This window comes from Neobacillus sp. DZ-9 (assembly GCF_059587065.1).
On record NZ_JCAIOL010000004.1, the window covers coordinates 574037 to 627288 of the forward strand.

A 53252-nucleotide genomic window follows, 5' to 3' on the forward strand; every position below is an offset into this window, starting at 1 on the left:
CGGCGTTACACATGTTGGCGGACTAGATCCAACCTTAGTAGACGGGGCTATGGAAAAATCACTACATACCATGGTTCAAATCGCAGTGGACTACAATGCAGGCATTGATATCCATCTTCATGAAGGCGGTGAAACAGGATTAAAGGCCATTCGAAGATTAGCAGATTTGACAGAAGAAGCTGGTCTACAGGGAAAAGTGACAATCAGTCATGCTTTCTCTCTTGCATCATTGGCAGCAGGTGCAGACGTTGCAATGGCAGACCGTCTTGCATCGCTAGGTATCTCCATAGCATCTACTGTTCCGATCGGCAAAAGTGTAATGCCAATTCCACTCCTTCAGGAGCGGAAGGTGAATGTCATGCTTGGCAATGATAGTATTACCGATCACTGGGATCCATTCGGGATAGGTGATACTCTGCAGAAAGCTCATCTTGCAGCACAACTATATGGATGGAAGAACGAATACAACCTGTCTCGAGCACTTTCCCTTGCTACAGGTGGAATGACCCCTTTAGATGAGTCCGGTAAGCAAGTATGGCCAAGAGTCGGCAACGATGCAACAGGAGTACTCGTTCCTGCAAGCTGCTCTGCTGAAGTTGTTGCCCGGCTGCCAAAACGTGCTGCCGTACTGCATAAAGGCACTCTGTCCTCGGGGACGCTGGATAACGTGAAGACTAAAATCCCAAACGCTTCTAGAAATATTTAGGAGATCAAACATGTTTTAGTGGATTTCACCAGGACCTTTGTTTGCAAAAGAATGCTTAAATATTAAAACCGCACAGATTGGTGTGCGGTTTTATGAGATTAGCGGAACAGATACAGTATTTTGGAAATCGTTTCAGCAAGTTCTAATTATAGTTAAGAGCACTTCAAAATTATTTTTGAGGTGCTCTTAACAAATGGCTTATCAACATCAAGATGCAAGTTGTTCAGTCTTCTTATTAGAAACACTATTATTCTTTGTGACCATGCTTACAATAGTCATAACTATTACATTTATAGTAAGTGCTATTATCCCCACATTTATATCCTTCACCCACTGAGGAAGTAAAGGAAACAGGGTTCCTATAGTGGTTTTCGAAAGTGTAATGTATGCTACCGTAGCTTCCCCCAAGATGATTCCCGCGAATGCCCCTTGCTTCGTTACGAAATTATTCCTCATTAAGCTGAAAATCATAGCTGGAAACAACTGTGTAACCATACTAGACCCCATTAATAATAAAGCGACAATCGTACCACTTTTAAACGTAAAAAATAATGAAACAAGAGCAACGACAGGTACTAAGTACTTAGCTAAACTTACAATCTGCTTATCAGTAGCCGAAGGCACAAATACACCATAGACATTTTTCGCCAGCAAGGTAGCTGCAGACATTAATAGCATCGAACCTGGCACTAAGGCTGTGAGTACTCCTGCAGCACCAATTACTCCCATTACCCATGGATCGAAAGCTAGTTTAGAGAGACGTAATAAAGATAAATCAACCTCATCCCCCTTCAAGCCGGGAATTTGAAGAATAGCGGCAAAACCGGCAAAGAACACAAAGAGTAAGATAAGTTGATATAATGGCATAATAATTGTATTCTTGCGGAACGTTTTTTCGTTTTTTCCTGAATAAATGGCGCCGAATGCATGCGGATACATATAAAAACCAAGAGAAGTTAGCAAAACCGTAGAAATAAACCATGATATGCTTAATCCCTGACTAGGCAAAGTTAAAAAACCAGACTTCGCTTGATCAATCGCTTCAAACATGGGCTGATATCCACCATAATAATGAAGCGGTAAATATATACCTAAAAATACAGTAACTCCTAGGATTAGAATATCTTTGACAACCGCTGTCCAAGCAGAGCCATGGATTCCTGAGATCATCACATAAATTGTTAGAACAATAACCCCAATCCAAATTGCTACAGTAGGCGAAATCGCTCCGTAAGATGCCTCTGAAACAATACTCCCCAAACCTTTCAATTGAAGAACTAGATAGGGGATGACAGCAACTACACCCACAATTGACACAAGGACACCTAAATATGGACTATTATACTTACTAACGAAGAAGTCCGATTGTGACATTAGTTTCTTTTCTTTTGCATATCGCCAAATAGCAGGAACATACCAATACGACATAATCAATGCCAATGAACCATATATTAAAATATAAAAAGTAGGGCCGCCTTTGCCATATGCCCAACCGCTTCCTCCTAAAAAGGTAAAAGTGGAATACGTTTCACCTGCCATTAACAAAAAGATAAAAACCGTGCCAAAACCACGGCCTCCAACTGTCCACTGTTCAAGGTTCATATCTTTACCTTTACGCGCTCGAATACCAATGGTAAGTGCAAAAATTATAGATGCAATGATAATAAGAAGTGCTGCATTCATTATTCATTTTCCCTCCTATTTTTAGGATCTAGGTTAAATATAATCGCCATAAGTCCTGATGTAATAACTACCCATAATACAATCCAAAAAAGAATTAAGGGCATACCCAAAATATATGGGTTAACTTTATTCACAAAAGGAATTCCTCCAAGAAATCCAATAAAAGGAATTATTGCTAAAATGTAAATTAACTTCAAAATTATTCCTCCTCCTATTTTCTTAATATTAGTGATAACAGTCCAATCATGGGAAGGATAGATATGATTAGTACAGAAAAAAAGTTATCACCTCTAACGAAACTTCTAAAACTACACCCCTTGATTTTGTAAGTAATTAACCATGTTGTTAAAAAGCCATAATCTAATAAAATAGCTTTCTCTCATACATTGCTAAATCTTGTTAAACAGCTCTTTAATATTTAAGTCCATTTGCCGGATAAATATCGCAAGATATACAAACATAGGTAGTACCTTTTTAAAGATTATTAAAAGCACTCTATCAAAATAATTTTTCTACCATTGATGGACTTATTAATAAGCAAGGAGTGCTTGTTTTTTTTAATTATAAAAAATATTAAGATAATTTACTTTAAAAATATTTATGTATATTTAAATTATCTTTACTATGTTGGGAAAGTATTTGAGTTTGGGAAAAATGGTGAAAATTAATTGAGCCTAGCCGTCCCCTTAAAGGACAATAAAGTTATTCAATTTTAAAACGCCAAATACTTATAACCCCGTTCTAAGTTAGGACGGGGTTATAACAAAGTTGTTTAATTTTTGATTAAAAAACTTCACTGCACTTAAAAAGATACAAAACGACTTCCTGGTTCAATCGGCAGTGGTGCCATTTATCCTTCCGGGGTATCGTTGATTTAATTAAACAGTTACATGTACTTTCCTGAACCGTTCCCAAGGTTTCAGCAGCCAGCGTCTTAAAGCGAAACAGCCCCTGAGCCATTCATCTGCTCCCTGAGCCAGCCAAATTCCTAAAAGGCCCAGCCCATAATGAACTCCTAATATATAACTTAGGGATACTGCTATTCCCCACATGGAAATGATTCCAATTATCACCGGAAAACGAACATCGCCCGCGGATTTAAGTGAATTCATTAAAACGATATTCATCGCCCGGCCAGGTTCAACAAACACGATCGCCCATAACACTGGGAGGCCAATGGCAATGATACTTGGATCTTTTGTAAAAGTCTTTAAAATCGGCGAGCCAATCAATGCTATGATCAATGAAGTAACAGTTGAGGCAGCCATAGCAATTTTTAACGTACTGATACCGCGGCGAAGAGCCTTGTCGAACTGTTTGCCGCCGATGGAACGGGCAACCAGAAGTTGTGTGCCTTGAGCAATTGCGAGCGTGAATAAAAAGCAAACCATATTAATATTTAAAATATAGACTCTCGCTGCCAATGAGGTTGTTCCCATTGAAACGACAAAGCTGGTTATAGCCAGCTGCGATAATTGGTAGGAAAGATTTTCTCCAGCCGACGGAATGCCGATGGAAAGCAGCTCTTTAATATCCTCTTTTTTTGCTTTGAAAATATCCCTTATTTCCAGCTTAAGTGAAAGCCGATTGTAGACGAGGTAGATCAGTGCAGCAACTGCGTAGGCACGGGCTGCCACCATGGCCCATGAAACACCCGTTACACCTGTCACCGGTATTCCGAATAACCCAGAAAGAGCAATGATATTCCCAGCAATACTGATAAAGTCCATTATAACTGTTACAACCATTGATTCTTTGGTGTATCCATGGCTGCGAAGGACGGCGCTTAAAGCAAGTGAGATCGATTCGAAAAAGAGGGAGATTCCGCAAATTCGAACAAACGTCAGACCGTAGCTATATACTTTGCCATGGACGTCAAATAAACTTAACAGGTGTCCGCCAAAGAAAAAAATGAAAATCGCTATTGTAATTCCAAACCAAAAGTTCAGCCCAAAAACGGAGCGGGATAACTGCCGGGCGTTTTTCAGCCGTCCTGCGCCGAGGTTTTGGCTGATTAGAACAGTGGCTCCAATTGATGTAACGGTGAAAACTAAAATAAATATGTTCAAAAGCTGGTTTGCAACCCCTACACCAGCGGCAGCATTGTCCGAGTAATGGCTTAACATTAACGTCGCGATAATTCCCATGCCCATATGGAGAGCCAGTTCGATGAACAATGGCCAAGAAATACTAAAAAGGGACTGTTCTTGAAATTTGTTATTGTTTTCCTTCAAAGATGTTGCTCCTTTATTCAATTAAATTATTAAAATATAAATTTCATTTTACACCCATTGGGCTTCACTTATAAAGAAAGAAATTTTTATTTGTCCCTGTTAAACTTAGTTGTTGATTTGCGCTCCAGGCGCGAGCGGTTCGCGGGCGTGCCGGGGAGCCTCCTCGGCGCATTGGCGACTGCGGGGTCTCCCCTGCCCCGTACTCCCGCAGGACATTGAATTGCATCCTCGAATCCGCCCACGCACGAAGGAAATGCGTTAGCATTTTCGAGGAGTCTTCGCGCCTTCCGCTCCAATCAACAGTGTTAAAAAGAAACAATGGCATTTACCATGTCCTTTTATTTTAATGCTTCTATGTTAATATGTTGAAATTTAGATACTTGAAATAATCCCCCGTCAGTCAGCTTTATTTCCGGAATCACTGGCAGAGCGAGGAAAGATAAGGTTAGAAATGGATTAAAGTGATGGTGCGCTCCTATTTCTTTTAAGGCTTGATTGGTGCTGAATAATCCTGAATTTACTTCTTGGTAGGAACCTTCTGACATCAAGCCAGCAATTGGCAGCTTTAGCTTGGATAGTACCTGACCCTCTTTAATGACGACAAGCCCACCCTGCATTTCCTTTATTACTTGAGCGGCGAGTAACATATCGTGATCATTGGTTCCGGCAATGATGAGATTGTGGGAATCATGGGCAATGGTCGTGGCTATCGCTCCTGTTTTTAACCCCAAGCCCTTAACAATTCCCAGCCCGATGTTCTTGGTCAAATGGTGCCGTTCAATGACAGCCAGCTTTAATTGGTCATTCTTTATCGATGATTGAAAAAGACCAGCATCGTCCAGGTCGACTTCCTCAATTAGATGATTTGTAACCAGGCTATTTGGGATAATTCCAATAATATTTGCCTTTTTCGTTTTTAAGGGAATCTGAAAATGATCTTTTGTTAATTCCTGTAAATTGACGGTACACTTAAGTAATTCTGGCGCATTATTATTTCTTTTTTCTGGAAAATCAATCAATTTACCATCTTTAACAACGGACATTCCACTTTTAAAAACCTGGGTGATTTTGATGCTTTCCAGGTCGTCCATGATTAAAAAATCAGCTTTATACCCCGGGGCAATGGCACCTCGTTCCTCAAGGCCAAAGCATTCAGCTGCATTGATAGTGGCCATTTGGATAGCCGTAATCGGATGGATACCTGCCCCAATTGCAAGTCGCACATTATGATCAATACTTCCTTCATCCAATAGATCGTCTAAATGCTTATCATCGGTGACGAATAAGCAGCGCCTGGAATTCCGGTTAGTTACGACGCCGCTGAGCTGCCCAAGATCCTTGGCAACGGTGCCTTCCCGAATCATCAAATACATTCCTTTTCTTAACCGTTCTTTTGCTTCTTCTAGCGTGGTGCATTCATGGTCAGTGCGGATGCCGGCTGCCATATAGACATTCAAGTCCTTTGGGGTTAAGCCTGCAGCATGGCCATCAATTTTTTTTCTGTAATTTCTTGTTTCAATTAATTTATCCATCATTGAATTTTCTGCGTTAAGGACTGCCGGGAAATTCATTACTTCCGCCAAGCCCAGGACTCTAGGATGTTGATAAAATGGTTTGAGGTCTTCCATTAGAAGAGTAGCACCGGCATGTTCAAAATTTGTTGCCGGAATGCAGGATGGCAGCATAATGAAAAAATCAAACGGAAGCTGTTCTGTAGAGTCTAGTATGTATTGAATGCCGTCCACACCCGAGACATTGGCGATTTCATGCGGGTCTGCGATGACAGTCGTTACGCCATGCATGAGGAGAACTTTGGCAAATTCCTTTGGTGTTAACATAGAGGACTCGATATGAACATGCCCATCAATGAAGGAGGGGGAGACATAACTGCCGTTTGCATCAATAGTTGTACTTCCTGTATAATCACCGATTCCAGCAAAATAGCCGTCCACGATGGCGATGTCTCCATACATGATTTCTCCGTTAAAAACATCGACGATTTTTCCGTTCTTAATGACCGTATCTGCCGGCTGTCTTCCTGAAGCGACTGCAATTCTTTTGGTTAACATCTTTTTATCCATATAGCAACATCCTCTTCAATAAAATGGATAGCAATGGGTATTGATTGACCTTAGTTTATCATACGCGGTTTTTACATGCGAAAGACTCAAAAAAACCTGCCAGCTTGATGAAATTGTCATTACTTGCAGGTTTTTATAAGAATGTATTTAATTTCGTTAGCGTCCCCATTTCATCGCCACGGTTAAGGTGCAGCAGCTAGCCGGCTGGTTTTGGCTTGTTTGAGTTGTTAGGATAAAGTTTACTCCAGTTGGCGTATATTTGGCTGCGACCGGGACCTTCAATCCAATTGATTTTATTAAACGATCGACTTCAACATTTTTTCCTTGCTGGGCAGCACTCATCATTTTTTGGGCAAAACCCGCGTCGCCTAAACGATCTAATAAAATACTTCCTTGTTCCATTAATAGACGAAACGAATGAACAGATTGTGAAAATATTTTTATATCCACTGGAGGATAGCTTCGAGGTAATTGAGGGTACATGGCATATACCGGGTAAACAGGCATTGGCGGATAAATCTGATAGTGAAAAGGGTTATGGAACATTGTAACTCTCCTTCCCATGTTAAAAACCCAAGGCAATATACGGTATGTATTTTAGGCGATATTGGTTCCTGATGTATCTAAGTGAATGAAAAAACGTTCGGGATTCATTGCCCCCAAACGTTTATTGTATTATCGAATATGAATGCTGCCGCTTGAGACATCAAGGTCAATCTTATATTTTCCGGACCCATGGGTGCCTTTGATACTTTTATTTTTGAGATCCTTCGATGTTAATGGAAGGTCACAAGAAATATTTCCGCTGCTAACATCCCCGTTAAGTGTAAAATCGGCGTTATTTGGTAAATCGAGCCCCACGTCCCCTGAGCTAAGATCTAATTTAATCGAATCGACTAGTTTATCGATTTGAATATTCAGCTTCCCAGAGGATACATCCGCCTCCACCGCACCTGTATAATGGGTAATGTCGAGATCACCAGAGGATATATCAAAGGAACCTGTTTTCGTTTTAAGGGAATCGATATCCACATTTCCGGATGAAACATCTTGCTTAAATTTGTTCACATTCAGATTCTTGAGATTCATGTTCCCAGAACCAATATCAACGGTTAACTCATTCAATTTCATTGGTTTATTTTTAGAGGATCCGGAAAAATTTACATTGCCAGATCCTAAATCTATCTGCATGTTTTGGTTATAGTCTTCAGGAATGTAGATTTTCAGCTTCTTTTTTTCTGAAAATGGCCCCCAGTTGAACCAGTCAAACCATTTGCTTTTAAGCGAAACTTGTACTTCGTCTCCGTTCTCCCGAATATTTAACTTTTGTTTTCCAGTATACACAGCTTTTAAATCATCCCGGTCCTCTGGAATTATGATCGTACTAACGCTCGACACATCTACCTTAATCACCTTGGTATCAGTTGAAACGGCCGCTTGCCCGTCTTGTTTACTCGCACTTAAAGCGCTGAATTGCCAAGAATGATTAAAGATAATATATAAACCGGTAATGACGACTAAAAGTAACAAAATTCTTTTCATTTTTTTCCATCCCCTTTTTCTTACATCTTCTATACCTATGATAAGAAATCCTTTGTTTTAAACCAATGTACCGGAGAATTAATTTCTTCTAAGACCTGAGACGGAAATAGGGATTGAATTTTTTTCGATTCACGAAGGACCTGCATCCAATTTTTAAAAATTATGTTATCCTTTTAGTGGAGGTGTTTACGTTGACGATAAAAAAAATATCGCCGAAAGAGCTGCATGAAAGATTAAAGAATAATGAAAAGGTTCTTTTGCTGGATGTACGGGCGGAAGAGAAATATAACGAATTTCATATTAAGGAACCACAAATTCAAAGTGTTAATATACCTAAGACGAATATTTTTGCAATGGAAGAAACACGTGAGAATCTTCATTTATCCTTACCAAAAGACCAGGAGATTGTTGTCACCTGTACCACCGGTAACTCAGCAGGAAAATGTGCGAATATTTTAGAGGGCGGCGGGTTTAAGGTAATTGTTTTAGAGGGCGGCCTGACGGCTTGGAAGGAATATTTGAAATCTCTAAACGACTGATATGGAGAGACTTTAAATGCTGCAGAAATTAAATAAACAACTAGAAAAGATTATGCCATTTATTACTCCGACAGGCGTTGTGACTGGAGTATTGCTTAGTACTTATTTGAAGGATTTTTCCTTTTTGATTCCTTGGATTTTTGCCTTTATGACGTTTGCCGGTAGTTTAAGCTCCAATTTCAAATCGCTAAAAGAGGTTATCACTCATCCATTTCCAATTTTTATAGCCATGCTTGCCCTTCATGCTTTGATGCCATTATGGGCTTGGGGAGTGGGGCATATCGCCTTCCGGGGTGACGTTTACACAATTACCGGCCTCATTTTAGGAATGGTAATTCCAACGGGCATCACAAGCTTCATCTGGGTTTCTATATACAAAGGAAACATTCCGCTGGTTTTATCGATTATATTAATAGATACATTGTTATCACCGTTTATTGTTCCATATTCCTTGTCCCTATTTGTAGGTCAGAAAATTGATATGGATTTCATCAGTATCATGAAGGGTCTATTCGGAATGATCGTCATTCCCTCCTTAATCGGAATGTTTTTAAACCAAGTGACAAAAGGGAAAATACAGGATCAATTGGGCTCCAAACTCGCTCCTTTTTCCAAACTCGCCATTGGCATTGTCGTGATGCTGAATGGAGCTGTGGTCGCGCCATATTTGAAACATATAAATCTAAAACTTATCAGTATTATTTTGGTCGTCTTTTTTATCGCCCTTTTTGGATATCTGTTATCCTTTCTGATTGGGCGCTTGCTGAAGCGAGACCGCGATACGGTAATTACTTTGACCTTCACGGGCGGGATGCGAAACATCAGCGCCGGGGCTGTGATCGCTGTTTCCTTTTTTCCGGCTGCGGTGGCTGTGCCTGTTGTCGTTGGCATGCTTTTTCAACAAATACTGGCTTCCCTTAATGGACATTTTCTTGACCGCTTTTATCAAGAAAAAGTGGATAAGCAGGAATCTGTTGTTTTATAAAAATAGAGAAATCCCCTTACAAATTTAGTGAGGGGATTTCTCTATTTTTATCTTGTGGAAAATCAAACATAACCACCTCATCTTTCTACTATATATTAATTAAACCATCTTGCGGGTCGTTGAATGGACGATTGCAAGTTTAACAGAAAGGGAGGTTAACCGTATCGGAATTCTAACGATTGAAAAGATAAATCAAATGAACCAGGATATGTTTGTGGATACTTTGGGCTGGATATTTGAACATTCTCCCTGGGTGGCGCAGGGAGCGTGGGAGAGACAGCCATTTCAATCGCGCAATCATCTCTTCCAAACGATGTTGACGATTGTGCAAAATGCCGAGGAATCCTTGCAATTGGCACTTCTCCGTGCCCATCCTGATTTAGGAACAAGATTAAAAATATCGGAAGTATCCCAAAAAGAGCAGACGCGAGTTGGATTAGATAAACTATCAAAGGATGAATATGAAGAGTTTGCTGCACTTAACCAGAGATATGTAATGAAATTTGGATTTCCTTTTATCATGGCAGTGAAGGGACAAAACAAAGATACTATCCTATCTGCCATGAAAGAAAGGGTGGACTATAGCTTTGAGGCTGAATGTGTTACTGCATTGAATGAGGTGTATAAAATCGCAGGGCTCCGCTTGAACGATATGATTGATTAAGGGGATGAGAGAGATGAAGAGAATGATGTGTTATGGAAAAGAAGCTGTTTGGGTCTATAGAACATACGCTAAACCGCTTACTGAGATTCGGTCGATTCCGGAATCATCCTTTACAGGACGCGGAAATATTCTTTTTGGCATGAATGTGAAAGTAGCAGTAGAGGGGGATGCCTTTCTTTCTTCTTTTAAAGATGGAGATAACACATTGGTTGTCGCAACGGATTCCATGAAGAATTTTATACTCAAGCATGCAGGGGATTATGATGGAGCAACGCAGGAGGGTTTCTTGGAATTTGTCGCCCATCGCTTTCTTGAAAAATATCCGCAAATGACAGGCATCAAGATATCCGGTGAGCAAATTCCTTTTGATGAACTTCCAGTCCCAACAAAGGGCGGATTTAAGCCTAGTCCTTTAGTATTTCGCTATTCCTTAAATGAACAGGCCTGTGCGCGAGTTGAATTGGAACGCTGCCAAGACGGAATCACCACAACAGACCATTTGAGCAGCTTGAAGGGTCTGAAGCTGATTAAGGTGAGAGGCAGCTCTTTTTTCGGCTATGTGAAGGATGAATATACCACACTGCCAGAATCCTTTGACCGTCCGCTCTTTATCTTTTTGAATATCGATTGGCGTTACAACGACATGAATGCAGCCAGGGGTCTTACAACAGAAGGATATGTTGCCGCTGAGCAAGTGAGAGATATTGCCTATACTGTATTTCACGAAGAAAACTCACCTTCTATCCAAAATCTTATCTATCGTATTGGCAAAAGAATACTGGAGCGTTTCCCACAATTAGTGGAGGTCTGCTTTGAATCCAATAATCGGACATGGGAAACAATCTTAGACGAAATTCCAGCATCGGAAGAAGGAAAAGTATTTACTGAGCCCCGCCCGCCGTTTGGCTTTCAACGTTTCTCGCTGAAAAGAGATGATTTGGAAAATGCTGAGGGATCAGAGGTATGACCGGTAAGCTGACAACCCATGTACTTGATATTAGCATTGGAAAGCCTGCTTATGGCGTCCAGGTGGAATTATGGCTAGCTGGTGCAAATAACCATTTTGAATGCTTAAAAACAAGCAGCACGAACGAGGATGGCAGGTTAAACCAGCCGCTCCTAGCGGGGGAGTCTATGAAAAGAGGAATCTATGAAATTCGGTTCCATGTTGGAGATTATTTTCGAAATCGCGGTACTTCAATTGGTGATCCTTCGTTTTTGGATTGTGTTCCTATTCGCTTTGGTATTTCTGATCCTGCATCCCACTATCATGTACCACTGCTGATATCACCTGGTGGTTATAGCACATATAGAGGGAGTTAGGGAGGTTCATATGACGAAAGAGCTATGGGTGAAAGATGGCCTTGTCTTTACTGAGGAAGGCTTCCGGGAGATAAATATCAAAATCATTGATGGAAAAATTGACTCCCTAGAAAAAGTCGAGCCAATTGGAAATAGTATTGATGCGAGCGGGTGTCTGGTTGTTCCTGGTTTTATTGATGCACATGTCCATTTTAATGATCCTGGAAGGACTGATTGGGAAGGAATAGAAACGGGCAGCCGAGCTGCTGCAATGGGCGGGACGACTACCATATTTGATATGCCGCTTAATTGTTCACCATCTATCACAAACTTACAGAATTTACTTGATAAAAAAGGGTATTTAACTTCATTGTCATATGTCGATTATGCTCTTTGGGGGGGCATGACCGGGATTAACCTGGATAAACGGTCAGAACTAGCACAAATGAGTAAGGGGATTATCGCCTGGAAGGCGTTTATGAGTGAGAGTGGGATCGAAGATTTTCAGTTCGTATCACCGGATGGATTAAAGCAAGCCATGCAAGCGGCGAAGGAGCACGATAAAATTCTCGCTCTTCATGCCGAATGGGATGAAGAGATTGCTAGACTTACTGCTTTTTATAAATATCGTGCTGGGATGGATGAAAGGAGAGCCTTTCTCGCGAGCAGGCCAATATCTGCCGAAGAAAAAGCTGTTAATCATGCTTTAGATTTGGCGGCAAAATACGGAACTGCTATTCACATTGTTCACATTAGTTCAGCAAAAGTGGCTTTTCTTATCGAGCAGGCTAAGAAAAGTGGTGTGAACGTAACGGTTGAAACATGTCCACACTACTTAATTTTTGATGAAGAGGATTTCATAGAAAAAGGTGCAATCCTAAAATGTGCGCCGCCTTTAAGAGCACGGGAAGAGGTGGAAGGATTATGGGACTGCATTAAGAAGGGCATATTCGATACGATTGGTTCCGATCATTCGCCTTGTCTAGCTTCCATGAAATCGACCTCTTCTATCTGGGAGGCGTGGGGTGGAATCCAAGGGGTTCAGTTTACTTGGCTTGCTTTAATGGATGAGGCTCAGAAGCGAAAGATTGACCTGAAACATATTTTGCCCTTAGGTACCTCTAATGTCGCCGAAAGGTTTGGAATCGCCGCTAGAAAAGGGAGGATTCGCCCGGGATTGGATGCAGATCTAGCGTTGATTCGTCTGGATGAAACCACGATTGCTGATAAAAAATCCTTTGGGTTTCGGAATCCTTATTCCCCTTACGAAAATCGGGAATTTTCCCTCAAAATTAAGAAAACGATTTTACGAGGCAAGGTTATCTATGATGATCAAAAAGGAGTCAAAGAAGAAAAATTTGGACTAAGCCTCTAGTTAAGGGAGAGATTGTCATGAGTCATGTTCCCGAAAATCTGGCAGAAGCAATCGACTGGCTAAGTTCATTTGGATCAGTTTCGGATGGCGGTGTTACCCGTCTCCTTTATTCCAAAGCTTGGAAAGAGGCTCAGCAAGCCCTAAAGGAATGGATGGATGAACTCGGATTTCAAACGTATTATGATTCGATTGGAAACTTGTTTGGGAGATTGTCTTGTGGAAATTCTATGAGCCCGACCATACTCGTTGGTTCCCATGTTGATTCGGTCACATCAGGAGGTAAATATGACGGAGCCTATGGGATCCTAGCGGGAATCCTTGCATTAAGGCATCTTAAACAGCAATTTGGAGAGCCAAAGGTAAATCTTGAAATCGTCTCATTATGTGAAGAGGAAGGGAGCCGCTTCCCGCTAGCCTGCTTTGGCTCCGGCATGATGACGGGGGTCTATACCTTTCAAGATATTGAGAGTTTAAAAGATACTGAGGGCACAAGCTTTGAGTCAGCAATGAAGGAAGTGGGCTTTGGATTTGCCAATCAAGATTACCTGAGACGCAATGATATCGATAGATTTATTGAATTACATATTGAACAAGGACCTACTTTAGAAAAACTTCAAAAATCTATCGGTATCGTTCAAACCATAGTCGGGCAAAAGCGGTTTATGATTACGGTAAACGGGGAATCCAACCATGCCGGTACGACATTAATGAAATGGCGAAAAGATCCGCTGCGTGGTGCATCAGCCATGATTGATGACTTATATAACTTGGCTGAAGGATTCGATGAGAATCTCGTCACAACGGTGGGGCAGCTCTTGGTGGAACCGAATGTGTCAAATGTGATACCGAACCAAGTGGTTTTTACAGTGGATGCCAGACATCCAACGGAAGAGGTCTTGAACTCCTTTTGCGAGCGATTTTCAAGCCGTTTTATGGAAATTGCGAAGCAGAAGGGACTGCATTTAGAGATAGAAAAATGGCATGAAGTTCAGCCAGTGCAAATGGATGTTAAGTTAAATGAAATGATTCAGGACATCTGCATGAATCGTAATATTGGCTATCATGTGATGCATAGCGGGGCAGGGCACGATGCTCAGCTATTTGCGAGAATTTGCCCAACTACTATACTGTTCGTCCCAAGTAAGGGAGGAATTAGTCATTCCCCACTGGAATATACTTCGAACAATGAACTAGATACAGGTCTTGACGTATTAATCGAACTATTACATCAGTTAGCTTACAAGTAGCAGGGAGAGTGGTTTTATGAATAAAGATAAGGTAAGAATTGTGAAGTGGATTGAGGAGAACGAAGATGAGCTGGTTCATTTTTTAAAAAAATTAGTGCAAACTCCTTCGGATAATCCTGCTGGAGACTGTTATCCTATTGCTTCTCTCCTGCATGAGCAGCTTTGTGAACTTGGATTTGAAGATGTCTCTTTGTTAAAGGTAGAAGATGATGAGGTAAAAGCGAACGGGATGATTAGTTTGGCCAATGTCGTTGCCAAATCCGGATTTGGCAGCGGGAGGGGTGCTAATATCGTATTAAATGCACATGGTGATGTGGTACCGCCGGGGTTAGGCTGGAGTGTAAATCCGTATGGAGCAGAGATTATTGAGGGGAAAATGTATGGTCGTGGAGTGGCCGTTTCTAAATCTGATATTGCTGCTTATACGTACGCAGTCCAAGCCTTAAAACAAGTTGAAGTCCAGCAGCCATTAAAAGGGCAAGTCGACTTGGCATTTACGTTTGATGAAGAAACAGGCGGAGAAATAGGACCAAAATGGCTTTTGGATCGAGCGGTTATCAAGCCTGATTTAGCCATTGCCGCTGGCTTTACCTATTCTGCTGTTAATGCCCACAATGGCTGCTTACATTTTGAAATCAAGACAACCGGAAAATCCGCCCATGCTGCCCTTCCACATACAGGTATTGATGCTATTGAAGCGACTTCCCAAATCCTAAACGCTCTATATGAATATCGTAAGACACTCACAGTGAAAAAATCCTCTGTACCGGGTATTGATCATCCAACATTGGTTGTGGGACTCATAACAGGGGGGATTAACACCAATGTAGTGCCTGATGAGTGCAAGATTAGAATTGACCGAAGATTAATACCGGGAGAGGACGCAGTACTAGCTGAGGTTGAGCTTTGTGAAATTGTGAATCAAGCAGTTGCGCATATCGAAGGGTTAAAAGTAGAAATACGGAAAATCCTCCATGCAGAAAGCTTTGGGCCGGTCTCGGAAGATTCTCCATTAATCGCAGCCTTGAGTGCGAACTGGGATTTATTGATGAATGGGAAAGGTCAATTATCAATCAACGGGGTTCCGATTTATGCTGATGCCCGCCATTTTTATGCGAAGGGTATCCCAACAATTATGTTTGGTGTGGGCCCAAAATTGTTAGAAGAAGCCAATGGACACCGGGCAGACGAAAATATTCGAATAGAAGATTTGCTGGATGCTACTAAAATTATTGCTTGTACACTATATGATTTAATGTCGGTATCTTCTTAATAAGAATTCAACAAAATTAAAAGATTATTCTACAAAATAATGATGTGTTACTACAAAATAACATGCGAATTCTACAAATTCTTGTAAGCCAGTACCTTTTTTAAGGAAGCTGGCTTATTTTTTTTCATTGAGATATTTCTAGCTTTTTTCAATGTGGTAAAATTCTTAATAAAAAGGAGTTTTCCAACTATGAACATAATTGACCTGCATTGCGATGCCTTATTGAAACTCCAAGAGGGCCAAGGTACATTGCGTTTTGCGGATGCACCTGAGTTAGAAACAAACAAAGCCCGGTTACAAATAGGAAAAATAAAGGTTCAATGCTTTGCAATCTTTATCGATCCTGATATCCCATCTGATCAGAAGTTCCAAGTAGCACTGGGACAAATCGATTATTTTTATCAGGAAGTTCTGGGGAAAAACCCTGATATGATACATATTAAAGATTGGTCTGATTTTGATAGTTTAAAAATTGGCCAGATTGGGGCGATGCTAACGCTTGAGGGCGTGGATGCGATTGGCAATGATTTAATGAAGCTCCGAATTCTTTATCAGCTTGGTGTTCGTTCGGTGGGTTTGACTTGGAATAATGCCAATCTTGCTGCAGATGGTGCTGGTGAACCACGTGGCGGTGGATTGACATTGTTAGGAAAAGATATTGTTGATTTAAATAATGAGTATCAGGTGCTCACAGATGTATCCCATTTAAGTGATAAAGCTTTTTGGGATGTGATGGAAATCGCCCAATACCCGATTGCGAGCCACTCCAATTCCAGGGCGCTTTGCAATCATCTCCGTAATTTAACGGACGAACAGGCTGATGCCATGTTTCGCAAAGGCGGTTTGATCCACGTTGTTTACAATCCTCCTTTTGTAAAAGAAACAGGTGAAGCAACGATCGCAGATCTAATAAAACATATCGACCATTTTTGTTCATTGGGAGGAGTAAAGCAAATTGGGTTAGGTTCGGATTTCGACGGAATCACAACCTTTATCACCGATTTAGAGGACGCCTCTAAAACTCAAAATCTCATAAATGAACTTTTAAAGTATTATAATGAGGAAGTAGTAAGGGGATTTGCTTATCAAAATTTCCTTGATCATAGACCGGGGTTTTCAAAATGAAAGTTAGGGAAAATGGAATCACCATTGGTGCATTGCCTACGGGGATTAAAAACTGTATCACGGATGTAGAGGGGGTAATGGTAGGGCATGTGACCCTGGACTTCTCTTTGGATGCGGTTGGTGACGAATATGCATGTACTGGAGTAACTGCCATCCTCCCGCATAATGGGAATCTGTTTAAAGAAAAAGTCACGGCAGCCAGCTATGTCATTAACGGGTTCGGAAAAACAACTGGGCTTGTACAAGTTAATGAATTAGGTGTCCTTGAATCGCCGATAATGTTGACGAATACCTTTGCGGTTTCTGCCGTGACTCAAGGAACACTCGAATATATGCTCAAGGAGAATCACGAAATCGGCGACACCACTGGGACGATCAATATAGTAGTGGGAGAATGCAATGACAGCTATTTAAATTCGATTCGCTTGTTTCCTGTAAAACCTGAGCATGCCATTGAAGCCATTCAGAATGCCTCTGAACACCTCGCTGAGGAAGGCGCCGTCGGTGCCGGGAAAGGAATGATTTGCTTTGGCTATAAAGGCGGGATTGGGTCTTCGTCTAGAATTGTAAGTGAATATACAATTGGTTGTCTTGTCTTAAGTAATTTTGGGAAAAAGGAAGAATTATTGAGGGTTCGCTATTCCGATAAGGCAGGGTTGTCGGAAACCTCCGATGGTTCGATTATCATTGTCCTGGCAACAGACGCTCCTTTAAGTGACCGGCAATTACAGCGTATAGCAAAAAGATGTGGAATTGGCCTGGGCAGAGCAGGCAGTCATTTTAGCCACGGAAGCGGAGATATTGTCATTGCTTTTTCAACGGCTCATAAAATAGCGCATTTTTCGGATGAGGTGACGGAAATGCGTAAACAGCTTCGTGAAGACCATCCAATCATGAACCAGCTCTTTGCAGCAGCTGCTGAAGCTGCGGAAGAGGCAATCTTAAATTCTCTATCGCAGGCAGATACGACTAAAGGCAGAGCCGGACGACTTGTCCACTCTATCAACTTAATAAAAGAGGAGTAAATAATGTACCTTACCATAATAGAGACAGCAGAATATTTATCGATTCCTGAGTCAACTGTCAAAGGTCTCATCCAGCAAAAGAAAATTCGCGCCCTCTTTGACGGCAGCGAGTATTTAATTTATAAAGAACAATTCAATACCCATCTAAAACAAATAGAAAAATACAAACACCACGTAGAAGAAATATTGAACGAACCCATCCCGGAGGATTTAGATGTAAAGGATGAGGACTAGGGAGGGAAACCAATGAAAAATATTTTCCTTAAAAGAATTTATGAACCTTTTGATGAAATCGATGGGCACCGCATTTTGATCGACCGTGTATGGCCACGGGGAATATCAAAGGAAGCAGCGAAGTTAACCTATTGGTTTAAGGATATTGCCCCAAGCCCCGAGCTCCGCAAATGGTTTTGTCATAAGCCTGAGCTATTTGATGAATTTCGCAGTAAATATATTGATGAACTCCGGACTGACGAAAAGAAGCTTCAACTGATCGAGCAAATTATGGATGCCTCCGCTAATAATAGAGTAACTCTACTTTATGGTGCAAAGGATCCAGTGTACAATCACGCCCACGTTTTGCAGGAGGAGCTTAATAGTAAAATACAGATAGGAAATGGTTATGTTGAATAAAAAGATTGCATTATCATGGAGCGGCGGAAAGGATGGATGCATGGCTTTGCACCACTTAGTGGAGCAAGGTTATGAGGTTGCATGCTTACTTACGACCGTTCCAGTCGAAATCGGGAGAACATTTGGTCATGGAGAAAAAACCGAAATGATCAAGCTTCAAGGAAACTCGTTAAATATACCCGTACATTTTATCGCATGTTCCTTTGATTATTATACGGAAGACTTTATTAAAACTCTTAAACAACTAAGAGATCAATATGGTCTAAGCGGCATTGCATTTGGAGATTTATATTTTGATCCTCACCGTGAGTGGGGAGAAAAAGTTGCGGAGGCCGCCGATGTTAATGCTATCTATCCCCTTTGGATGAAGCAGGAAGAGGCCTCGCAGGCACTTGAAGAATTTGTTCGAACCGGCTATGAAGCTGTGGTTATTCGAGTAAGAGAAGATATTTTAGATGAGTTGTGGCTTGGGAGAAAAATAGATTCTTCATTTGTTAAGGATATTCTGGTTACTAAAAGTTGTCCGATGGGCGAAGCTGGTGAATACCACACCTTCGTTTATGATGGCCCATTATTTTCAAAAAGAATTCAGCTGGAAAAAGGAAAAATTATTACCCTTGAAACTACTAAGAAATTAGAATTTGAGTATTTTTGTCTAACGGACCATGACTGATAAATATTAATAAAAACTAAGAAATTTTATTATATTCTTTATACCACTCGACAAACTTTCTGATTCCCTCTTCAACAGAAGTTGTAGGTTTATAATTAATATCATTTACCAAGTCGTCAATATCCGCATATGTTTCTAGGACATCGCCTGGCTGAAATGGTAATAAATTCATTACAGCATTCTTTCCGAGGTGTTTTTCGAGCACTTGGATGAAGTCATTAAGTTGTATTGGATGATTGTTACCAATGTTATAGATTTTATAATATGAATTAGATTTGTCAGGCGGTCCTTTTTTTATAAGTCGATAAATGGATTCTATTACATCATCAATATAGGTAAAGTCTCTTTTCATATTTCCATAGTTATATACTTCGATAGGTTCTTGATTAATGATGGCATTCGAAAATGTAAAGTATGCCATATCTGGTCTGCCCCAAGGTCCGTAAACTGTAAAGAAGCGAAGCCCGGTTGTAGGGAGTTGATATAATTGGCTGTATGAATAAGCCAATAACTCATTAGCTTTTTTTGTAGCACCATATAAACTAACCGGGTTATCAACACGATCATGAACAGAAAACGGCATTTTTTTATTGTTCCCGTAAACAGAACTTGATGATGCGTAAATTAGATGTTTGATTTGATGTTTTTTACAGCAGTCTAGTATATTTGAAAATCCAACAAGGTTTGATTGGATATACACGTGGGGATTTTTCAAACTGTATCTTACACCCGCTTGAGCTGCCAGATTAATAACAATGTCAATGTTATATTGGTCAAAGAGACTTTCCAATAACTCGAGGTTTTCGATTGAACCCTTAATGAATGAAAAGTTTGGATACTTTGCTAGAATGCTTAATCTATCATATTTTAAGGTAGTGTCATAATAATTATTTATATTATCAATACCAAGGACATTGCAGCCTTCATCTAACAAACGCTTAGAAAGATGAAAACCTATGAAGCCTGCACAACCAGTGACAAATATGCCTCCAGTAAATCTTTGCACGTTTATTCCTCCTATTCTGATTTAACCATATGCTGCTGGAGATAAACAGTTCGACACAGCAGAAAACTAGGTTATTTTCCTTCCTCGTTAAAGTCTGAAGAATTTTTAATCTGCGAAAAGCTTCCTAAGATAAATTGTAAGTTTTTGATCTCTTCATTTATTCCTACTAGTGTAGTGTTAATTCCAAAAATGGAGTTAGAAAGAAGGGGACTTACATTCATTATTTTGGTGTTTTTAAGAAGAATACTATGTTCAACCATACAATTAATGAGTGATGAATCATCTTGAATTGAAATATAAGGACCTATTTTTGCATTTTTTAAAATGCAGTTATTTCCAATCAAAACAGGGCCTATTAATGTGCAATTTTCAAGTTTGGTGTTAGACCCAACCTGAACTTTATCTCCCAGCATTTTCGAAAGCACCCATTCGTTGGCGGCCAGCCATCTTTCAATTGTTCCTACATCTGAAAAAGGTTCTTCTGTAATAGAATATGAAATGGAATAATCCTGATTGATCATCCACTGAATGGCATCAGTAATTTCATATTCTCCTCTTTTGGAAAGGGGGATATGGCGGATAGCATCAAAAATAGATCCATCGAATATATACATCCCTATTACAGCAAGATTACTTTTAGGATGCTTTGGTTTTTCTTCCAAACTGATAACTTGGTGATTTTTGATTTCGGCAATCCCAAAATCACTTCCATTTTTTACTTCTGTTAGAAGGATTGCTCCTTTATTACCTTTAAATGCTTGAATAAGAGTTTCAATGGGCTCGAGAATGATATTATCCCCAAGCATTAATATAAAAGAATCATTGCTAATAAATGATTCCGCCTGACTAAGCGCATGGGAAATTCCCAATTGCTCTGTTTGATAAATATATTGAATCTTTAATTCTTTATGGGAAAGGGAAATATAGTTAATAATTTCCTTTTGTCCGGGATTCATTACAATACCAATTTCAGTTATTCCAGCTTTTTTCATCTTCATGATGCAATGATTAAGTATTGGCTGATTTGCAACCGGTAAAAGAGTTTTTGGTAGACTAGAAGAAAAAGGCTGTATGCGTGTCCCTTTACCAGCACAAAGTATAACTCCCTTCATAATAATTCTCCTTTCTGGGTTAAAAATCTGGCATACCAACTCCTGCATAATGGTAGCCCAATTTCTTCATGTCAGATGCATTAAGGACATTTCTGCCATCTAATACAAAAGGGGAAGAAACAGTATTAATAGCGGATTTCCAATTAATCTCAATAATTTCTTTCCATTCTGTTAGTATAAGGACAGCATCAGCCTCATTTAATGCTTCCATAGGATTGGATGTATAAATAATAGATGGATAAATTTTTTTGAATGTTCTGTACCTTGAAGATCGTATGCAGTAATTAAGGCATTATTTTGCAGGAGATAATCGATCATTTTTAGGGAGGGAGCTTCTCTAATATCGTCTGTGTTAGGTTTGAATGTTAAGCCTAATATAGCAATACGTTTTCCTGAGAGTGAGCCTAATGCTTTCTTTATTTTTTCCAAAAACCAATCTGTTTGTGTTTGGTTTACATGTGTGACAGCTTGAAGTATATTCAAGGTGATATTATTTTCGGATGCCAATGCCATTAATGCGCTGATATCCTTCAGAAAACATGACCCTCGATAGCCTATTCCCGCCTGGAGAAACTGAGGACCAATCCTGCTATCCATCCCCATTCCTTTTGCTACTTCGCCCACATTTGCTCCAATTCTTTCACAAAATCTTGCCAGTTCATACGCTTACTTTGTATTTGTTCATTAAATTTCCAATTACCCTTGCCACTTCTTCCACATAGGACAAATCAGCTTGTCCACCCAATAATGATGGAGTACCTACTGTAATGAAAAGGTTGGAACACTGAACAATTATTTCATCCAATCGGGTTGTGAAAGAAAGGTTTCCGGTTACTGTGAGTTTTTTTTAACAACTCTTCTATATCTTCTTCATAGAAGGGAAGGCTCGCAGTTTTAAGTTTTTCTATTTTTCCTCATCATGGTCAATGGCAAAAACAGTATGTCCACTCAATGCAAAAGAGACACTTGTTGTAGTTCCCACATAGCCCGTCCCGATTACTGCTATGTTCATTCGTTTGACCTCCTTGCTATATTATTCAAATAAATCCTTATGATTAATGTAGTTTATGAGATAAATCAAGGATTCGAAACAGTTAAAAACCTAATCTACTGAAAGTTTTATTTCAAATTGGGGGAGTTGTTTTATTACATCCGCATATGGCCCTTTCATTTCTTGTACAATTCCATATCATATAATAAGTCTATTTGAGGATTCTGTAACGATCACCTAGATAAGTTCTAATCAATTTAATAAAAAATGGTCTCGTTTAGACGGACTTCAAAGGAGGGTTATTTTGAAGGAGATAGTAATTCTTCCATGGGAAGAAAGGGAAGATATTAAAGTTTTTGTACCTGATTATGTTAATGCATTAGCAAAAGAGGTTATTAAAAATTATAGTTTTCAGGTTAATAGCATGGAGGTTATAGCAACTAAGGCTGAACAAGGCGGGGCTATATGGAAAGTTTCCACTAGTAAGGGGCCGAAAAGTTTAAAACTGTTACACCGAAGGCCGACCAGAAGTTTATTCAGCCTTGGGGCACAAAGATACTTGGTTGATGTTAAAGGTGCAAGAGTGCCAGCTATCGTCAAAACAAAAAATGGACAAGATTTTATTGAAGCTGGCGGAAAAGTATGGTTTGTTGCTGAATGGATTGAACCACTGGCGCCGATTTCAAAAGATTTGGAAGGAACAAAGCAGCTTTGTTACACTCTTGGTCATTTTCATCTTCAAACCAAGGGCTATGTCCCTCCTGATGGGGCTGAAATTGCTTCAAGATTGTACAAATGGCCAAGGAAGTATGAAAAAATGATGAATAAAATGGATTGGTTCAAAAATTTGGCCAAAGTCTATCAGGAAATGCCAACTAGTTCAGTTATTTTGAATGTAATAGATAAATATAAAGAAGAAGTTAGATCAAGTTTAAATAGACTTAATCAATCCAACTATCTTGACTTAATTAAAAAAGGAAATGCAGAATGGGGGCTGGCACATCAGGATTATGGCTGGTCCAATTCCCAAATGGGACGTAATGGAATGTGGATTATCGACCTGGATGGTGTCGCCTATGACCTTCCCATTCGGGATTTGAGAAAGTTGATTACTGGTAAAATGGCGGAATTATCCAAATGGGATGTTACTTGGGTTCGTGAAATGATAAAGGCTTACCACAAAGCAAATCCCATCTCCCCTGAACTATATGAAATTTTAATGATTGATTTATCTTTGCCAAATGAATTTTACAGAAATGTGAAAGATATCGTAAAGGAACCTGAATTATTCCTTACTAGCACAACAGAAGAATTAATAAAAGCAATTATCGTGACCGAACAATCCAAATGGTCAGTATTAAAGGAAATTCAAAACGATTGGAGGAAATAGGAAAAACATGAAAATATTAATGGTTTGTACAGAAAAACTTCCTGTTCCCCCAGTATTAGGAGGAGCAATCCAAACATATATTTCAGGCATTTTGCCATATTTAAGTAAATTCCATGATATTACTGTTTTGGGGATTAATGATGCATCTTTGCCGGAAACTGAAACGAAAAGTGGAATCCATTATGTTCGTGTAACAGGGAAAATTTTTGAAATCTATCGTGACGGAGTTGTTCGCTATATTCAAAACAATCACTTCGATCTTATCCACATTTTTAATCGCCCACGCCTTGTCTTGCCCGTCCGGAATGTTGCTCCCCAATCTAAAATTACCTTAAGCATGCATAATGATATGTTCGATTTGAATAAAATTGAACCGGAAGAAGCAAAGGCCGTTGTACAAGAAGTATCAAAAATTGTAACGGTGAGTAATTATGTCGGAAATGTCATCCGTCAACTTTATCCACAAGCTTCGCCAAAGCTACGAACCATTTATTCAGGAGTTGATACGGAGCGATTTTTACCTGGAAGCCATTCCAAAATGAAAAAAATTAGGAGTTCGATTCGTAAAGAACATGGATTAGAGAACAAAACGGTCATTTTATTTGCGGGAAGACTTTCAGCCAACAAAGGAGTCGACAGATTAGTCAGAGCCTTACCATTACTTTCTAAAAAATATAAAGATTTGGCTTTAGTCATCGTCGGAAGTAATTGGTTTAGCCAAAATAAGGTAACCGATTTTGTAGCCTATGTCAGAGCATTAGCGGCAACACAAACAATACCTGTTATGACAACAGGCTTTGTTAGTCCATATGATATCCAAAAATGGTTTGCGGCGGCTGATTTATTTGTCTGTACCTCAATTTGGCAGGAACCTCTGGCAAGGGTTCATTACGAAGCAATGGCAGCAGGTCTTCCAATCGTTACAACGGCAAGGGGAGGAAATCCCGAAGTTATTCTTCCTAAAGAAAATGGACTAATAGTGGAAAATCCGGAGGATCCAGAGGATTTTTTCAAAAAAATAACCGAAATATTATCTGACAAATATATGATGAAAAAAATGGGGGAAAAAGGAAGAGAACTTGCTGAATCCAAATACCAATGGACGAGAGTAGCAGACGAGGTACTTGAAGTATGGAAACAATCTGAAAATGCCGAAATTCAAATTTCAGAAAAGGAAAGCATGATAACAGAAAATGGAGTCGAGAATGCCGGAATAGAAGGCGAATTCAAAAAAGATAATGCCACAGACAGTATAGATTCCAAAAAAGATAAAGACAAAAACAGTAAAGATTACAAAAAAGATAAAGACAAAAACAGTAAAAATTACAAAAAACATAAAAATAATAAAAATAATAGGAAAAATCGATGACATCAATAAAACCGAGTAATTTATTCAATCTTAAATATATGTGAAATGGCTTGGAGGGCACCTCCGAGCCATTTTATAAGAATATTCATATTATATAACATACAAAAACACACTAAAGAAATGCGCCAGGCTGCCCAGCAAAATGAAAATATGAAAAATTTCATGAAAACCTAAATGCTTAAACTCCAAAAACTTCGGTTTGGCCCCATAAATGACGCCTCCAATAGTATAGAAGATGCCGCCTAATACCAATAAAAATAACCCCCATGGATTTATACTGCCAGCAAGTGGGGAAAAAACAAACACAATCATCCAGCCCATTGCGATATAGAGTGCCGTCGAAATCCAGCGGGGACAATTAAACCAAACCATTTTAAACACTACTCCGCTTATCGCCACTGCATAAATAATCGAAAAAAGAATCGCACCGATTTTTCCGTTCAAACTAATGAAGCAAAAAGGCGTATATGTTCCTGCAATCAAAACAAAAATCATTGAATGGTCCAGTCGTCTTAAAAAGGCGATTACCTTATCCTTAGCTATAACCATATGGTATGTTGCAGAAGCAGAATAAAGCAAAATCATACTAACGCCAAAAATGATGACAGCCGCTATTGTCATCGGTGCAGGAGACGTCATCGATGCTTTGATCACCATCGCAAGCAGTCCGACAAAAGACAAAAGTGCCCCCGCTAAATGGGTCAGTCCATTGATTGGTTCACGAATATAATTGTTCATTTTAAAGCCCCCTATTACAACATGTAGTTTTAATAACTACATATAATGATACTGATATATTATCATCTAGTCAATGCTTATTTCATTAGGTATAATGAAAAATATAAAGGATGAGATCGGGGTTTTTTAAATCATGGAAAATATCAATCAACTTATAGAACAGCTTGGCCTAGATACGAGTCTGACTTTGGAGGAAATTCCAAAAATCGATTTATACATGGACCAAGTCATTCAGTTATTTGAAAATAAATTTGCTGAATCGAAGCGGAATGACGAAGAAAAGGTTCTTACCAAAACAATGATTAATAACTATGCGAAGGGAAAGCTGATATTTCCGATAAAAAATAAAAAATATTCAAAAGAACATCTCATCCTAATCAGTCTGATTTATCAGCTAAAAGGGGCTTTATCAATCAATGATATTAAAATATTGCTTGATGGTATCAATAAAAAAATTATCAAGGAAGAAATCAAATTAGAGTCTTTTTATAATAGCTATTTAAATCTAACCAGCAAAAATGTCGGGGACTTTAAAATGGACCTCCAAGATCGAAAGACTGAAGTAAAAGAATCGCTGGACGATGCTGCTCCGTACCTAGAGCAGGTTCTCATGGTATCCTCACTTGTTCATATGAGTAATTTATATAGGAAAGCGGCCGAAAAGCTCGTTGACCAACTTCCAATTGAAAAAGAAGAAAAGCGTCAACGATAGTTTTTGACGCTTTTTTTATTGAAGTTTTCAATTTTGATATCTTGGATACCAGCACCGACATCAATGGATTTAGGAGAGGAATTTTCTATCTCCACGTCACAAATCCGAACACTGTCCGCCCGATTTTCTCCTCCGAATACTTTAATTCCCACTCCTGCCTTTTTAAAATCCCTCATCACCACGTTTTTCAAAAAGACATTTCTAGCACGATATTGAATCGCAATGACAGGGTTTCCTTTGTAGTCATAATCCGGGTCGCCTATCAAGGTAAACTGATTAATGACGACATTTTTATAAGCAGAAACGACCATGCCTCGCGGTGTAGAATCCTTATATAAATCTGAAAAAATCGGAGCAGCACAAACGAGATTCACCCCAATTATATTAAAGGCCGTTTTCGATTCCGCATCCGTGCTTTTGTGGTGACCAATATGGCGAAAATTATAGGAACGGTTATCGTTCACAGAAATATGTCCAACAATCTGAACATTAGCGGCAGCAGATGAATTTTCATGAGCCTTAATTTCCACTCCGCCAAAACAGCGGGCGCTAGAATTATTAACAAGTAACACATTCTGTGAGCCATCGTCGATTTCAAACCCATTTGAATTGGAAAAACCTTTCTGATGGGCCCGTCCACTTGGATCGCACATATGTGAGTTAGAAATGAAAATATAATCACTATGATGGGTCGTAATGCCGTCATCACCAAATCCATAGCCATTTAAATTATCAAGCCATACATACTTGCTTCCGCCCCTGGCACGAAATCCGTCTCCTGTATAATTGTACAAGGTAGAGGAGATGTCAAAACAGTGAAGACCAGGATTGATGGCTTCCACCTCTTTCACCCATCCGTAGGTTACATTTGCATAGGTCAAACAGCTTGAATGATTACCCCAAGTACTTGTTTTGGGGGAGTCGCCAAGTCTTTCTACATTCCAGTCCAAACTCAATGAACCAACGAAAAGATGGTGGTTGCCACGCCAATGATTGGCGTTTGTAATAAGCCTTGTTCCTTTAGGAGCATCGTCATGCAGCTTAATCGTTGTCAAACCTTTTCCAGCCCCGAACAAGCTTGTACAGGACGGCAGGCGGATTCCCTTAGTAATAAAGATTCCCGGTGGAACCATTACCTTTACACGGCCCTTGCCAATAGCCTTCCGAAAAGCGGCCGTACAATCCGTCTTTCCGTCCCCAACAGCCCCATAATCAACTACATTTACTTCATTAATCAAATTCATTTTTAAGCTGGCAAATTCTTTATTTAATAATTCCATCCATTCAGGATAAACCTGTCCGGCAGATTCGACAAAAAGTTTTGAAGGTTCGCTATGTATAGTTGTTTTTGAAAATTGCCGAAAGAAAGCTCCTGCAAAAGAAAATGATTTATTAGGGGCTTTTTGAGTGGGTAAAACATTCTTCCGTATCTGTTCAAAGAGAGTAACAGTTTCTCGAAGCGCTGTTGCAGGGTTTTCAACAAAGCTAGCTAATATGTCAGCATTTTTTTGGGGATCATGGCTTTTATCCAAATCCAGCATTTTTCACACTCCACAGGTAAGCCTATAAAAATCGTTTACGTTTTATTTTATGGCATAAATAATTATGACCCAAATTTCACCAACAATACAAGCCAGGCAGAACGGACGGTCTAAAATATCAGCGTACCTGTAACAAATGGACTACCAATATTAGTTCAACGAAGGGGATAAATTTTAAGAAAAGAAAAATACTAACAAATGTTCGGAGGTGAAACTTTATGGAAGAGAAAGATTTTGAACAAATTTATGAACATTATAAACAGCAAAGCGAGCAGCAAGCCCAAGCTGATGCGGGCGGCGGGAATAATGAAGGAAAAGAAGAGTTTGTGGCCGTAAGGAAAAACGACGATGGCGATATTATTGCCTTTAAGACGAACACTGGGCGGGAGCTGGATTATATCACTGCATTGGATGAAGCAAAGGGAGGTAAGCTTGCTCATGTAGATGTCTTTCATAAATATGGCAGAGATATCATTCGCAGCGAGCCGGACGGTATCAAAGAAAATAATTTAGATCGATTACCGGAATTTTAATTTTTTCAAGCTGGTTATAAAAAATATGAGCTTTAATCAAACTTTAAATGTAAATTTATCCTATGGGACATTTTGATAGAGATTTTGGATGCTTTTGTCCCATAGAGCCTTCCTATGGGACATTTCAGTAGTATTTTAGGATGTTTTTGTCCCATAGAGCCCTCCTATGGAACATTTCAGTAGTATTTTAGGATGTTTTTGTCCCATAGAGCCCTCCTATGGGACATTTTAGTAGTATTTTAGGATGTTTTTGTCCCATAGAGCCTTCCTATGGGGACATTTCAGTAGTATTTTAGGATGTTTTTGTCCCATAGCACTCTCCTATGGGACATTTTAGTAGTTTCTTAGAATGATTTTGTCCAATAGAACTTCCTAAAGGTCATTTTTATGTAATACTTCGGGGTTCTATTCTTTTTGAAAAGGGTTAATTCCAATTTATGGAGAATGTATACATAAAGGAAGTTTGGGAGGGGGATGAAATTGTACTGGGTGATTAGATTAACAATTTTAATCCTTGTAATAATGATACTTACCTCCTGCATTCGGACAATAGGTTGTCCTGATGGGGCCATTGAATGGGTAGACCTTTTAATGATTAATGATGTTAAATATCAGCACCATTTTCCTGAACCAGCAGATGAGCAGATCCATCTGCAAATTGAAAAGGGAAAGCCATTAGGAGAGATAAAATTTAAAATGGCTGATAAAGCCTGCAGTGATCATAAAATGAAAAATGGTGATGCTGCCTATGTTGAAGAAGGAACCACTATTTATGCAGTAAAAGGATACCCAGTGTCTCTTATGGTGTTAGCCAATGGCAAAGTATATATTGCTGATGAAAATAAATCAGCTAAAACATTGGGAGATTTATATCCCATCAAGAATCTAGTGAAAAACATCCATATTGAAAGTACGGAGGACGGCAGACGAATACATACGTTTTCTCAGGAGGTAAAGGAACTATTTTTAACTGAATGGCTGAAATTAAAGATTGAGGATTATAACGTATTACAACAAAAGAATGCTTTTGAAGGGGACCCAGCATTTTTAGAAATAGAATTAAACAATGGCGTTTCTTTTCGGCATCTGTATTGGCCTAACTCAAATGCTTTTGGTCAAAATGCCGTTGGGAACAAGGAACTTAAGGAATTGATGATGCAAGAACTTGCTGCTGCCGGCGAGTAAAAAAAGAGCTTGGGAGACCCAAGCTCTTTTACTTATGCGCAAGCTCATATTCGTTTATTTTTTCTTCGTAGCTTAATGTTACACCGATTTCATCCCAGCCGTTAAGCAGCATTTGTTTCGGGTAGGGAGCAATATCGAATTTAATTTCATAACCTTCGTTGTCATATACAACTTGGTCTTCTAAATTAACAGTTAAGGTATAACCTTCAGATTCTGCCTTTTTCATAACGGTTTGGACTTGTTCTTCACTTGCTTGAATCGCAAGAATGCCATTTTTTACGCAGTTATTTTTAAAAATATCAGCGTAGCTTGGAGCAATGATGACCTTAAAACCGAAATCCTGAACAGCCCATGGAGCATGCTCGCGGGAAGAGCCGCAGCCAAAATTATCGCCCGCTACTAAAATGGAAGCACCTTGGTATTGCGTGGCATTTAGAGGAAAATCCTCACGTAAATTTCCATTATCATCAAAGCGCCAGTGGTAGAACAGGAATTGGCCAAATCCGCTTCGCTCAATCCGTTTCAAAAACTGCTTCGGGATAATTTGGTCTGTATCAATATTGGTTCTGTTTAAAGGACAAACAAGGCCTTGATGAATGCGTAATGGTTCCATTTTTTAACCAACCTCCTGAGCAGTAAATTGACGGACGTCAACAAAATGTCCAGCAACCGCGGCAGCAGCAGCCATTTCTGGACTGACGAGATGAGTACGTGCTCCGTTACCTTGACGGCCTTCAAAATTGCGGTTGGAAGTAGAAGCACAGCGCCCGCCCGGAGGAACGATATCATCATTCATCGCTAAGCACATGCTGCAGCCAGCTTCACGCCACTCAAATCCTGCCTCTTTAAAGACTTCATCAATTCCTTCTTTTTCCGCAGCAAGCTTGACGCTGAATGAACCTGGAACAACGATTGCTTTTACTGAAGGATTAACTTTACGGCCGCGGACAACTTCAGCGGCTTTGCGTAAATCACTTAAACGTGAATTTGTACAAGACCCGATGAAAACATGATCAATTTGAACACCTGAAATGGACTGACCAGCTTCAAGACCCATATACTGAAGGGCACGGGTAATTTCATCTTTTTCACTTGGTTTATCTGTTTTATCTGGGCTAGGAACATTTGCAGTGATTGGGATACACATTCCTGGGTTTGTTCCCCATGTTACCTGTGGTTCTACTTCCGCCGCTTCAATTTCGACAACAGCATCATAAGTGGCTCCTTCGTCGGTAGCAAGTGCTTTCCAGCGGGCGACTGCTTTTTCAAATTCCTCACCTTGAGGAGCATGGCGTCTGCCTCTTAAGTATTCAAAAGTGGTTTCATCCGGTGTAATAAGTCCTGCTCTAGCGCCAGCCTCGATTGACATGTTACAGACGGTCATCCGTTCTTCCATTGACAGCGCGCGGATTGCTTCGCCAGTGTATTCCATTACATAGCCGGTTCCAAATTGCACGCCAAACTTTCCAATAATCGCAAGGATTAAATCCTTTGCTGTAACGCCTGTCCCAAGTTTTCCATTTACTTTAACATTAAGGGTTTTCGGAGGTGCCTGCCAAAGGGTTTGCGTCGCAAGGACGTGTTCTACTTCACTTGTGCCGATACCAAACGCTAGTGCTCCAAATGCCCCGTGAGTAGAGGTATGGCTGTCACCACAGACAATTGTTTTTCCTGGTTGAGTAAGTCCTAGCTCAGGACCGATAACATGGACAATTCCGTTGTCTGGATGATGAATATCAGCGAGTGGTACACCGAAGTCCTGACAGTTTTGCTGCAAGGTATCGATTTGCTTTTTCGAAACTGGGTCGTTAATAGTAAGACGCTGGCGGGTTGGAACGTTATGATCCATCGTCGCAAACGTTAGGTCTGTGCGGCGCACTTTCCGGCCATTCATTCGTAAGCCCTCGAATGCCTGAGGAGAGGTTACTTCATGCACGAGATGCAAATCAATATATAGCAAATCGGGCTTTCCTTCTTCTTGATATACAACATGCTGTTCCCAAATTTTTTGGATAATATTTTTTGGTGTTTGCATAGCTTCCTTCCTCACATTAATAGATTTGATGAGTAAGATTGAAAAAAAAGTGTCATTTTTGCATGTAAAATAACAAATTCTGCTTCAATCTTAAAACTAGCAGGTGAATTTTCTTTGAAATCATTTATCGACGAATCGCAAAACATCCACAAATTCTAATAAGTAAACCGCCAGGATCAAAGTATGAGCCTGGCGGAAACCACGTCCTATTAAACGTAACAGCTCATGATACATTTTGAAGGACTTTGAGATTTGATATAATCCACAACCAGACGAGTCATTTCAGCAGTTCCTACTTTGCGTCCTTCAGCAATTTGCAGGTCGGCTGTATGGAAGCCCGCATCTAGTACGGATTGAACCGCGTCCTCAATCATCTTTGCTTCATCATCCAGCTTGAATGAATATCTAAGCATTAAGGCAGCAGATAAAATCATCGCTACTGGGTTGGCAATACCTTTTCCAGCAATGTCCGGTGCAGAACCATGAACAGGTTCGTATAGGCCAACACCAGACTCATTTAAGCTGGCAGAAGGGAGCATGCCAAGTGAACCAGTTAATACAGAAGCTTCATCACTAAGGATATCTCCAAACATATTCTCAGTCACAATAACATCGAAATGCGAAGGATTTGTAATTAGCTTCATTGCAGCAGCATCAACTAAAACATGTTCAACGGTAACTTCAGGATACTGAGCCTTTTTCTCTTCAACAATTTCCCGCCAAAGCTTGCTGGATTCAAGTACGTTTGCTTTATCTACAGAGGTAAGGCGTCCGCGGCGGCCTTGAGCTGCTTGAAACGCTTTGTCTACTATTCTTTCAATCTCCGTACGGCTATAGGCAAGCGTATCAACCACTGTCTGGCCATTGTCACGACGCTCACTTGGAGTCCCAAAGTAAATGCCGCCAGTTAATTCACGTACGATAAGGAGGTCGCTTCCTGAAACTACTTCTTCCTTTAATGGTGAAGCATGGAGCAGGTTTTTAAAGCCTTTGATCGGACGAAGGTTTGCAAATAAATCCAGTGCCTTTCGGATACCAAGCAAGCCTCTTTCTGGACGTAAGTGTGAAGGGTTGTTATCCCATTTTGGACCCCCTACAGCACCAAGTAAAACAGCGTCGGCTAGCTTACAGGCATCAACGGTTGAATCTGGAAGGGGAGTGCCGTAAAGGTCAATGGCTGCTCCTCCGATTTCATGGGTTTCGAAGCTAAAAGAGTGGTTATATTCTTCAGCAATTGCATTTAATACATCTTTCGCAGATTCAATAACTTCCTTGCCGATACCATCACCGGGAAGTAAGACAATTTGTTTTTTCATTAGAAGCAACCTCCTCATTTTTTTTGGTTTAAGATGGGCGCCAAATATTAGGCGCGTTATGATTTTTAAAGTGCTGCAGGTTCTTTTATAAAAGCTTTTTGGTTAAAAAATACACGGTTGACAGCGTTCAAAAATGCTTTTGCGGAAGCCTCCAGCACATCCTGCGCGGAGCCGCGGCCGCTGACATTCGTTCCATTCACAGTCATTTTTACATGGACTTCTGCAAGAGCATCGCGTCCGCGTCCAACTGAGCTTAAATTAAAATCAGTTAAATGTATTTCTTCTTTCACAAGTGCCTCTAGGGTATTAAAAAGGGCTTCGACGCTTCCAGAGCCAGTTCTGGCTGTTTCTGCCCGAATCCCCTCAGGAGTCGTAAGGGCAACCGTTGCAGTAGGCAGGTTTGCTGATGCATATTGGACTTGGAAAGCGACAAGCTCATATTTTTTTACATCGATAGCAGCTGTTTGAATATCCATTAAGATTGTAAATAAATCCTCATCTGTAACTTCTTTTTTCCTATCGGTCAATTGCTTGAAGGATTTAAAGGCATCGTTAAGCTTTTCTTGTGATAATTCAAAGCCCAACTGCTCGATTTTGTCTTTAAAGGCATGGCGGCCGGAATGCTTTCCAAGAACAAGGTCGTTGGATCCGACTCCAACCATCGAAGGTGTAATAATCTCATAGGTTAATGCATTTTTTAAGACGCCATCCTGGTGTATGCCGGATTCATGCGCGAAGGCGTTTTTTCCAACAACAGCTTTATTAGGAGGGACCTTCATCCCGGTAAAGCGGCTCACCAAGTCACTCGTACGTTTGATTTCTTTTAAAACTAGATTAGTAGTGAAAGGATATTTATCCTTACGAATATTTAAGGCAACAGCAATTTCCTCTAAAGAAGCATTACCTGCCCGTTCACCAATACCATTAATAGTACCTTCTACTTGGGTAACGCCATTTTCAATCGCTGCAAGTGAGTTGGCAACGGCCATCCCTAAGTCATCGTGACAATGGCACGATAAGGCTGCCTTATGAATATTTGGAACATTTTCCCTCACGTAACGGAACATGCGGCCATATTCCTCAGGTGTCGTGTAGCCAACTGTATCCGGGAGATTAATGACGGTTGCGCCGGCATCAATGACTTTCGTAATAATTCGGACTAGAAAATCAAGATCTGAGCGGGAAGCATCTTCAGCTGACCATTCAATATGCGGAAATCTTTGTCTAGCGTATGAGACCATATCCACAGCTGTCTGAACAACTTCATCCTCAGTTTTCATTAATTTATATTTCATATGGATAGGAGAGGTAGCAATGAAAACATGTAATCTTGGTTCGGCTGCATCTTTTAAGGCATCCCACGCAATGTCAATGTCCGATTTTGTTGCCCGGGCCAAGCCAGTCACAGAAGAGTTTTTAATTGCTCTGGCAATGGCCTTTACGGCTTCGAAATCGCCTTGAGAGGAAGCCGGAAAGCCGGCCTCCATAATATCTACGCCAAACCGCTCAAGCTGTCTGGCAATTTCTAATTTTTCAAGCTGGTTTAAATTTACACCAGGAGATTGTTCGCCATCGCGTAAGGTTGTATCAAAGATGTTAACGTGAACCATTTACCACCACTTCTTTCTTTTGGTTTACTGGTTTTTTAATAAATGGCATTAAGGCACGAAGCTCACGGCCGACTACCTCGATTTGATGATTGTTTTCGGCACGGTTAATGGCATTGAATTGTGGACGGTTTGCTTGGTTTTCAAGGATCCATCCTTTTGCAAATGCACCTGTTTGGATATCTTTTAATACTTCTTTCATACGAGCCTTTGTATCTTCATTAACAACGCGTGGTCCTGAAACAAAGTCGCCCCACTGAGCTGTATCAGAAATAGAATAGCGCATGTTTTCTAGGCCACCTTCGTATAAAAGGTCAACGATTAATTTCAACTCATGTAAGCACTCGAAGTAAGCAACTTCTGGCTGATAACCAGCTTCGACAAGCGTTTCGAAGCCTGCTTTGATAAGGGCAGTAGCACCGCCGCAAAGGACAGCTTGCTCTCCGAATAAATCTGTTTCGGTTTCTTCTTGGAAAGTGGTTCCTAAAACTCCCGCACGGGCAGAGCCAATTCCTTTAGCATATGCAAGGGCAAGTTCACGAGCCTGGCCAGTGTAGTCTTGGTAAACCGCATAAAGGGCAGGAACGCCGGCACCTTCAGTGTAAGTACGACGAACTAAGTGTCCTGGACCTTTTGGTGCAACTAGGAATACGTCAACATCTGCAGGTGGTACGATTTGTGTAAAATGTACGTTGAAGCCATGAGCAAAAACTAATGCATTTCCGGCTTCAAGGTTTGGTTTGATGCTTTCTTCATAAACCTTCGGCTGCATTTCGTCTGGAAGAAGAACCATCACTACGTCTGCTTGACGGGCTGCTTCTGCAACAGATGTTACTTCCACACCATCTTCAACTGCTTTATCCCAAGATTTACCGCCGCGTAAGCCAACAACAACATCAAAGCCGCTTTCCTTTAAGTTAAGAGCGTGGGCATGACCTTGTGAGCCATAACCGATTACTGCGATTTTCTTTCCTTGTAAAACTGCCTCTTGAACATCACCGTTATATAGTACTTTTGCCATTATGAATCATCCTCTCAAATATATTAGTTATTTTAATAGTGAATATGTTGGTAGATCGTTTACTTGTGGCTGATGACCTCGTTGGAAGGCTGTCAGCCCTGTTCTGGCAATTTCTTTAATGCCGAAAGGTCGAAGCAACTCTATCAAAGCATCGATTTTGTCAGGCCGGCCTGTTATTTGAACGGCTAAACTATCTTTACTCACATCGATAATCAAGGCACGGAAAGGATCAATAATTCCGTTGATTTCGCTGCGAAGCTGTGAACTGCTGGCCACCTTTATTAGTGCCAGTTCCCGTACAACGATTGCTTTATCCGTAATATCGGAAACTTTTAAAACTTCAATTTGCTTGTTTAATTGTTTGGTAACTTGCTCAAGGCGCTGGTCGTCTTCCACTTCAACAACCAGAGTCATTTTTGAGATTCCATCCGTTTCGGTTTTTCCAACAGAAATACTCTCAATATTAAATTGCCGCCTTAGTAACAGGCCAGTAACTCGATTTAAGACACCACTTCGGTCTTGAACTGTTAGAGTGATAATTCGTTTCATGATGGTTTCACCCCAATCATTTCATGTATTCCTTTACCCGGAGCAATCATTGGAAAAACTTTTTCCTGCTGGAGAACTCGGCAATCCATAAGAACAGGACCTTCATAAGCAAATACTTCCGGAAGCTTTGTGATTAATTCTTCCTGTGTTTCAATCTTTAACCCGCGAATATGATAGCTTTCTGCCAGCTTTACAAAATCAGGCTGTGAATGAAGAATTGATTCGGAAATACGGTTCCCATGAAGCAGTTCTTGCCACTGACGAACCATTCCGAGCGCTCCATTATTAACGATAATGATTTTGATTGGCAGATTTTGTTCATAAATAACGGATAGCTCCTGCAGGGTCATTTGGAAACCTGCATCCCCAACAATTGCTACGACAGTGCTTTCTGGAGAAGCCATCTGCGCACCTATTGCGGCAGGGAAGCCGAAGCCCATAGTGCCTAGTCCGCCGGAGGTGACCCAGCGATGGGGCCTATCAAAATTGTAAAATTGTGCAGCCCACATCTGATGCTGGCCTACATCCGTTGTTACCACTGCTTCACCTTTTGTAACTTTATGGATTGCTTCAATCAACCATTGCGGGCTCATACCATTAGGACTATGTTTATACCAAAGTGGGAATTCCGCTTTATATTTATTAAGCGTCTCTAACCATGCTGAGTGTTCGGGCGAATCAGCTGTCTGATTGATCAGCTCGACTAACGCTTCTTTGGCATCGGAAACGATAGGGATAAGAGTAGGAATATTTTTACCTATTTCAGCTGGATCAATGTCAATATGGGCCACTTTTGCATTTGGTGCGTAGTGTTTTAGGTTACCGGTAAGACGGTCATCAAAACGGGCACCGATATTGATAAGCAAATCACATTCATACATCGCCATGTTTGCGGTATAGGTACCATGCATACCACCCATTCCTAATGAGAGAGGATTGTTCGCTGGAAATGCCCCTAGACCTAGCAAAGTTGTTACCACTGGAAGTTTATGTTTTTCTGCAAATACTGTTAATTCTGCAGAAGCTTTGCCGTGAAGAATACCTGCACCAGCAAGAATGAGAGGCTTTTTCGCCTTTCCAAGTGCATCTGCCAGTTTTTTGATTTGCAGCGGGTTGGGCTTAGTAGTCGGCTGATAACCTGGCAAATGAATGCTTACTTCCTGTGGTTCTTCGAATAGTTCTCCAGCTGAAATATCCTTTGGAATATCGATTAGGACTGGTCCTGGACGCCCGGTAGAAGCAATATGGAAGGCTTCCTTCACGATTCTTGGCAGATCGGAAATGGATTGGACCTGATAATTATGCTTCGTAATTGGTGTCGTGATTGCCATAACGTCTGCTTCCTGGAAAGCATCCGTTCCGATGACACTTCGCGCAACCTGTCCTGTGAAAACCACAAGCGGTAAGGAGTCCATCATAGCATCTGTAATTCCTGTCACCAGGTTCGTTGCTCCAGGTCCTGAAGTGGCAAGGACGACTCCTGGTTTCCCAGTAATTCGTGCATAACCTTCCGCAGCATGGATACTGCCTTGCTCATGACGGAAGAGGACGTGATTGATTCTCGTCTTTGCCCGATATATAGCGTCGTAAATTGGCAGAACAGCTCCACCTGGATAACCAAAAATAGTGTCAACTCCTTCATTAATTAATAAATCAATGAGAAGATCTGCCCCTGTTTTTGGTGCGGTACTGGTTTGGAATTCCAGTTTTGCTTCTACTTTCACCTTGTATTCCCTCCTTAAGGGTAATTGAATATTTTTGTAACATAGTAAAAAAGGCCCTATTCTCCCCGAATAAACTGCAGTTAAAAAATCAAAAGCAGAGTAATCGGGGAGAAAAGGCCTTTCATTTTCTCGGTACCACCCGGTTTCCACAGTATCCTCACGAATACTGCCTTATGAAGCGACATAAAAAACAAAAACGCTTCGTTTTGGTAACAGGTGCTTTAAGAAAAACACCCGATTAAGCCTACTAATTATAAACGTTCAGCTTAACACTCAGGGATGAGACCAGAATAAGTTGTATTACTGGGCTTCCAGCAACCCCAGCTCTCTGAAAATACAATTTCTTATTCCTGTTCCCGTCATCGATTTATAATATTTTTTTGTCAAATGATTTATCACTTAATACTTTTAGTACCTTAGCTTCTGTGGGAAGGGGAGGGGTACTAGTTGATCCCTGCGTTTTCAAACTTTGATTACTGTCTAGCTCCAGCGACCAGCGACTAGTGTCCTTCGCTCTCCGTGTTTCCTTTATCTCAGTTGGAGCGCTCCAGGCCTGTCGTGCGCTAAACGGTCGCTTCCGCTTTTCTTTATATTTTCATAATCCCGCCAGTGTTGGCAGAGGTAACAAGCTTTGCATATTTTGCAAGATAACCAGATTTGATTTTTGGTTCTGGTTTAACCCAAGTGGATCGTCTTTCAGCTAAAACCTCTTCATCTACGAGAAGGTCAATGGAGCGTGCTTCAAGATCAATTAAAATTTTGTCGCCATTTTCAACCAGAGCGATAGGACCACCTTCTGCTGCTTCCGGTGAGATATGACCGATTGAGATCCCACGGCTTGCACCAGAGAATCGGCCATCGGTAATGAGGGCAACTTCTTTCGCTAACCCGCGTCCAGCAATTGCAGAAGTAGGTGCGAGCATTTCTGGCATCCCCGGTCCGCCTTTTGGACCTTCATAACGAATAACAACGACATGGCCAGACTTTACAGTCCCATTATTAATGTTTTCTTGAGCCTCATCCTGTGATTCAAAAACAATCGCTTCACCAAGGAAGGTCTTAATCGATGGATCTACTGCTCCAACTTTGATAACCCCGCCATCAGGTGCAATGTTTCCATATAGGATGGACAGGCCGCCAACAGGGCTATATGGATTATCTTTTGTCCGGATGACAGCCTCATTTGTGATTGTTGCTTCCTTCACATTCTCAGCAAGAGTTTTTCCAGTTATTGTTAAGCAGTTATCATGGAGAGCACCTTCAACTTTGTACAACTCATTGATGATTGCACTGACACCGCCGGCACGATGAACATCGTCCATAGAATAATCAGATGCTGGCATAATTTTTGTTAAATAAGGTACTTTTTCAGCGATTTTGTTAATTTCGCGGAGATCGTATTCAATTCCGGCTTCATGGGCGATGGCTAGTGTATGTAACACTGTATTCGTTGAACCGCCCATTGCCATATCAAGTGCGAACGCATTATCAATTGCTTCTCTTGTAATGATATCGCGAGGGCGAACATCTTTTTTCACTAATTCAATTAAATGTCTTGCGGCCTGACGAATTAACTCATGTCTTTCTTCTGAAGTTGCTACGATGGTTCCATTTCCTGGAACTGTCATTCCGAGCACTTCCATAAGACAGTTCATCGAATTGGCTGTAAACATCCCTGAACAGGATCCGCAAGTAGGGCAGGCCTGAGTTTCAATATCTAACAGCTGCTGCTGACTAATGGTACCGTTATGGTAAGCACCAACTCCTTCAAATACTGAAGTGAGGGAAAGCTGCTTTCCAGAAGAGGAAACACCTGCTTCCATTGGACCGCCAGAAACAAAAACAGAAGGTACGTTGGTTCTGGCGGCTGCCATTAACATTCCCGGAGTGATTTTGTCACAGTTTGGAATGTAAAAAACACCGTCAAACCAATGGGCATTAATAACTGTTTCGGCACTATCCGCGATGATTTCACGGCTTGGAAGGGAATAACGCATTCCAATATGTCCCATGGCAATACCGTCATCAACGCCAATCGTATTAAATTCGAAGGGAATTCCGCCTGCTTCCCGGATAGCTTCTTTTACAATTTGACCGAAATGATTAAGGTGTTTATGTCCAGGGATAATATCAATATACGAGTTGCAGACACCGATAAACGGTTTTTCTAAGTCACTCGTCTTTACCCCGGTTGCGTATAATAGGCTGCGGTGGGGAGCACGGTCAATCCCCTTTTTAATCATATCGCTTCGCATTTTTCTATCTCCTAACTGACGATGGCATGGTTTGCGCCTGTCGGATAACAAGCCACACCGTCCGTTGTGACAATTCGTCTAAATTCCTCTAATAATTGGTTTGTAATTTCTCCAGGCTTGCCGTCTTTAATTACTCGCCGATCTACTTCAATGACGGCAATAACTTCGACTGCTGTTCCTGTTAAGAAAACTTCATCGGCCACATAAACATCATGTCTTGTGAAAGGAGTTTCTCTTACCTCGAAACCTTTTGCTCTAGCAACATCGATAATGGCATTTCGTGTAATGCCTTCTAATGCACCTAAGTAAACGGGAGGAGTATAGATAACCCCATTTTTTACAATAAAAATATTATCGGCTGAACCTTCTGTTACATAACCTTGATCATTTAGCATTAAAGCTTCTTGAACACCAACTTGATTGGCCTCCAGTTTAACAAGGATATTATTTAAGTAATTCAGCGATTTAATTTGTGGGCTCAGTACATCTGGGCGATTTCTTCTGCTCGCAACAGAGGCAATTTTGATTCCATGCTCATAAAATTCCTTTGGATACATGGTTAATTCCTCAGCGATAATGATGACGTTTGGATTAGAGCAGGAAGAAGGGTCCAGTCCAAGATTCCCTTTACCACGTGAAACAACGAGACGAATATAGGCGCTTTCTAGCTGATTTTTTCTAATCGTTTCCACGATTAGCTCCGTCATTTCCTCCTGTGTATATGGAATCTTCAACATAATGGATTGAGCTGATTCATATAGCCTTTTCAGGTGGGCATCGAGCCTGAAGATGTTCCCGCTGTATACGCGAATACCTTCGAATACTCCATCACCATATAAAAAGCCATGGTCAAATACTGATACGACAGCATCCTCTTTCTTGACGAACTGGCCGCCAAGGAAAATCCATTGACTTCCCAACTTAACCACTCCTCTTTAATGATAAACCGCTTTAAATGATTAAATCCTCATTTTAAAAGAATAGCCTTGCCCCATCCCTGTTGTAGGGGGATGAACAAAGGCATCATTTACTATCAGTTTCTTATTGACGATAATCATACAACCAATCGGAAACATGGTCAATATAAAAATCAGACAATTCAAATTAATCGAAATAATTGACAGCGTTTTCATTCTTGTCATGATAAGGAAAAGGAGAGGAAAAAATTTTTTGAAAATTTTTTTAAGTGAGTATTTTTTGGGTAGAAAGGAGGGGTGGAGAATCAGAGGAAAATAACTTGAAAGTGTTGGAAACCCGGATTAATTTCATTTTTCAGCATTTAGTCCCCAGGAGCAGAAATCACTACTGTAAAATATCGTTTTCACCTATTCCAGCTTTGCAAGATATTCATACACCTCCCTTAAATTACAGAATCCTTTCTTTTGAGCTATCTCTAGATAATATCGCCAAACTTGCGCAGTCATAGCGGCATCTCCTAGAGCATGGTGCCGATCCTTAATTTGAATTCCGCAAATGCCACATACGTCTTCAAGTGGCATTGATTTCATATAGGGATCAGTTAGACGGATTAAAAAAGAGGTATCAATAATGCGTTGATTAAATTTGGTTCGTAAAAAGTCCCAGGTTATTTTTTTCATAAAAGCCTGTTCATGATTGGCGTGATGGGCGACTAGGATAGCGCCGTCAACGAATTCGAAAAACTGCATTAATACTTCTGAAGCAGACGGTGCCTTTCGCAAATCTTCTTCACGCAGATTGGTTAAGGCGGCAATTTCAGCAGATAGCGATAGCTCTGATTTTATTAGTGAATAAAAGGTTTCTGCGGTTTCGATTTTCGGCCCCTTCATTTTAATGGCTCCAATGGATAGAACGTAATCTCCTTTTTCAGGATAAAATCCTGTTGTTTCTATATCAAACACAACTACTTTTAATTCGTTAAGAGGGGAGTCTAGTGTGTCTTTTTGTCTCATTTCTTTTTGCAGATTTCTAATAAATGCCATCTGCTGTGGAGTGGATTGTCCTTGTATTCCTGCATAAATATTCAAATTGAGCTTTCCGGAAATTTGCCGGAAAAATTGGATCATCTCATTCATTCCCACTTTTAATCATCCTTTTCTATTAATCTTCTTACTAATCGAAAGAAGCCAGCACCGTTTCTTATAATGGTTTTTAACTCCTTATTTTGCTCTTTACTGAGGATTTGAATGGGAATATAATGTCCAGATTTATAGTCAGTGTGATTTCCATATAAAAGCCGGTAGTTTAGTAATTTTAAAAACAGCTTTTTATATAAGTCCTTTTCAAGTGAAGAAAGCCCTGCCTCTTGCATCTGGCCGAGTCTCGAAAGGGTGGAGGTTCCGGTCACATTCGCTTTAATCGCTAGAAGTCGTACAGCATTAACATATGGAAAGAGCGCTACTTCTTTTAGATTGAGAGAACCGGCATACGGACCGTGTGTTTCGACTAATAAATTTCCGAGTACGTTTACCCCTTTCTTAAGGTATAATGTATTGCCTAAAACCTTAGAGATAAGCTGTTCTTTATGGATTGTTTGATAGACGATTGTTTTTAGTTTTTCGATATATTTATTCTCTCCATATATGGATCTTCCATCGATAAAAATGAGTAAATACCGTATAGATTCCCATGAGGAGTCTAAAAGCCAATTTGTTAGTTGCTGTTGCCATTCGAACATGGATTTACACCAAATAGGATTGTTGGCCATAACACCGCCATCACAGTACTCGTACCCTGCCTGATATAAGCCTGCGGTAATCTCCATTCCTAACTGCAAAAAATAGGCTTGTGTTTCTGGGCTTACTTCCTGATAAATGATCCCGTTGTCTTGGTCACTCCAAATAGACTGTTCAAATCTACCAGCGCTGCCCATGACAAAAAAAGAAAAGGAACAGGGAAGGGGACCATACTTTTCTTTTGTTCGGCAGACGGCTAATTCGATAACTTGTCTCATGATTTCATCATGGAAATCATTTAGCCTAAAGTGGTCGTGAGAAACCTCTCCTATCCGGCAATCCCTATTATTTCTAATCTCTGAGTAGCTGGAGTCCCCCATCCGTTTCACCGCATTTCTTTAATAGTTAACACCCGCCCCAAAAAATCACAGGGCAGGAAGCATGGTAAAGGAAAAATTTATGCGTTTAGTTTCTGTTCTGCCTTCATTAATTCAGGGTAGCCGTAACTGCCGTGTTCGCTCATATCAAGCCCAATGATTTCTTCTTCTTCCGAAACGCGAAGTCCGTTCATGAATGCTTTCATAATGGATAGAAGAATGAATGATACGATAAAGGCAAAAGCGCCGCAGGCAAGAACTCCTATTGCTTGAACTCCTAACTGATGCAGGCCGCCGCCGTAAAATAATCCGGGCTGACCAACGGTTGCTAATTCTTTGGTTGCAAAGAAGCCGGTGGATAATGTACCCCATACTCCAGCTGTTCCATGAACTGATAACGCAGCAATCGGATCATCGATTTTTCTTTTTTCAAAAAAGCGGATGCTGTAAAAAACAAGAATTCCTGAGATAAAACCAATCACGACAGCTGCCCAAGTATCAACAAAAGCACAAGAAGCAGTAATAGCAACTAATCCTGCCAACGCGCCGTTTAACATCATTGGAACATCAGCTTTTCCTAAAACCATCCACGAAATAATCATGGCTGCGACAGTACCTGCAGCGGCTGCCAAATTGGTATTGAGGGCAACAAAGCCGAAGAAGCCTTTGTCAACGGATAGAGTGCTGCCGGCGTTAAATCCAAACCAACCAACCCAGAGAAGTAATACACTTAAGGCCGTAAACACTTGGTTATGTCCAGCTAGATTATTCGCGGATCCATCTTTATTATATTTACCAATCCTTGGTTTTAAGATAATGGTTGCGGCTAAGGCTGCCATTGCTCCAGTTAAATGGACTACGGTGGACCCGGCAAAGTCTTGTTTACCATGCTCTGCCAACCAGCCGCCGCCCCAAATCCAGTGGGCGATTGGAGGATAAACGATTACAGAGAAAAGAACAGCAAATACTAGGTAAGCACCTAATTTAGCGCGTTCGGCAAATCCGCCAAATGCTATCGTTAGCGATATGCCCGCGAAGGCTAATTGAAATAAAAAGAAAACAGAACCTGAGAGTGATAAACTATCGATATCATAGCCTGAGTAAAAGAAATCGGAAAAGCCGATCAGGGAATTGCCGCTTCCAAAAATTAACCCAAAGCCCACAGCCCAAAATATAATCGAGCCAATTCCAAATGTAAGGATCGTTTTGCCGGCAATGTGCCCGGCATTTTTCATGCGGGTTGAACCGGTTTCTAATAGGATGAACCCTCCAATCATTAAAATGACAAGGACAGCTCCCAACATAACCCACATACTGTTCATCAAGAATAGTGTATCCATTAATGTTCCTCCTTTTAGCTATGTTAATTTTCTTAACATTCGGTGTAGTTGTATTTTTACATGAATGTAGTGGATGTTTCTATAAGTTTGTTAGAATACCTCACATGGTTTTTAGCTTTTGCCAAAAAAGAACCAACTTCTGTTAGGAAGTTGGTCCTCTTCGTAATCCAAACTGGGCGTTTAGTTGCCCTTGGATCATCTTTCTTCTGACATCTTCTTGGTTTTGTTTCTTTTGGGTACGCAGCATTTCCTTTCTTATTTCATGTGTCTGGACGCCGTCTTCAATTTTGTTGGCGATTTCCACCAACAGCTCTACATCGGCAAAAGAGTATTTCCGGCTGCCGCCTGGTGTTCTTTCAGGGAAAATCAATTTTCTTTCCTCGTAATAGCGGATTTGACGTTCGGAAAGACCGGTCAGGTCCCTGACGACCCCTATGGTAATAACCTTTTTATCTTTATAGGACATGTCATTTCCCATAACTTCTATCACCACACAATATTAGCATTCTATAAAACTGTTACGTTCAAAATATTCTATGTTATATTTTCTCACATGAACTGGGAATTTGGAACAAAAATGATTAAATTTTGAAAAAATATACTTTGAGGGAGTTGATTTTTATTTGTCGTCAGGGGAAAAAGTCTTTTTGTATATACCCTCCAGTTCACTTATAGTGAGGGAGGTAATCTTAGGGTCAGAAGACTGAAGGATACCTGATTCTAACAGCTTTTTAATGTAATAATTCCGCAGCTTCTCTATTCCATCCCTGAAATGTTTTCCCAACCTTTTCCTCTCCTTTATTAGCAATTTTGAAGTGTTCGTAGAAGTTCATGTGCTTTAGAGCCGAGTGTTTTCATTAATTCTTCATATAGCTCATCTCTTAATTGATCTAATTTAAGTATTTTTTCAGCTAATTGAATGTCATTCTTTTGATACATAATAATCTCCCTTTCAATGGTTTATATTGAAAATTTAGCTGAATTTTTGCGGTTTGTCAGTTGGTCTGTTAGATAAATTAACAACCTTTTTCCACTATAGATTGGTTTTGAAAGAGATTCTCACAAAAAAGAACCGGGCAATTGCCCAGTTCTGTATTTTTTAGAATTCTCCATCAAAAGGTGTAAATGGAATGTTAAATCTTCTTTCCAAGACACGAAGCCGTTGATTAACGCGCTGAAGCCGGCGTTGAAGTTGGTTTATTTCCCTCTCTTGGCGCTCATTTTCCCTTTCAAGTTGATTAAGGCGGCGCTCTATTTGCTGAGGTTGTCTATCAGGTTCATAATCATAATACTCTGGCTGTGAGTAAGGCAATGCTTGTGTATACGGGTTATATTGTCCGTAAGTGTTATAGTCAATTTGGGTTTGAGGCGCTTGAGGAACTTGGTAATATCCATATGGATTCATCGGGCAACTCTCCTTTTGGTATAGATACCCTATAAATTATGTAGTTATTCGCGGAGAGAGACGGCGAATGCCTATATACTCCGTAAAACTTATTTCTCCAAGTCTGAACTAACGAAAAAGGAAAAAAATGAGAATATTTTTTCTAGAATAATATGTTAATATTCACTTCACCCTATTAATATAGTAATAAATTAAAATAATGAATAAAATTCCATAAAAATTTATATTTATTTTTATTCAAAATATTATTAATGTTTGGTAAAATTGTTTTTATAAAAAAATATTTAGGAGGTCAAAAGATGAAAAAAATGAAAATTATTTCTACTGTATTAATAGCCGCATTTGTTTTTATTCTTTCTGCATGCGGGACGAGCAAAACGACTGGAGGCAGCAGTGATGACAAAACTCTTAAGGTCGTAACAGATGCAGCATATGCGCCATTTGAATACTTGGATAAAGGAAAAGTAGTCGGGTTTGATGTTGATTTTATGAATGCAGTTGCCAAAGAAGCTGGATTAAAAATTAAGATTGAGAATGTAGGCTGGGATCCTTTATTTGTGGAATTAGACAAGAAAACAGCTGATATCGGTATGTCAGCGATTACCATTAACGATGAGAGAAAGCAATCATATGATTTTACAAGACCATATTTCCTATCTACCAACAAGATTCTTGTTCCAAAAGACAGCGATATTAAGAGCGGGGCAGATTTGAAAAACAATAAAACAATTGCCGTTCAAAATGCAACGACTGGTCAGGAAGCGGTTGAAGGCCTTCTTGGTAAAAATAATGAGAAAATCAAAAAATTTGAAAATAACAATCTAGCCATTCAAGAAATGAAAAGCGGCGGTGCGGATGCGGTTGTTGCCGATAACACTGTTATTGAACAATACGTTTTAAACAATCCAAAAGATAACTTTGTTGTAATTGAGGATTCTACTGCTTTTGCACAGGAGTTTTACGGACTAATGCTGCCAAAAGGAAGCAAGCTGAAAGCAGATTTGGATAAAGCGATTAATACCCTTATGGAAAATGGGGAGTATGCAAAAATTTACAAGAAGTGGTTTAAAGTAGATCCAGATTTAAGTAAATTACCAAAAGAATAAGAACCGTTAACAACAGGAAATTGCGTAACTCAATTAATAGCAGTTACGCAATTTTTGGTTACATTGCTGAAACAGGCTTCATGATGAATAGGCAGGGGGATGTTAGATGGATATTAGATGGGACATTTTAGCTGAATATGCTCCATTTTTTCTTAAAGGAACGTTATTAACGATAGGACTTTCAATTGCAAGTATTTTAATAGGAACTATACTAGGCTTGTTTATTGGATTAGGGAAAATGATGAGAAATAAGCTTCTCGCATTACCGTTTAGTGTGTACGTTACCTGCTTTAGAGGGACGCCTTTACTTGTACAAATTTTATTAATACACTTTGCAGTTGTTCCCCTTTTTCTCGGGGAAACAAACGCGATCGCGGCAGCTATTGTAACCCTTTCTTTAAATGCCGCAGCCTATATTGCTGAAATTTTCCGCGCCGGTATCCAATCGATAGATCGGGGGCAAATGGAGGCAGCCCGCTCACTCGGGATGAATCATGTACAAGCTATGCGCCATGTGATCCTGCCGCAGGCAATTAAACGGATGATTCCTCCGCTGGGAAATGAATTTGTCGTGTTGATTAAAGAATCTTCGCTGGCATCAATCGTTGCCGCCCCAGAGCTAATGTATTGGGGGAAAGCAATGCAGGGACAATATTTTCGTGTCTGGGAGCCGTATGTAACGGCTGCGATTATTTATCTGGTATTAACCCTTTCTTTAAGCTTTCTGTTAACGCGCCTTGAAAGGAGGCTGGCAACCGAATGATAAAAGTAGAAAAATTAAAAAAGTCATTTGGAAGCAATGAAGTTCTCAAAGATATTAATGTTACTGTAAAGCCGCAAGAGGTTGTGGTGGTGATTGGACCTTCAGGTTCTGGAAAATCAACATTTCTGCGCTGCTTAAATATGCTTGAGACGATTACGGGCGGCCATGTCTATATTGAAGGAATCGATTTGACCGATAAAAAGACGGATATCAACAAAGTGCGGACAGAAGTGGGCATGGTATTCCAGCAATTTAACCTGTTCCCTCATAAATCGGTAATTGAAAATATTATGCTGGCTCCAATGAAGGTAAGAAATGTGCCGGCAGAAAAAGCGAAGGCTAAAGGTTTGGAGCTTTTAAGAAAAGTTGGCTTAGAAGAAAAAGCAGAGGCCTATCCGGATTCTTTATCAGGTGGACAAAAGCAGCGTGTAGCGATTGCCAGGGCGCTTGCGATGGAACCAAAGATTATGCTTTTTGATGAACCAACCTCAGCGCTTGATCCGGAAATGGTCGGTGAGGTATTAGAGGTTATGAAGCAATTGGCCAAAGAAGGTATGACGATGGTCGTTGTCACACATGAAATGGGCTTTGCCAAAGAAGTGGGCGACCGCGTCATTTTTATGGACGGTGGAGTTGTCGTTGAAGAAAACGTTCCAAAGGAATTATTCGAAAATCCGAAAGAAGACCGGACCAAGTCATTTCTGAGTAAAGTATTATAAGAAAAAGTGAGGCCGATGCAGCCTCACTTTTTTTGTGCTTTATACTATCTTTCGAGCTTATGCATATTTCTTATTTTTCAAAATCAAAAACCTCTGTGATTCGGTCTGCTTTTATACGGTTTTGGCATAACCGGAATAATTGGTCATAAAATCCGTCCACTTCTTTTGTAGATGAAGGGAGTTTGACCTGTACCGTTGTTGAGCCAAACATTTGTTTAAAATAAGCTTTCCGTTGATCGTTTTTCCCGTCACGTTTAAACGGCTTATACATCCAAACAATGTGCGGGGAACCGTCTATATCCTGAACTTGGCGCAGCTCGGCTACAGTCGTTGATTTATCATGGGCATAAATCACCAAATAATAAATATCATTGCGGTGCCAATCAATAAAAACAAAATAATAACCAGTGTCCGTGCTGGGTCTTTTAACTTCATAAGCCGCTAATGTTTTCTTTCCGTTCGTCCATTGGTGGAACTTCGGTAAGGTGCCGCAGACCGTATCAAGTTTTCTAATTTCGAAGATGGATGAATTTGATTGTTCAATATAATTTGATAATAAAATTGCTTGGTCCTTTTCCAAAGTTTATTCTCCTTTAGTCTTTGGCCTAATTATACTTGGAAGGTTGATAAGAAAGGAACTCTATTGTGACGTTATTTGCTTTACTTTTTCATTTGTTGCTTTTGATTTTCTAGTTTTGTTTTTCTTGGAGTTTTTGGCATTCCGGTATTTTGAAGGTGATAGATCTGTTACACGTTTAAAGGATTGTGCAAAGAAAGACTGAGAAGAAAAGCCGGTAATGGCTGATATACTCGAAATTGGGTAATTGGTAGTTTCTAACAAAATTTTACTTTCCCGGATACGGATTTGAATTAAATATTCAATCGGTGAAACGCCGAATGCTTTCTTGAAGGAGTGAGAAAGGTAGTATTTATTGATATGACCAACCTCTGCAAGAGTATCTAAATTAATCTCTTCACGAAAATGCTGCTTAATATAATTTTTGATAAATGCCACATCTTTACTTATCTTTTTTGTAGATGTTTTCTCCAAGCTAAATTCTTTTTTCCTCATCATTTTAAGCAGTAAAATTTCTACTATGTTATGGATAATCAACTCATAATCTTCCTTTTGGTTTTCCACTTCCTCAATCAATTGCTGGAGGTAAAAAAGATAGACGTTTTGCTCCTGTTTGTAATGATAAAAAGTGACCTGTAATCCCGGATCCTCTGGAGATGAAAAGGCGAGACCCTGGATGCCAAGAGCAATATATTCAAGGGGGTGATCGGCACTGGACTTTTCCGTGTGCTCGGCATTCGGATTGATAACAATTAAATCATGCTCTTTGACTGGGATATCTTGTTTGGAAAAAACGAAAGTCCCTTTGCCCTTCGTAATATACAATATTTCTGTAAAGTGATGGGTATGGTTGGTGCTGTGCCAATCTTTATCATATTTTGATTTGGTTACATAGAGAAGTTTTACTGGAAGATGGCCTCGCCCCGATTGCGGAACCTCATAGATCTCATTTGACAAATGACTCACTCCCTCATAGAGAAGATAATTAACCAAATTATAAGTTTTTTAGTGTAATATTACAACGGAAAGCAATATATCTAAAAAACAGAACAAGATGTTTATTGTGAAAGCGTTTTTTCATTTGTATACTTTTCCTATCAATTGATATATGTTTTATATTAGTATCGTGCTGAGTATCGATAAAATAATGTTATGGTTACCATAATGTTTTTTGATTTTACATTAAACATTTATAAACTTAAAATTTTAATATAAGCTGCGCTGCAGCATTCAAGAATACGTATTGATACAAGGTTTTCTGCCTTAACGTTGTAAATTCGCATAATCCCGAGGCTGTCCCTATCAGGATATTTATATTATAGGGTTGACCCATCAACCCAATTTATTATACATTATAACTGTAAGAAATTTCCCCGATTAAGACTGAATGAGAGGAGGGGATGGATCTTATATTAGAAATAAAACAGAAAATGCATCCCAGTAGGTAGCAAAGGCATTATAAATAAAGAAGTCAACGAAGAGCTAATTGATAATGACAACACATCCATCTAACATTCATCGACAATCATTTCTCAATTGCAAATTTCTTATCAATATAGATTTTACGTAATCCTTTATTATATCAACTTCATTTCTCATTATACGAAAACCACAAATTATGGCTCTATGAAGGTCTTACTTAATTACGCTTATATATTTAGATATATAAATATATAAAAAAATATAGAAACGGTGGGATAAAAAAAGTTATCCATCAATAGGACAAATTGCAAGATTTTGAGTTATTAAGGGGACTGTCTATCTTTTCTTTAAATTGGATTCACTAGGAATTGTATTAGCTAATTATCAGTACGAAGGGTTAAAGACTATTGGAATTCATTTTCGGTAAACCATTATTACATTCAGAGGTAGAATATGTTAAGACGTAAAGCTAGGTTAAAAAAACTTGTAAGCTTGTCTTTTTTATTTTGTTTTTCCGGAAAACGTTTGGATAATATAATACAAACGTTTTCCGTAATTGGAATTTATAGATTAATAGGAGTGAATGAGGATGGAAACTGTAAGAATTGGTATCATCGGTGCTGGACTTCGAAGCGGGATCGCGAAGTACTGGCATAATCCTGGGGGAAAATCAGTAGTTGTTGCGGCTGCCGATGTTTCACCGGAAAGACTGAAGACATTTCAAGAAAAAGTGAATGAACATGCCTACATTACAACGGATTACAAAGAACTTTTAGCCCGTACGGATGTGGATGCTGTCGCTATCCTCTCTCCAGATTATTTGCATGAGGAGCATGCAATTGCTGCACTGGTAGCAGGAAAACATGTCTATTGTGAAAAGCCATTAGCGATTACAGTAGAAGGCTGCGATCGGATTATCGAACAAGCAGAAAAGTCTGGAAAACATTTAATGGTTGGTTTCAATATGCGCTATATGAGTATGTATCAAACGATGAAAGAGATTATCGACTCAGGTGTCATTGGTGACCTTAAAGCCGTTTGGGTAAGGCATTTTGTTGGACTAGGCGGATATTACTACTATCATGATTGGCATGGAACTGCCAAAAACACTACTTCACTGTTGTTGCAAAAAGGTTCACATGATCTCGATGTCATCCATTGGATTACAGGGAAATATACAAAGAGAGTTTCTGCTTTTGGGAGCCTTGACTATTATGGAGGGGATAAGCCGAATCACTTAATCTGCCCTGATTGTGAATTAAAAGACACTTGTCCGGAAGCTAGTCTACATACGTTAACACAATGTACTTTCCGTGAAGAAATCGATGTTGAGGATAATAATATGCTGATCATGGAGCTTGAAGGAGGAATAAAGGCATCTTACTTACAATGCCATTTCACACCAGATTATTCCAGGAACTATACTTTTATTGGGACTAAAGGCAGAATTGAAAACGATGATGTAAATGGAAAGGTATACGTTAAGACAAGAAAATCCAACTCCTGGAATGAATTTAGCGATATCACCTATGACATGAAAAAAGAACAGGGCAGCCATGGCGGTGCCGATCCGAAAATCACGAATGATTTTGTTAATCTCGTGTTGTACAACAAACAGCCTTTAACCTCACCGATTGCGGGCAGAATGAGCGTTGCGGTTGGCTGTGCAGCAACTGAATCCATCCGCTCCGGAGGGAAAGTGGTAGAAATCAGTCCAGATCCAAGCATAACGATCGTTTAAATTTCTATCCTTAAGAAAAGGAGAATGATAGATGGAAAGTAACAGAATGATAGGGAAAATCAATCATTTTGCTGAAAAGATCATGAGAATTGCCCAATTTCAATTGCTCTGGATTGTATTTTCCATTTGTGGCGGAGTTGTTTTGGGGATGATGCCCGCCACAATAGGTTTATTTACAGTCATACGGAAATGGCTGCAGGGAAATGAGGATAACCAGTCCTATGTTAAGATTTATTGGGCTACATTTCGAAAAGAGTTTTGGAAGGCAAATATAATAGGTTTTATCCTAACCATCATAGGCTTAATGATTTACATGAATTTTTCCCTAATCCGTTTTACTCACGGGATTGCTTATTGGTTCTTGGTAATCTTTGTATTTATGATGACTATTTTATTTGTCATTCTCTTATTCTATATCTTTCCGGTATATGTTCATTTTGAAAATAAATTTAGTAAATACTTTAGCATTTCAATATTAATAGGTATTTCATCCCCTTTTCATACAATGCTGATGATCATTGGGTTCTATCTAGTCTACTTGTTGTTACTTTGGGTGCCGGGATTCATTCCCTTTTTAAGCATAGGTTTATTTTCGCTCATTTCTATGTACATCGCTATGAAGGCGTTTACTAGCATGGAGGGAAAAAAGGAACATGCTTCCGAAAAAAAACAGTCACTAATAAAAGGGTTATTTCATAATGGTTTCAAGCCTGCGGCAAATAACAATGAAAAAGTAGAACCATTGAATAGATAATTTTGAAAGGAAGTGACGTCGTAAGGTGGAAAATTTACAGAGAACCACAGAATTAGCAGGAAAGTTACAGGAAGATATCGATTTAATCGTTGAACCGAAGAAAAGTATTTTAAAAAGGATGTGGAAAGAGCGATATCTTTATCTATTGTTACTTCCAGGATTACTCTTTTTTATCATCTACCGGTATGTTCCAATGGCTGGAAATATTATTGCTTTTCAAGAT

At 39.9% G+C, this 53252-nt stretch carries 55 protein-coding genes and 2 pseudogenes (1 of these 57 cut by a window edge); 25 read left to right on the plus strand and 32 right to left on the minus strand.

The features are described 5' to 3' along the window. Positions 1–706, plus strand: the 3' end of a protein-coding gene (locus AC59HZ_RS14590) for an amidohydrolase family protein (RefSeq protein WP_496546602.1). It extends 740 nt beyond the left edge of the window; 706 of the gene's 1446 nt are visible here — the last part of the coding sequence; its start codon lies off the left edge, out of view; the stop codon is at positions 704–706. A gap of 207 nt (positions 707–913) precedes the next feature. Here the strand turns inward: AC59HZ_RS14590 and AC59HZ_RS14595 are convergent, their stop codons facing one another. The 7 genes from AC59HZ_RS14595 to liaG all read right to left on the minus strand — a co-directional run bounded on the left by AC59HZ_RS14595 (position 914) and on the right by liaG (position 8246). Then, positions 914–2389: a sodium:solute symporter family protein gene (locus tag AC59HZ_RS14595; protein ID WP_496546529.1), complete on the minus strand. Its 1476-nt coding sequence runs from the start codon at positions 2387–2389 to the stop codon at positions 914–916. Continuing rightward, the gene (locus AC59HZ_RS14600; protein ID WP_496546530.1) at positions 2389–2586 is read right to left on the minus strand and encodes a DUF3311 domain-containing protein; all 198 of its coding nucleotides are present in this window, start codon (positions 2584–2586) and stop codon (positions 2389–2391) included. Before AC59HZ_RS14600 ends, AC59HZ_RS14595 begins: the two co-directional genes overlap by 1 nt. A 681-nt stretch (positions 2587–3267) precedes the next feature. Next, entirely contained in the window at positions 3268–4623 is a 1356-nt protein-coding gene (locus AC59HZ_RS14605; RefSeq protein WP_496546531.1) for an MATE family efflux transporter, read from the minus strand. A gap of 64 nt (positions 4624–4687) precedes the next feature. Continuing rightward, positions 4688–4849 (minus strand): hypothetical protein, encoded by a 162-nt coding sequence (locus AC59HZ_RS14610; protein ID WP_496546532.1) that lies wholly within the window; start codon positions 4847–4849, stop codon positions 4688–4690. Between the two features lie 112 nt (positions 4850–4961). Then, the gene (ade, locus tag AC59HZ_RS14615) at positions 4962–6704 is read right to left on the minus strand and encodes an adenine deaminase (RefSeq protein ID WP_496546533.1); all 1743 of its coding nucleotides are present in this window, start codon (positions 6702–6704) and stop codon (positions 4962–4964) included. Between the two features lie 156 nt (positions 6705–6860). Next, on the minus strand, positions 6861–7250 hold the full coding sequence (locus tag AC59HZ_RS14620) for a YuzC family spore coat inner layer protein (RefSeq protein WP_496546534.1): 390 nt from the start codon (positions 7248–7250) through the stop codon (positions 6861–6863). A 129-nt stretch (positions 7251–7379) separates the two neighbouring features. Beyond that, entirely contained in the window at positions 7380–8246 is an 867-nt protein-coding gene (gene liaG / locus AC59HZ_RS14625; RefSeq protein WP_496546535.1) for a LiaG family protein, read from the minus strand. Positions 8247–8428: 182 nt separating this feature from the next. Between liaG and AC59HZ_RS14630 the strand changes: the two genes are divergently transcribed. The 13 genes from AC59HZ_RS14630 (at position 8429) to AC59HZ_RS14690 (ending at position 19087) form a co-directional block, all read left to right on the plus strand. Continuing rightward, the gene (locus AC59HZ_RS14630; protein ID WP_496546603.1) at positions 8429–8785 is read left to right on the plus strand and encodes a rhodanese-like domain-containing protein; all 357 of its coding nucleotides are present in this window, start codon (positions 8429–8431) and stop codon (positions 8783–8785) included. A gap of 16 nt (positions 8786–8801) precedes the next feature. Further along, positions 8802–9770, plus strand: coding sequence for a bile acid:sodium symporter family protein (locus AC59HZ_RS14635; protein WP_496546536.1), 969 nt, complete (start codon positions 8802–8804; stop codon positions 9768–9770). A gap of 109 nt (positions 9771–9879) precedes the next feature. After that, positions 9880–10434: a 2-oxo-4-hydroxy-4-carboxy-5-ureidoimidazoline decarboxylase gene (gene uraD / locus AC59HZ_RS14640; protein ID WP_496546537.1), complete on the plus strand. Its 555-nt coding sequence runs from the start codon at positions 9880–9882 to the stop codon at positions 10432–10434. A gap of 13 nt (positions 10435–10447) precedes the next feature. Continuing rightward, a complete protein-coding gene (gene pucL, locus AC59HZ_RS14645) occupies positions 10448–11401 on the plus strand; it encodes a factor-independent urate hydroxylase (RefSeq protein ID WP_496546538.1) in 954 nt (317 codons plus the stop codon). Continuing rightward, positions 11398–11757, plus strand: a complete 360-nt coding sequence (gene uraH / locus AC59HZ_RS14650) for a hydroxyisourate hydrolase (protein WP_496546539.1) — start codon at positions 11398–11400, stop codon at positions 11755–11757. The genes pucL and uraH overlap by 4 nt, the downstream gene beginning before the upstream one ends. A 10-nt stretch (positions 11758–11767) precedes the next feature. After that, positions 11768–13111 (plus strand): allantoinase AllB, encoded by a 1344-nt coding sequence (gene allB, locus AC59HZ_RS14655; RefSeq protein ID WP_496546540.1) that lies wholly within the window; start codon positions 11768–11770, stop codon positions 13109–13111. Between the two features lie 17 nt (positions 13112–13128). After that, positions 13129–14358 carry a Zn-dependent hydrolase gene (locus tag AC59HZ_RS14660; RefSeq protein WP_496546541.1) on the plus strand — a complete coding sequence of 410 codons (1230 nt, stop codon included), beginning with the start codon at positions 13129–13131 and terminating at the stop codon, positions 14356–14358. Between the two features lie 16 nt (positions 14359–14374). Then, on the plus strand, positions 14375–15631 hold the full coding sequence (locus AC59HZ_RS14665) for an ArgE/DapE family deacylase (RefSeq protein ID WP_496546542.1): 1257 nt from the start codon (positions 14375–14377) through the stop codon (positions 15629–15631). A gap of 189 nt (positions 15632–15820) precedes the next feature. Continuing rightward, positions 15821–16756, plus strand: a complete 936-nt coding sequence (locus tag AC59HZ_RS14670; RefSeq protein WP_496546543.1) for a dipeptidase — start codon at positions 15821–15823, stop codon at positions 16754–16756. Continuing rightward, positions 16753–17781: a DmpA family aminopeptidase gene (locus AC59HZ_RS14675; RefSeq protein ID WP_496546544.1), complete on the plus strand. Its 1029-nt coding sequence runs from the start codon at positions 16753–16755 to the stop codon at positions 17779–17781. Before AC59HZ_RS14670 ends, AC59HZ_RS14675 begins: the two co-directional genes overlap by 4 nt. A gap of 3 nt (positions 17782–17784) precedes the next feature. Further along, positions 17785–18015, plus strand: a complete 231-nt coding sequence (locus AC59HZ_RS14680; RefSeq protein WP_496546545.1) for an excisionase family DNA-binding protein — start codon at positions 17785–17787, stop codon at positions 18013–18015. Positions 18016–18027: 12 nt separating this feature from the next. Continuing rightward, a complete protein-coding gene (locus AC59HZ_RS14685) occupies positions 18028–18414 on the plus strand; it encodes a DUF488 domain-containing protein (RefSeq protein ID WP_496546546.1) in 387 nt (128 codons plus the stop codon). After that, positions 18404–19087: a Dph6-related ATP pyrophosphatase gene (locus AC59HZ_RS14690; RefSeq protein ID WP_496546547.1), complete on the plus strand. Its 684-nt coding sequence runs from the start codon at positions 18404–18406 to the stop codon at positions 19085–19087. Before AC59HZ_RS14685 ends, AC59HZ_RS14690 begins: the two co-directional genes overlap by 11 nt. A 16-nt stretch (positions 19088–19103) precedes the next feature. On the opposite strand, the gene AC59HZ_RS14695 is transcribed toward AC59HZ_RS14690, so the two are convergent. The 5 genes and pseudogenes from AC59HZ_RS14695 to AC59HZ_RS14715 all read right to left on the minus strand — a co-directional run bounded on the left by AC59HZ_RS14695 (position 19104) and on the right by AC59HZ_RS14715 (position 22217). Continuing rightward, a complete protein-coding gene (locus AC59HZ_RS14695) occupies positions 19104–20093 on the minus strand; it encodes an NAD-dependent epimerase (protein ID WP_496546548.1) in 990 nt (329 codons plus the stop codon). Positions 20094–20164: 71 nt separating this feature from the next. Beyond that, positions 20165–21205 (minus strand): sugar phosphate nucleotidyltransferase, encoded by a 1041-nt coding sequence (locus AC59HZ_RS14700; protein ID WP_496546549.1) that lies wholly within the window; start codon positions 21203–21205, stop codon positions 20165–20167. Between the two features lie 19 nt (positions 21206–21224). After that, positions 21225–21416, minus strand: coding sequence for a UDP binding domain-containing protein (locus AC59HZ_RS14705; RefSeq protein ID WP_496546550.1), 192 nt, complete (start codon positions 21414–21416; stop codon positions 21225–21227). Beyond that, positions 21404–21829, minus strand: a complete 426-nt coding sequence (locus tag AC59HZ_RS14710; protein ID WP_496546551.1) for a UDP binding domain-containing protein — start codon at positions 21827–21829, stop codon at positions 21404–21406. The genes AC59HZ_RS14705 and AC59HZ_RS14710 overlap by 13 nt, the downstream gene beginning before the upstream one ends. A 34-nt stretch (positions 21830–21863) precedes the next feature. Next, positions 21864–22217, minus strand: a pseudogene (locus tag AC59HZ_RS14715) (3-hydroxyacyl-CoA dehydrogenase NAD-binding domain-containing protein). A 283-nt stretch (positions 22218–22500) separates the two neighbouring features. Between AC59HZ_RS14715 and AC59HZ_RS14720 the strand changes: the two are divergent. Continuing rightward, positions 22501–23586: a CotS family spore coat protein gene (locus AC59HZ_RS14720; protein WP_496546552.1), complete on the plus strand. Its 1086-nt coding sequence runs from the start codon at positions 22501–22503 to the stop codon at positions 23584–23586. A gap of 7 nt (positions 23587–23593) precedes the next feature. Next, positions 23594–24955, plus strand: coding sequence for a glycosyltransferase family 4 protein (locus AC59HZ_RS14725; RefSeq protein ID WP_496546553.1), 1362 nt, complete (start codon positions 23594–23596; stop codon positions 24953–24955). A gap of 90 nt (positions 24956–25045) precedes the next feature. Here AC59HZ_RS14725 and trhA read toward each other — a convergent pair whose 3' ends face one another. Continuing rightward, complete coding sequence (trhA, locus tag AC59HZ_RS14730) at positions 25046–25693, minus strand: PAQR family membrane homeostasis protein TrhA (protein WP_496546554.1); 648 nt, start codon at positions 25691–25693, stop codon at positions 25046–25048. 133 nt (positions 25694–25826) lie between these two features. On the opposite strand from trhA, the gene AC59HZ_RS14735 reads away from it, so the two are divergent. Beyond that, on the plus strand, positions 25827–26405 hold the full coding sequence (locus tag AC59HZ_RS14735) for a DUF1836 domain-containing protein (protein WP_496546555.1): 579 nt from the start codon (positions 25827–25829) through the stop codon (positions 26403–26405). Here the strand turns inward: AC59HZ_RS14735 and AC59HZ_RS14740 are convergent. Further along, positions 26396–27946 (minus strand): glycosyl hydrolase family 28-related protein, encoded by a 1551-nt coding sequence (locus tag AC59HZ_RS14740; RefSeq protein WP_496546556.1) that lies wholly within the window; start codon positions 27944–27946, stop codon positions 26396–26398. The genes AC59HZ_RS14735 and AC59HZ_RS14740 overlap by 10 nt on opposite strands. 218 nt (positions 27947–28164) lie before the next feature. On the opposite strand from AC59HZ_RS14740, the gene AC59HZ_RS14745 reads away from it, so the two are divergent. Beyond that, entirely contained in the window at positions 28165–28479 is a 315-nt protein-coding gene (locus AC59HZ_RS14745) for a DUF3892 domain-containing protein (protein WP_496546557.1), read from the plus strand. Positions 28480–28953: 474 nt separating this feature from the next. After that, positions 28954–29664 carry a hypothetical protein gene (locus tag AC59HZ_RS14750; protein ID WP_496546558.1) on the plus strand — a complete coding sequence of 237 codons (711 nt, stop codon included), beginning with the start codon at positions 28954–28956 and terminating at the stop codon, positions 29662–29664. Between the two features lie 28 nt (positions 29665–29692). Here AC59HZ_RS14750 and leuD read toward each other — a convergent pair whose 3' ends face one another. From leuD to AC59HZ_RS14830, 16 genes are all read right to left on the minus strand, one after another. Then, positions 29693–30277, minus strand: a complete 585-nt coding sequence (leuD, locus tag AC59HZ_RS14755; protein WP_496546559.1) for a 3-isopropylmalate dehydratase small subunit — start codon at positions 30275–30277, stop codon at positions 29693–29695. 3 nt (positions 30278–30280) lie between these two features. Then, complete coding sequence (leuC, locus tag AC59HZ_RS14760; RefSeq protein ID WP_496546560.1) at positions 30281–31699, minus strand: 3-isopropylmalate dehydratase large subunit; 1419 nt, start codon at positions 31697–31699, stop codon at positions 30281–30283. Between the two features lie 209 nt (positions 31700–31908). Next, entirely contained in the window at positions 31909–33015 is a 1107-nt protein-coding gene (gene leuB, locus AC59HZ_RS14765) for a 3-isopropylmalate dehydrogenase (RefSeq protein ID WP_496546561.1), read from the minus strand. A gap of 65 nt (positions 33016–33080) precedes the next feature. After that, positions 33081–34625, minus strand: a complete 1545-nt coding sequence (locus tag AC59HZ_RS14770; protein ID WP_430064447.1) for a 2-isopropylmalate synthase — start codon at positions 34623–34625, stop codon at positions 33081–33083. Then, positions 34612–35643: a ketol-acid reductoisomerase gene (ilvC, locus tag AC59HZ_RS14775; protein WP_496546562.1), complete on the minus strand. Its 1032-nt coding sequence runs from the start codon at positions 35641–35643 to the stop codon at positions 34612–34614. Before ilvC ends, AC59HZ_RS14770 begins: the two co-directional genes overlap by 14 nt. 27 nt (positions 35644–35670) lie before the next feature. Next, on the minus strand, positions 35671–36192 hold the full coding sequence (ilvN, locus tag AC59HZ_RS14780) for an acetolactate synthase small subunit (protein ID WP_496546563.1): 522 nt from the start codon (positions 36190–36192) through the stop codon (positions 35671–35673). Continuing rightward, on the minus strand, positions 36189–37916 hold the full coding sequence (gene ilvB, locus AC59HZ_RS14785) for an acetolactate synthase large subunit (RefSeq protein WP_496546564.1): 1728 nt from the start codon (positions 37914–37916) through the stop codon (positions 36189–36191). The genes ilvN and ilvB overlap by 4 nt, the downstream gene beginning before the upstream one ends. Before the next feature lie 587 nt (positions 37917–38503). Further along, positions 38504–40171 (minus strand): dihydroxy-acid dehydratase, encoded by a 1668-nt coding sequence (gene ilvD, locus AC59HZ_RS14790; protein ID WP_496546565.1) that lies wholly within the window; start codon positions 40169–40171, stop codon positions 38504–38506. Between the two features lie 11 nt (positions 40172–40182). Further along, positions 40183–41091, minus strand: coding sequence for a branched-chain-amino-acid transaminase (gene ilvE, locus AC59HZ_RS14795; RefSeq protein ID WP_496546566.1), 909 nt, complete (start codon positions 41089–41091; stop codon positions 40183–40185). Between the two features lie 405 nt (positions 41092–41496). Then, a complete protein-coding gene (locus tag AC59HZ_RS14800; protein ID WP_496546567.1) occupies positions 41497–42225 on the minus strand; it encodes an exonuclease domain-containing protein in 729 nt (242 codons plus the stop codon). An 8-nt stretch (positions 42226–42233) separates the two neighbouring features. Next, a complete protein-coding gene (locus tag AC59HZ_RS14805) occupies positions 42234–43205 on the minus strand; it encodes a DUF294 nucleotidyltransferase-like domain-containing protein (RefSeq protein ID WP_496546568.1) in 972 nt (323 codons plus the stop codon). A 77-nt stretch (positions 43206–43282) separates the two neighbouring features. Beyond that, complete coding sequence (locus tag AC59HZ_RS14810) at positions 43283–44542, minus strand: ammonium transporter (RefSeq protein WP_496546569.1); 1260 nt, start codon at positions 44540–44542, stop codon at positions 43283–43285. Positions 44543–44684: 142 nt separating this feature from the next. Beyond that, entirely contained in the window at positions 44685–45020 is a 336-nt protein-coding gene (locus tag AC59HZ_RS14815) for a MerR family transcriptional regulator (RefSeq protein ID WP_496546570.1), read from the minus strand. A 141-nt stretch (positions 45021–45161) separates the two neighbouring features. Beyond that, complete coding sequence (locus AC59HZ_RS14820) at positions 45162–45350, minus strand: Fur-regulated basic protein FbpA (RefSeq protein WP_496546571.1); 189 nt, start codon at positions 45348–45350, stop codon at positions 45162–45164. Next, on the minus strand, positions 45344–45481 hold the full coding sequence (gene ykzB / locus AC59HZ_RS14825; protein WP_496546572.1) for a protein YkzB: 138 nt from the start codon (positions 45479–45481) through the stop codon (positions 45344–45346). The genes AC59HZ_RS14820 and ykzB overlap by 7 nt, the downstream gene beginning before the upstream one ends. Positions 45482–45641: 160 nt before the next feature. Then, positions 45642–45947 (minus strand): hypothetical protein, encoded by a 306-nt coding sequence (locus AC59HZ_RS14830; RefSeq protein ID WP_496546573.1) that lies wholly within the window; start codon positions 45945–45947, stop codon positions 45642–45644. Positions 45948–46246: 299 nt separating this feature from the next. On the opposite strand from AC59HZ_RS14830, the gene AC59HZ_RS14835 reads away from it, so the two are divergent. The 3 genes from AC59HZ_RS14835 to AC59HZ_RS14845 all read left to right on the plus strand — a co-directional run bounded on the left by AC59HZ_RS14835 (position 46247) and on the right by AC59HZ_RS14845 (position 48535). Continuing rightward, complete coding sequence (locus tag AC59HZ_RS14835) at positions 46247–47053, plus strand: basic amino acid ABC transporter substrate-binding protein (RefSeq protein ID WP_289986530.1); 807 nt, start codon at positions 46247–46249, stop codon at positions 47051–47053. 106 nt (positions 47054–47159) lie between these two features. Further along, positions 47160–47816, plus strand: coding sequence for an amino acid ABC transporter permease (locus AC59HZ_RS14840; RefSeq protein WP_496546574.1), 657 nt, complete (start codon positions 47160–47162; stop codon positions 47814–47816). Beyond that, on the plus strand, positions 47813–48535 hold the full coding sequence (locus tag AC59HZ_RS14845; RefSeq protein WP_496546575.1) for an amino acid ABC transporter ATP-binding protein: 723 nt from the start codon (positions 47813–47815) through the stop codon (positions 48533–48535). The genes AC59HZ_RS14840 and AC59HZ_RS14845 overlap by 4 nt, the downstream gene beginning before the upstream one ends. A gap of 70 nt (positions 48536–48605) precedes the next feature. Here the strand turns inward: AC59HZ_RS14845 and AC59HZ_RS14850 are convergent, their stop codons facing one another. Both AC59HZ_RS14850 and AC59HZ_RS14855 read right to left on the minus strand, forming a co-directional pair. Continuing rightward, positions 48606–49115: a hypothetical protein gene (locus AC59HZ_RS14850; protein ID WP_496546576.1), complete on the minus strand. Its 510-nt coding sequence runs from the start codon at positions 49113–49115 to the stop codon at positions 48606–48608. A 60-nt stretch (positions 49116–49175) separates the two neighbouring features. Beyond that, positions 49176–50069 (minus strand): AraC family transcriptional regulator, encoded by an 894-nt coding sequence (locus AC59HZ_RS14855; protein ID WP_496546577.1) that lies wholly within the window; start codon positions 50067–50069, stop codon positions 49176–49178. 1054 nt (positions 50070–51123) lie between these two features. Here AC59HZ_RS14855 and AC59HZ_RS14860 point away from each other — a divergent pair. The 3 genes and pseudogenes from AC59HZ_RS14860 to AC59HZ_RS14870 all read left to right on the plus strand — a co-directional run. Then, positions 51124–52275, plus strand: coding sequence for a Gfo/Idh/MocA family protein (locus AC59HZ_RS14860; protein ID WP_496546578.1), 1152 nt, complete (start codon positions 51124–51126; stop codon positions 52273–52275). Positions 52276–52306: 31 nt separating this feature from the next. Further along, positions 52307–53029, plus strand: coding sequence for a YesL family protein (locus AC59HZ_RS14865; RefSeq protein WP_496546579.1), 723 nt, complete (start codon positions 52307–52309; stop codon positions 53027–53029). A gap of 76 nt (positions 53030–53105) precedes the next feature. Continuing rightward, positions 53106–53252, plus strand: a pseudogene (locus AC59HZ_RS14870) (sugar ABC transporter permease); the annotation flags it as partial.

Bases quoted from the DNA above. Each gene is read 5' to 3' on its own strand.
- AC59HZ_RS14595 (WP_496546529.1), bottom strand. From the start codon at position 2,389: ATGAATGCAGCACTTCTTATTATCATTGCATCTATAATTTTTGCACTT.
- AC59HZ_RS14610 (WP_496546532.1), bottom strand. From the start codon at position 4,849: ATGCAATTCAATGTCCTGCGGGAGTACGGGGCAGGGGAGACCCCGCAG.
- ade (WP_496546533.1), bottom strand. From the start codon at position 6,704: ATGGATAAAAAGATGTTAACCAAAAGAATTGCAGTCGCTTCAGGAAGA.
- AC59HZ_RS14620 (WP_496546534.1), bottom strand. From the start codon at position 7,250: ATGTTCCATAACCCTTTTCACTATCAGATTTATCCGCCAATGCCTGTT.
- liaG (WP_496546535.1), bottom strand. From the start codon at position 8,246: ATGAAAAGAATTTTGTTACTTTTAGTCGTCATTACCGGTTTATATATT.
- AC59HZ_RS14635 (WP_496546536.1), top strand. From the start codon at position 8,802: ATGCTGCAGAAATTAAATAAACAACTAGAAAAGATTATGCCATTTATT.
- pucL (WP_496546538.1), top strand. From the start codon at position 10,448: ATGAAGAGAATGATGTGTTATGGAAAAGAAGCTGTTTGGGTCTATAGA.
- uraH (WP_496546539.1), top strand. From the start codon at position 11,398: ATGACCGGTAAGCTGACAACCCATGTACTTGATATTAGCATTGGAAAG.
- allB (WP_496546540.1), top strand. From the start codon at position 11,768: ATGACGAAAGAGCTATGGGTGAAAGATGGCCTTGTCTTTACTGAGGAA.
- AC59HZ_RS14660 (WP_496546541.1), top strand. From the start codon at position 13,129: ATGAGTCATGTTCCCGAAAATCTGGCAGAAGCAATCGACTGGCTAAGT.
- AC59HZ_RS14665 (WP_496546542.1), top strand. From the start codon at position 14,375: ATGAATAAAGATAAGGTAAGAATTGTGAAGTGGATTGAGGAGAACGAA.
- AC59HZ_RS14670 (WP_496546543.1), top strand. From the start codon at position 15,821: ATGAACATAATTGACCTGCATTGCGATGCCTTATTGAAACTCCAAGAG.
- AC59HZ_RS14675 (WP_496546544.1), top strand. From the start codon at position 16,753: ATGAAAGTTAGGGAAAATGGAATCACCATTGGTGCATTGCCTACGGGG.
- AC59HZ_RS14680 (WP_496546545.1), top strand. From the start codon at position 17,785: ATGTACCTTACCATAATAGAGACAGCAGAATATTTATCGATTCCTGAG.
- AC59HZ_RS14685 (WP_496546546.1), top strand. From the start codon at position 18,028: ATGAAAAATATTTTCCTTAAAAGAATTTATGAACCTTTTGATGAAATC.
- AC59HZ_RS14690 (WP_496546547.1), top strand. From the start codon at position 18,404: ATGTTGAATAAAAAGATTGCATTATCATGGAGCGGCGGAAAGGATGGA.
- AC59HZ_RS14700 (WP_496546549.1), bottom strand. From the start codon at position 21,205: ATGAAGGGAGTTATACTTTGTGCTGGTAAAGGGACACGCATACAGCCT.
- AC59HZ_RS14705 (WP_496546550.1), bottom strand. From the start codon at position 21,416: ATGGAAGCATTAAATGAGGCTGATGCTGTCCTTATACTAACAGAATGG.
- AC59HZ_RS14725 (WP_496546553.1), top strand. From the start codon at position 23,594: ATGAAAATATTAATGGTTTGTACAGAAAAACTTCCTGTTCCCCCAGTA.
- trhA (WP_496546554.1), bottom strand. From the start codon at position 25,693: ATGAACAATTATATTCGTGAACCAATCAATGGACTGACCCATTTAGCG.
- AC59HZ_RS14735 (WP_496546555.1), top strand. From the start codon at position 25,827: ATGGAAAATATCAATCAACTTATAGAACAGCTTGGCCTAGATACGAGT.
- AC59HZ_RS14740 (WP_496546556.1), bottom strand. From the start codon at position 27,946: ATGCTGGATTTGGATAAAAGCCATGATCCCCAAAAAAATGCTGACATA.
- AC59HZ_RS14745 (WP_496546557.1), top strand. From the start codon at position 28,165: ATGGAAGAGAAAGATTTTGAACAAATTTATGAACATTATAAACAGCAA.
- AC59HZ_RS14750 (WP_496546558.1), top strand. From the start codon at position 28,954: ATGAAATTGTACTGGGTGATTAGATTAACAATTTTAATCCTTGTAATA.
- leuD (WP_496546559.1), bottom strand. From the start codon at position 30,277: ATGGAACCATTACGCATTCATCAAGGCCTTGTTTGTCCTTTAAACAGA.
- leuC (WP_496546560.1), bottom strand. From the start codon at position 31,699: ATGCAAACACCAAAAAATATTATCCAAAAAATTTGGGAACAGCATGTT.
- leuB (WP_496546561.1), bottom strand. From the start codon at position 33,015: ATGAAAAAACAAATTGTCTTACTTCCCGGTGATGGTATCGGCAAGGAA.
- AC59HZ_RS14770 (WP_430064447.1), bottom strand. From the start codon at position 34,625: ATGGTTCACGTTAACATCTTTGATACAACCTTACGCGATGGCGAACAA.
- ilvC (WP_496546562.1), bottom strand. From the start codon at position 35,643: ATGGCAAAAGTACTATATAACGGTGATGTTCAAGAGGCAGTTTTACAA.
- ilvN (WP_496546563.1), bottom strand. From the start codon at position 36,192: ATGAAACGAATTATCACTCTAACAGTTCAAGACCGAAGTGGTGTCTTA.
- ilvD (WP_496546565.1), bottom strand. From the start codon at position 40,171: ATGCGAAGCGATATGATTAAAAAGGGGATTGACCGTGCTCCCCACCGC.
- AC59HZ_RS14800 (WP_496546567.1), bottom strand. From the start codon at position 42,225: ATGAATGAGATGATCCAATTTTTCCGGCAAATTTCCGGAAAGCTCAAT.
- AC59HZ_RS14805 (WP_496546568.1), bottom strand. From the start codon at position 43,205: ATGGGGGACTCCAGCTACTCAGAGATTAGAAATAATAGGGATTGCCGG.
- AC59HZ_RS14810 (WP_496546569.1), bottom strand. From the start codon at position 44,542: ATGGATACACTATTCTTGATGAACAGTATGTGGGTTATGTTGGGAGCT.
- AC59HZ_RS14815 (WP_496546570.1), bottom strand. From the start codon at position 45,020: ATGGGAAATGACATGTCCTATAAAGATAAAAAGGTTATTACCATAGGG.
- ykzB (WP_496546572.1), bottom strand. From the start codon at position 45,481: ATGTATCAAAAGAATGACATTCAATTAGCTGAAAAAATACTTAAATTA.
- AC59HZ_RS14830 (WP_496546573.1), bottom strand. From the start codon at position 45,947: ATGAATCCATATGGATATTACCAAGTTCCTCAAGCGCCTCAAACCCAA.
- AC59HZ_RS14835 (WP_289986530.1), top strand. From the start codon at position 46,247: ATGAAAAAAATGAAAATTATTTCTACTGTATTAATAGCCGCATTTGTT.
- AC59HZ_RS14840 (WP_496546574.1), top strand. From the start codon at position 47,160: ATGGATATTAGATGGGACATTTTAGCTGAATATGCTCCATTTTTTCTT.
- AC59HZ_RS14845 (WP_496546575.1), top strand. From the start codon at position 47,813: ATGATAAAAGTAGAAAAATTAAAAAAGTCATTTGGAAGCAATGAAGTT.
- AC59HZ_RS14860 (WP_496546578.1), top strand. From the start codon at position 51,124: ATGGAAACTGTAAGAATTGGTATCATCGGTGCTGGACTTCGAAGCGGG.
- AC59HZ_RS14865 (WP_496546579.1), top strand. From the start codon at position 52,307: ATGGAAAGTAACAGAATGATAGGGAAAATCAATCATTTTGCTGAAAAG.